Here is a 57,671-nt window from a genome sequence, read left to right as displayed (position 1 = left end):
AAGTGACTTTTACCCAGGAGTAAGAAAAGCAGCACCGCTTAGTTATATAGAGCAGTTAAAAGCACTGGCTCCAATTATTAATTCACACTTTGATATGGCAGATAAAAACGAGTTTGATGTAATACTTTCTGCCTTTTCAATTGCATGTACTGAGCCTGATGAACTCAGGCCAATACAGATGCTTCCCCATTTTGACACGCCCAATATGAACCAACTCGCTATGGTGCATTTTTTATGTGATGAAACACATGGGGGTACTTCATTTTATAAACATAAAGCCCTAGGGTATGAACGCATAACAAAAGAGCGACTTATCCCTTATAGGCAAGCTATAAAGCAACAAGCCATGGCGCAAAAGCTTCATAAAAATCCACATTACATAAATGGCAGCACAGTTTTGTTTGAGCAAGTTTACAGTGTAGAGGCAAAGCTAAATCGGGTTGTGATATACCCAAGTAACTTATTGCATTCCGGTAATATAAACGCGTCTAATGGTTATGCCTGTGACCCAGTTAATGGGCGTTTAACTATCAGTAGCTTTGTGGTTCTGTGCTGACTATTAATGTGTTGTTTGCAGCGGCTAGACGCTAATTGATATGATTATAAATTGATTTTTATAAATGATTTTTAGAATTCATATATCTTAAAGTTATAAAAGGGGATTTATTGCCACCTCTTTTATGAAATAAAACACTTTAAATTTACCTAAAATGTTAACAAAAAGATGACAAAGATAAAATAATATTCTATTGTAAAGTTGACTGTATATTTTTTGTTCTTCTTAGGGTGGGTGTAAAAATTAAGCTCTACTAAGTTGTATGTTTTCGCAATAAATATACATTTGTAATCTACCTAATTATTTTAATTTATAGGGATAATTTATGAAAAACATTTTAGTTATTACATTAGCAGCAACAGTGCTTTTAGGCTGTTCAGCAACAAGCAATATTTCACTGAAAGAAAAAGACCAAGCATATGCAAAGTACTTGTCTGAAGAAAACTTAGCAGGTGAAGATAAAATCAATAGCTTTAGGTTTAAAGGTTGGAAACCACTTTCTGATAAATTTTTAATTATTTCAGCGGCACATAAAAAAGATTATTTGATTGAAACCCAGGGCACTTGCCATGACCTAAATGAATCTCATGGAATTGAGTTAAACCGCTTTTCTAATTTTGTTATACATAAGGAAGGGGATTCAATTTCTACCATTGAACAACCTACAAAAAAATGTTTTATAAAATCGATTTACCCACTTACTGCTGGCCAAACAGAGCATTTAGAAAGTATTGGAAATCCTATCCAAAGTTGAATTTAATAACAACAATAATAGTTGGTCTTTTAGGGCCAACTATTAATTAAGAAACGTTTGATACACACATTTTTTAGTTCTAGATTTAAAATAAAAAAGCGCACGCCAAGTTAAGGTTACGCCTCGTAAATACCTAAATCATAAACTCATCAAAGTACTCTTTTTGTAATTCTATAGTCAGTGCTTTAGGGCGAATGCCTTGTACTAGGCTGTATACTTCGTCTTTTGTGTAACCTGCTGAATTTAAAATAAGCGCAGCCACCAACCCTGTGCGGCCAGTGCCGCCTTTGCAATGTATGGCAATGGTTTGTTTGTGTTGAATGGCCTGTAATATGTCGGTTTTGTGGGTGTTCCAGCTTGATATAAAAGGCTGTTTGGGTGCTTCGTCGTCATTTATAGGTAAATGAAACCACGTTATATCGTGCTTATTGCACTCACTATTAATGGTTTCTACGTTGTTTTTCTCAAGCTCCTTTTGCGGCATAAGCGAAAGCAGCATGTGAGTTTTAGCCGCCTTTAATGTGGCAATTGAATCCGCTAGGTTTTGTGTTTTTGTGCCAGGGCAGGGCGTAAAAATAATATTTGCGCCGTTATTGAGTGATAAAACATCGTACGGGTGCGCGCTCATGGTAAGTCCTTTATTTTTAATGAATGTGCTTTTATACGCTCACTATAGCGTGTTTTAGTTACAAGTTTAAGATTGAATAATAAGCACAAATGCTAGATACTGTTTTTATATACAGTTGTGGCGATGTTATGAAAAAAGAATTACCAGCAAAATACTATTTAGCGCATTTTAGAGAGCTTATTGAGTTTGTAACAAGTAAATGTATGCATTTACTTGAGCCTAAACATAGTGAATTTATTTGTAAAATTAACCAGCTAGATGAGCAAAGCCAATGCATGTTGGCACGCGTGTATTCGCGCAAGCCTTATTTAGTGCAGGCACAATCGCTCAATTATGAAGAAATAACCTCGCCGCATCAGGCTATTTATACCCTAAAAACAGTGGGTATTTTATATGAGCCAAACGCGCAGCATTACACGCTTCTTATAGCGCATTTAACTAAGCCCATGCTGGTGGAGTTACTAAGTAATTACAGTGAGCAAATAAGCTTTAAAAAAAGCGCAGCTAAAGGAGAGTTGGTCACTATTGCGTGCCAATTTTTTAGTGAACGCGCAGATGATCTTGCCCCTTTATACAGCCAGTATGTCATTAATAACCGCGAAGATTATTACGAGTATTTTGAGTTTTTATTTGCAGGACGCTTAAGTAGTGGCGATGTAAATCATCAAAACCGCTTTGTTATGCGCGATTTAGGGTTAACCGCTACCCGCGAAGGGCACAGCGAGAGCTTGTCGCGCTTTAATACATTGGCTGAGGCGCAATCTAATTATGTTTTAAATCGTTACCGTTTAGCGTTTAAAAACATTGGCAAAACGGGTGGTAATGCAAAAGCTGAAACCTTAGATGACAAAACACCTTACACCGAGCTTGCGCATTTAGTATTAGCGCAACCGGCGCACGGTGCACAAGCGCACGATATTAAAAACAAACTGCTGGTTAGGCTGTATAAACAACTTAAAAATACCGATAGCGAACTTGCATTTAGCTTACTTGAAGGGTGCACCGATTACGCTGAAGCCCATGAAATTCAAATAAGAGAGCAATACCGTTTAGGTAATAAAGAGTGGGTAAAAGCGCAGCTAGAACAAATAATAGAAAACCCGCTCACCGACGATTTACTGTACTTTGCTGACGACTTTTTAATGCGTAAGTTTAATAAACAAACGCGTTCGCGCTTAAGCACCATGCTGGCCGACACCCAATGTGTACTGGAAATTGACGAAATTTACCGAGGCGATGTAGAGCAAGGCGTAAATGAGCATTACACCGCAAAAGGGTTAACGGTTTTTAATACGGAAAACTCCTTATGGCAAAGCTTATTTGGTTTAGTATTTTGGCACGAGTTGTTTGTGGAGTCGCCATACCCGCCGTGTAATGAATTTGATATTTACCCGCAAGTTTTGCAGCTTGGTAATTTTTATGAAGCACAAAGCAAGCAAATTAACGCACGTTTAAAAAGCTGTAGCACTAATCAGGCGTTGCTTAATTTGGTATGTAAACATGCCGTGCAGTATTTTGAGCAGCCCAATGGTTTATTTAGATGGCGCAGCAATTTATTAGAGCCACTAGAGGCACTTATTTTAAACAGCCCGCTTGAGGCGTTAATTGCGCACTTAACGGCCATGAGCAAACAGTATTTGCAGCTAAAAGATGGCTACCCCGATTTAATGGTCATTAATAATGGGCAAGTACATTTTGAAGAGGTAAAAGCCCCGGGCGATAAACTTAGGCGCAACCAACTTACCACTATTGATAATTTAAAAAATGTAGGCTTTACGGTACATATTGCCGCAGTTAAATGGTTTGTAGATCCAAACCGTGTTTACAGTGTGGTTGATATAGAAACTACCGGCGGCTTAAAAGGCGGTAACCGTATTACCGAAATTGGCATAGTTAAAGTACAGCACGGTAAAGTAATAGATACCTGGACGACTCTTATTAACCCGCAGCGCCATATACCCGGCTTTATTACTAAGCTAACCGGCATAAGCGATAACATGGTTTACAACGCACCTTTATTTGCCGAGATAGCACAGCCACTATTAGATAAACTCGCAGGCAGTATTTTTGTCGCCCATAACGTAAACTTTGATTACGGCTTTATTAAAAAAGAGTGCGAGGGTGCAGGGCACTTTTTTAAAATGCCAAAAATGTGCACCGTGGTTGAATCGCGCAAAGCATTTAAAGGGTTAAAGTCGTATTCGCTTGGTAACCTTAGTGCGCATTTTAATTTAAATTTAACCAGCCATCACCGCGCATTGGCCGATGCAACCGCCACTGCCGAGCTGTTATTGCTGATACAGGAATGCTAGCTAACCATCAAAGCACTTAGCTTGTTTTAGCTAAGTGCTTTTTTTCGCGGTAAAAATCCAGTAACCAGCATAGTGCCCACAATAACAAATAAAGCGCCTAGTAACGTGTTTGGCCCAATTTGCTCATCTAAAATTAAATGTCCCCAAAAAATGCCAAATAGCGGAATTAAAAACGTGACCGTTAAAGCTGAGGTTGGGCCTATATCTTCAATAAGTTTAAAAAATAAAATATAAGCAAGCGCTGTACACACTACGCCAAGGGCTAAAACGCCAAGCATAACGTTGGTGGTTGGTACTTCACGCATTGGCATAAAAAGTATAAGGGGCAGTACCATAAAACTTGCTGCCCACATTGAGCCGTGTGCGTTATCGAACGGTGCAAGCTTTGGCGCATTTTTTGTGTAATGGGATGCAATGGCATAACAAAATGAAGCGCTTAGCGCTGCAACAATAGCAATAAGTGACTGAGTATTTAGTATAAGATGGTTTTGCCCAACTAAAATTGCCACACCTACTAAACCCAACAGCAAGCCTAAAACCATACTCTTAGTTGGCTTGGTTTTACTCCAGATAATACCCACAACTGCGCCCCAAATAGGCGTTGTAGAATTTAAAATAGATAACGTAGATGCGCTGATAGTTTGCGCGGCATAAGCAAAAAGTAAAAAAGGCAGGGCGGAGTTAAGAGCGCCAATTATAAAAAAGTGCTTTTTGTGTTTAGTAAACGCCAAGCGACGTTTTAAATACAGCGCAACTATAAATAGTGTGAGTGCCGCAAAGCCTACTCTGAATTCTATTAAGACTGCGGGCCCTAAACTAGTGGCGGCCATGCGCATAAATAAAAATGACGCGCCCCAAATTGCAGCCAGAAAAAATAATCGAAGTAAACTTGCTAAGCTCATGATAATATTTTAATTATACGAATAGAGTTATAGAATAACAGGCTTTACGAAGAGTGTAAGCCAGATTCGGTACTCGCATATTAAAAATAATAAAGGACTAGTTATGGTTAGGTATTTACTGGCTACAGCAATTTTGGCTGTGAGTTTATTAAGTGGGTGTGGGTCGACCCCAGTTAATTTATACAGCGATAATACAATGAAGAAAAAAGAATACAACGGTATTAAAGCCTATAAAAATGGGCTGTACGAGCAAGCTTTTAATGATTTAAAAGAGCCTGCAGCACTTGGGTATAAAAGCGCACAATACACCCTAGCGTTTATGTTTTTAAAAGGTCAATATTTGGATCAATCAACCAAACTTGGCATGGGGTGGTTAGGTGTAGCTGCAGAAGCTGGCGTTGAAAATTGGTCACATCAATATGATACTTTCTATGCCGCTGCAACATTAGAAGAGAAGCAGCAAATAGATGCAATTGTTGCGCTCTACATTAAGCAGTTTGGTGTTAAAGCTCAAAACATGACTTGCCGAAGGTCAACATCAGCTAGAAGAACATTTGGCGAAATTAAAATTGATTGCACTAAACGTGACGGAGCGGTCACTGTGTATGAAGTAGACACAGTTGAATAAAGCTAGTTGTTAACTAGCTTCTTTTCAAAGTCACTTTTCACTATATCGAGCGCTTTTAATACTTCTTCAGGCTCTACGTTGTGTTGCTCCAGTATCATAATTAAATCAACAGCGAGTTTAATATGCGTTGGCGCTTCCTCAAGAGGGTTGGTCATTTAAATTTTTCTTTTTAGATATTTGACTAATAGCCACATCAATAGCGGTTTGAACTCGTTCTTCCATATGTATGCGTTCAGCTTGTGGTAGATAAAAGGCCATATCTACGTCGTAACGAATATAACGAGGTGGCAGTTGGTTTAACACTGTACAGCAAAAGTCAGCCATAACGTCGTCATCATATTTTTCGTCGAGTTTTCGTTTTATGATTTCTTCAACAACAATTTTTTCGTAATAGTTATGTATATCGTCGTGTAATCGCATGTTCCTACCGCTTTGTTATGTTCCATTTAAGTAAGTTTATACTAAGGATTGTTATAAATCGATAGCCGCTTTAAATAGTTGTTTATGGACGTTGATTAAGCTGTCTAAATTACGCTGGTAACCGCCGCCTAAAGCACACATAAGCGGAATGTTATGCTGCTTACAAAAATTAAGTACAAAGTAATCTCGTTCATAAACGCCTGTTAGAGATACATTTAATAAACCTAACTCGTCCTTCGTGTAAATATCTGCCCCCGCGTTGTATAAAATAATGTCTGGTTGATGAATGCTTACACACAGCACGAGCGCGTGTTGTAATGTGCCCAGATACTCATCGTCGCCAGATTTAGCGGGTAAAGAAAAGTCGTAATCAGATTGCTGCTTTAAACGCGGAAAGTTTTGCTCGCAATGAATTGAGCAAGTAATAATGTTTTTATGGCTTTGCTGGTTAATAATGTGCGCTGTTCCATCGCCTTGATGCACATCGCAGTCAAAAATTAGCACCGTTTTGGCTTTATGGGTGTTTAATAGGTGCGCGGCTGCAATGGCTAAATCGTTAAATATACAAAAGCCACTGCCGTAGTCACTATAGGCATGATGGTAACCACCACTTAAATTACAGGTTAGACCGCTTTTTAAAGCCTCTTCTGCTGCTTGAATACTTCCACCTATAGACAGCAATGTACGCTCAACTAATTGAGCCGAATAAGGAAAGCCCATCTTTTTTATCGCTTTATCAGATAAGTTACCAATTAAAAAATCATTTATATATTGCGTGCTGTGGCATAAGGCCAATTGCGAGGGGCTTGCCTTGGTGGGCTGCATGAATGCGGTTGGTAAAAAGCCTAAGTATTCTATTTCGGTTTTAAGACGCTGATATTTTTGAATTGGAAAACGGTGCTTTTCGGGCAAAGGTAAATTTGAATAAAGAGGGTGGTAGTATAGCTGCATGGAAAGCCCTAACGGAGTTGCTGTTTTTCTACTTGTTGTATTTTATCTTCAGTGGCTGAAATGGCTTTTCGGCATCGACCCAAGCGTGCGTGAGTACTTAATATTTCAAGGTTAAGCTTTTGGGCTTTTGCTGGCGATGCTTTTTCCATTTGCATTTTTCGTTCTTCTATCATCAGCATTAAGCGGCGTTCAAATTCGTGGTTTTGTTTTAACTCATTGTAAAGTTCATGAGAAGACTGCATCACTTTTTTTACTGCTTGCTTATAAACAGCTTGTTTTGGACGAGGTTTAAAGCGGCTTTTATTCTCTTTTTCCCAAATTGGCGTTGATTTAATAACATTAAACACGGCCTGAACTTGCGATGAAATACGCTCTAACGCATAGGTGTATGCATGGCGGTGATCGCTTGGTGGTAAGCTTGCTACTTCTTCTTCTATTTCGTTAACGTAATCAACTAAGCTCATACTTTTAGTTTGAAATACAGCACGATCAAATAGGCTAGGCTGTGCTTGCATATAACGATTTTTAGCAAATAATTTAGCTCTATCAAATTGCTCAGCTTGTTGCTTAAGCGAAGTCACTTGTTGTCGTAGCTTGTCTAATGCATTTACTTGCATGTTAAAAGTAAGCCTCGTAAATGAGTTTTAATGCTAAAAGTATAACCATGGTATTAAAAACAGGGCGAATAAATTTACTGCCAAATCTAATTGCCGAGTGGGCACCAAACCATGCACCTAACATAATAAAAAAGCCCATTGTAATACCCAATAAAAAGTTTACATGCCCTAAAGCAACAAAGGTAATGAGCGATATAAAGTTAGATACAAAGTTCATAGAACGGGCTAAACCACAGTTTAGAAGCAAGTTCATTTTATATAGCATGCCGTTAGACGCAGTCCAAAATGTGCCAGTACCTGGGCCGGCTAACCCATCAAAAAAACCAAGAGTTAAGCCTTGTAGCCACTGCTTTACTTTCATGGCTTTGTTGAGCTTTGGCAGTTGGTCACCTTGTGTAGTGCTTAAATTACCAAATAGGCTATAACAGGCAACAATAATAATAATAATTGGCAATAGCTTATTTAAAAAGTCGATACTTAAATAATCAACAATAACCGTACCAAGTAGCGCACCAATTGCGGTTGCTATAATTGATGCTAACCAAAATTTGGGGCTAAAAAGGTTTTTTTTGTAATATGTAAAGCTTGCTGTTAACGAGCCAAAGCTTGCTGCTAGCTTATTAGTACCTAATGTTAGGTGCGGTGGTAAACCGGCCGTAAGTAATGCGGGCACGGTTAACATGCCTCCGCCACCGGCAATTGCATCTATAAAGCCTGCTGCCAATGCAACAGCACATAAAATTGCCCAAGTTGTCGGGTCGAGTGCGAGTTCAAACATTAATAGTCTATTTGTCTTTTAAATGGTGGTAGGGTGTCGAGCATGGCTTTACCGTAGCGTTTAGTTACTAAACGCCTATCAAGAATAGTAATACAGCCTTCGTCACTCTCTTTTCGCAGCAGTCTACCACAGCTTTGTACCAATTTCTTAGCAGCATCCGGGACTGTAATTGTTAAAAACGGATTACCGCCTTTGCTTTGCACAAATTCTGCTTGCGCTTCTTCTATTGGAGAGGTAGGTACAGCAAAAGGGATTTTAGTGATAATTAAATTTTCTAAATATTTCCCTGGTAAATCAAGACCTTCTGAAAGGCTTTGCGTACCAAATAAAATACTTCCCTTACCTGCATCTATATTTTGGCTGTGTTTTTTAAGCAAGGCTTCCCTCGACATCTCACCTTGTACTAATAAGTTAAAACCTTTTGTTCTAAGAAACTTTGCTACATGGTCCATTTGCCAGTACGAGGCAAACAAGACTAAGTTTGCCTTTTTAGTGCTTAAATATTCTGGCAAAGTGGTAGCTAAGTGATCGCTAAAGTCTTTATCGGTAGGTTCAACTTTAGACACAGGGATGCGTAATGTTGCCTGTTTTGGGTAATCAAAGGGCGAGGGAACCTTTATAAATTTAACGCCTTCCTCTTTTGCTAAACCGCTTTCGTAAGCAAAGTGGTCAAACGAACCAAGTGCACTTAATGTGGCAGAACATAAAACAGCGCCGGCGCACTCATTCCAAAGTTTGTCTTTTAGGTAGTAGCCAACTTCAATGGGGCAGTCGCTTAAAAGGTGGTCGTGATGGCTTTTATACTCAAGGCGCTTTATCCAACGTGCATGGGGGATGCCTTCTCCTTTGTTAGCATAACTAAACCACAACTTATTGAGTTGTTCTAAACGGTTAATGTAGTGACCGCTTTCAGCAAGAATTGGATCGGCAACGTATGGTTTTATATCACCGTCGCTCACATCTTGCGTAAGAGTGTCGTGCATTTTGTTTAAGCAACGCAGTGCATCTTGTGTTGCTTCGCTTATATCTTTTGCTTTGCTGTGTAGCGACTTGGGTATTTCACCATGTTCAAAACGGTATGTGTCGTCTTTTGAATATTCAAAGTCAGCGTTATCTAGAATATCTCTCACTACTTTTAGGTCTTTATTTGCATCGTTTATACTGTCACACAGTTTAAAGTTTTGACCTATGGCTCTTTGTCCTACTAGCACTTTTGCCATTTTACCACTGAATTTTGTAAGCTTATCCAGCCACTCTATTGTGCCTTTAATGGTGGCTGCGGCTGATGAAAAATCGCGTGTTATATGGGCTAAATGGTGTGCTTCGTCTATTACATAAATAGTGTTGTCGGGTTCAGGTAAAATTTTACCACCGCCTAAGTCTAAATCAGCTAAAAGCAAAGAGTGATTAATAACCAGCACGTCCATTTGCATGAGTTGCTGGCGGGCTAGTTGAAATGGGCAGGTTAAATGCGCTTTCATTTGGCGCTGACATGCATGCTTGTCGCAAGCAATTAAATTCCAAACTCTGTCGGGAATAGTATCTGCCCAGCTATCTCTATCGCCTTGCCATTTTTTATTAACGTAAGCATCGTATAGCCCTTGCAGGCATTTGCTCTCCATATCACTTAATGGAGAGGTTAGTGTTGGCATAAAATCCATTTGAGTTTGGCTATCGCCATTTACTGCATTGTGGAGTTTATGTGCGCAAATATAGCGGTGGCGCCCTTTGACTAAATCAAATTTAAAGTCGAGCCCAGAGTGTGTTTTAAAAAAAGGCAGCTCTTTTGCAATTAATTGCTCTTGCAGTGCCACGGTAGCGGTTGAAATAACCAGCTTCTTTTTTTGTGCCAGTGCTAAAGGCAAAGCACCTAAACAATATGCAAGTGATTTACCGGTACCAGTGCCAGCTTCAATGACACAAATGCGCTGTTTTTTGTGATACTCGCCAGCCAATGTTTTTGCGATTTCTGCAACAAGGTAATTTTGACTGCTGCGCGGCCTATAATCATTCAGGTTTTTAGCCACATGCTGGTGCACTTGCCTAATAGTTTTTTTTAGAGAGTCAGAAAGCATGGAATGATTTGCCTAAAGTATGTATATAATTACAGTGTGTATATTAAGTGGGATCGTGCATTGACACAAGCAATCTATCAGGGCTTTATTTTATCAAGGCAACAATACTCGTCTAAGAATGGTCAGGGGATCACACTGTGCTACTGGCTGGTATCCGATCATGGTCCAATCAAAGTTGTTATTGAAAATCAGCAAGCTGTGTTTTTTATTCCAAAAGAACAGCAGCAATATGCCCAGCAGCTACTAGACAACGCAAACATTATTGTTGATTTTAAATCAATTGAAATGTGTCACTTTAGTGGTGCTGCTTGTGTTGCTTGTTATTTTAATAATACCAGCAGTATTTATAAGGCTCGAACATTATTCGAAAACACTATAACCGTTTACGAAGCTGACATTCGCCACAGCGATCGCTTTTTAATGGAACGCTTTATTAAAGGGGGGGTTTGGGTTACTGGAGATGTTAGTCAAAAAAACGGTTTTTTGCTTATACAAAATGCCAAGTTAAAAGCGAATACAGATTACACACCCAAACTTAAATCGCTGTCATTAGACATTGAATGCGATGGGGAAGGGGTGTTGTTTTCAATTGGACTTGTTGGTAATGACCTTGATTGCGTTTTAATGATTGGCGAGCCATGCAATCATAGTGAGCAAATCAACATTGATTGGTGCTTAGATGAACTTGAGTTACTTACAAAGTTACATACCTATTTAAATAGTAATGATCCCGACGTTATTATTGGGTGGAATGTAATAGAGTTTGATTTTACCGTACTTAACACCCGTGCCGAAGCGCTTGGAATCCCACTTAAATTGGGCAGGGATAACCAATCAATCAATATCAATACGGGGCATTATACTCGCCTTACGTTACCAGGGCGGTGCGTTGTTGATGGAATTGATACCTTAAAAAATGCGACTTACCACTTTGATAATTATTCTTTAGGTAATATTGCTGAAAAAGTATTAGGTGAAGCTAAATTAATACAATCAGACAATCGGTTAGGCGAAATTATCCGTCAATTTAATGAAGATAAACTGACTTTAGCGGCTTATAACCGTCAAGATTGTATTTTAGTTAATCGTATTTTCACTAAATTAAACTTATATGAATTTGCTATTGTTCGCACACAGCTAACAGGCCTTGAGCTTGAGCGGATGGGCGGCTCTGTAGCTGCTTTTACTAATTTGTATTTACCCTTGCTGCACCGCAGTGGTTATGTGGCCCCTAATTTAGGCGACCATGGTTTGTCTTTTGACAGCCCAGGTGGTTACGTGATGGACTCATTGCCTGGGCTTTATAAAAATATTCTGGTTTTAGATTTCAAAAGTTTATATCCCTCTATTATGCGCACTTTTTGTATTGATCCTCTGGGGTTAATAAAAGGTTTAAATGCGCCAAGTGATGCAATACAAGGTTTTAATGATGCAATGTTTTCTCGCACTGAGCACCATTTACCAAAACTAGTAGAGTACCTAACTAAAACCCGGCAAAACGCAAAAGACACCCATCAACCAATGCTCTCGCAAGCAATAAAAATAATTATGAACAGCCTATATGGTGTGCTTGGGTCGAAGGGGTGTCGATTTTATGATCCTAGATTATCAAGCTCTATTACATTGCGGGGCCATGAAATTATGCAAACTACGCGTAAATGGATGGAAGAGCTTGGGTACAGCGTTATTTATGGTGATACGGATTCTATTTTTGTAAAAGTGGACGACAATTTAACTGCCATGTGTTGCCATAAAATTGGTAATGAATTAATGGCCCATATCAACCATAAATGGGATCGATATATAGCAACGCATTTTAATTTAAAAAGCTATTTAGAGATTGAATTTGAAACCCACTACAGCCCCTTTTTTATGCCTACTATTCGGGATAAAAAAACGGGTTCTAAAAAGCGTTACGTCGGTAAAACAACAATAGATGGTGAATCTAAAATAGTTTTCAAAGGAATGGAAACTGTTAGAAGCGACTGGACGGAATTTGCCCAAGAGTTACAAAAAGAGCTGTTTGAAGCTTTATTTGATTCACACTTTGAAATTGCTCAACTTCACGAAATAGTAAAAGACTATACCAAACGATTGTATAGCGGAGAGTTTGACCAAAAGCTTGTTTACAAAAAGCGCCTTGGTCGACATTTAAACGATTACGAAAAAAATATCCCCCCTCATGTACAAGCTGTAAAAAAGTACAAGGCAGAACATCCTGACTTTGAAGTTAGACGCGGGCAAATTATAGAGTACGTTTATGCAATTAAAAGCGCGGAAATAAGTACAGGAAAAAATACACTCAATTACCAATTATATCAACAGAGACAGCTGGTTCCGATATCGGCAGCAATATTTGATGCTTTAGCAATAGATGATAAAAAAAACGATCGGGGGCAACTTTTACTGCCTGATTTTTGAGCTTTTTGCTCAATAAATTTACGCTAAACGACAAAACCAGCAAAAGTTAACATTTTAATTAGAAGTAAAAAAAGCAACATACTGTTAATGCATTTAATTTAATTTGTATATTTTTTTGTTTTTTAACAGTGTGTTAGATTTAATTTTTTTTTGGTGAAATTAACGTTTAGCTATTTTTAGTAATTAATTATTAACGCAACGTTAATTCCTTGTTGACCTTGCTCTTTCACTAGTATTATCATTGAAGGCACAGTCATTGGGGTACTTGATACGTTTTGTACCGCTAGACTGAAAAAATTATAATTAATAAATGTATTCCTGGGAGAATCAAATGTTAAATAACAAAGTTTCAAAAGCAGTTCGCTTAGCGATCGCTTTTGGCGCAGCATCTACAGCTGCATTTTCAGCAAGTTCTTTTGCTGCAGAAGAAGATTCTGCAGAAAAAGTTGAGCGTATTGAAGTAACTGGTTCACGTATCAAACGTGTTGACATGGCTGGTGATTTACCAGTAACAGTTATCGACCGTACTGCAATCGAGCTAAGTGGTGAAACTTCAGTAGCTGATTTATTACGTAACACTACATTTAACAGTCTGGGTTCGTTCCGTCCGCAGTCTGGTAGCTCTGCTCAAGGTGCTACTACAGTAAGCTTACGTGGTTTAGGTTCTGATCGTTCTTTAGTTTTAGTTGATGGTCGTCGTTTACCTAAGTCAACTCTTACTGGTTCAAGTCAAGATTTGAACTCAATCCCTATGGCCGCAGTTGAGCGTGTTGAAATCCTTACAGATGGTGCTTCTGCACTTTACGGTTCAGATGCTATCGGTGGTGTAATCAACGTAATTTTACGTAAAGATTTCAATGGTGCAGAAGTTACTTTAGGTTCTGGCCGTATTGAACATGAAGGCGGCGACCGTGAAAATGGTTCTGTACTTTTCGGTGCTTCTTCAGACAACTCTCGCGTACTTGCTGGTGCATCTTGGAGCGGTCGTGACATTGTTTACGCTCGTGACTTCCCATGGTACAGCCCAGGTGGTTCAGTTTATTCAAATAACTTCACAACATTCACAACTACAGATGGTGTAAGATCAAGTAACTTTGATTTCTTCTCTCCTGAAGCGACATGTGAAGGCGTAGGTAACGAAAACTTTTACCGTATTGGCGCACGTTGTGGTTTTAACTTCGCAGCAGTATCTGCTGATGAAGCGTCAATCAAAAACCGCTCAGCTTTCGTTAAAGCTTCATACGATGTGAACGATGACTGGAGCATTTACACAGACATCAACATCGCACAAACTAAGTCATTCGGTCGCTATGCTCCAGGCTTAGACACAACAGCTTACGACGAATCACCTGATACAGTATTTATCAGTGCAGATAGCCCTAATAACCCAACTAACCCTAACAGCCCAATCTACGATGCTTCTTTAGGAATGGAACAGCAAGGTCTAGATTTCTGGCATCGTTTTGCAGCATTAGGTAACCGTGATAATAACCTTTCTACAGAACTTAAAGACATCGGTTTTGGCGCTAAAGGTATGATTGGTGACGTTTCTGTTGAAACAGGTGTTCGTAAAACTATCAACGAAAGCCACAACGTAGGTACAGGTTACATCCTTCGTAGTATTGCTCGTCAATACATCAACGACGGTACTTACATGCTAAATGACCCGTTCGGTGCATCTGAAGAAGTTAGAGGCGCAATGACGGTAACTACTTCACGTACTGGTAAGTTTAACCAAGAAGAGTTTTACGCAAATGCTGCGTTTGACATCATGGAAACTGACGCTGGTGCAATTCAAGGCTTCGTAGGTTTCGAATACCGTTCAGAAGATTATGCTGACGTGTACGATTCACTTTCTGCAGCAGGTCAAGTAGGTGGTTCTTCAGGTAGCAGTGCTGGTGGCGGACGTTCAGTTCGTGGTTTATTCTTTGAAACATTAGTTCCAGTAACAGAAGAATTTGAGCTTAACTTTGCAGGTCGTTACGATGATTACTCTGACTATGGTTCAGATTTCTCACCTAAAGTATCAGCACGTTACAACCCAATTGATGACTTAGTACTTCGTGCATCATGGGGTAAAGGTTTCCGCGCTCCTTCATTACCAGACTTAACTCAACAGCCTTCTGAATCAGCTGATTCAGTTTCTGATGAAGCTACATGTTTGGCAATTGGTGAAGCTGCAAATTGTTCTTCGCAAATCAACGCTACAGTTATTGCTAACCCTGACCTAGGTTCAGAGCAATCTGACCAATACTCACTTGGTGTTGTTTACCAAGTGACAGATGCTATTTCTGTAGAACTTGATTACTACAACATTGAAATTACCAACCGAATCCGTGCGTTCTCTGCTCAATCTATCATTGATGCACGTTTACGTGGTGACTCTGTGCCAGCTGCATTCACTGTATCTCGTTCACCAAACGGTGCGATTACTAGCCTTGTTCGTGGTTTTGGTAACGATGGTAGTTTAGAAACTTCAGGTATCGATTTCAAAGCTAATTCAATGTTTGAATTTGGTGATGCTGGTACTTTAAGAACTAACTTCAACCTATCTCACATTGTAGATTACAGCACAGATGGTGGTCGTAACTTCGTTGATGATCCAGGTGTACCGCAAATGCGTTTAAACCTGTCTAATGTTTACTCTATTTCTGATTTTGACTTCACTTGGAATCTAAACCTTATTGATAGCCAGTGTGAAGACATTACTGCAGATGGTGAGTGTGAAGGTCACATTCCTTCATGGGTAACTCATGACTTACAAGTAGCGTACAACACACCTTGGAACGGTAAAGTGAGCTTCGGTGCACAAAATGCATTCGGTAAACAGCCACCACTTTTCGCTTCTGGCGGTCGTGACTACAACTTCGATCTTTACTCAGGTTTTGGTCGCACAATGTACTTAAACTTTAAACAGTCTTTCTAAGTTTTTAGTTTAGATATTATAAAGAGTGACTCTTGAGTCACTCTTTTTTTTGGAGAAAATAAAATGCACTGGGATCATTACTGGGACCTTACTAAAGCTTTATCTAGTTTTGGAGATGCAAATACAGCCCTAGGTTACCCAGAAGAAGTGTTAAAGTTTTGGGGTGAAATTGTATTAGAAAAAGGAGAAGACGCTGTTTACCTTGATTTAGCAACCGGTAAGGGAGCTTTAGCAATTTGGCTACAATGCCTTCTAGAAAGAAAAAACTTATCTGGCTCGGTGTATGGCTGCGACTTAGCAAACATTGATGAGTTAAAAATTGCCAGTGATGTTGACGAAATAAATAGTGCTATCAGTAAAGTTAAGTTCCAGTTTAATACTTCAGTAGAAGATTTACCTTATCCAAATGAATACTTTGATATATTAGTCAGCCAATTCGGTTTTGAATATTCAAATTGGGCACATTCTTTAAATGAGGCATGTAGAGTACTTAAGAATGATGGTGAAATCATATTAATGATGCATCACCCTGATTCGGCAATTACGAACGACTGTAAAAGCGGTTTGAAAGTACTTAATTGGATGTTAGAAAACAGCATATTAAATGAACTTGAAAACTTAGTAACTTTGAAGCTTCAAGGTAATATTGAGTTATTTCAGACACGAAATAAAGAAGCGATACAAAAAATTCAGAGCTTAAATATATCCAATGATGAAGAAAAATTCTGGTTTGCAGATATAATGTCTAAAGTATCAAAGATAATGCTGAATATTGACCAAACGAGTAAAGCAAAATTGAGTGGGTTACAGAACGCTCTAAAACAACAGGTTGAAAGGTTATCAGATCAAACTTCTGTTGCATTCAGTAAAGATGAAATTTACGAAAAATTTAAAGCTGCAAAGCTTAAAAATATGGAAATGTCTATTGCGGCATTCAATGTAAATAATGAGTTGTTTTGTTGGCAAATAAAAATTTGTCCAGAGAAAATGTAGCTGTAATTTAGTATTTAGTTAACAGTTTATATCAATTTTGTTTTTAATAAACTTGAGCATATATAGTTATTTCGTATATTAATTTTAGTAATACCAATTTCTTATTTTTTAAATCTTTATTCTTTGTCATAGTTATTTTAAATTAAAGTATCTATACTAATTTTGATATGTTTATAAATTTAAAGAGATATAAATGAAAGAAGTTCGAGCTTTTATAAAGACCGCATCCTTGACTGAACTTGAAAAAGCACAACAATTAGTTACTGATGCAATTTCAAAATATACCCAACAGCAAAAAGCAAAACAGGAAGTTTTGGATCTTTTAAAGGAAAAAGGACTTACAATAGAAGACTTACATGATATTACTTCAGATAAGCGTACTAAAGTTGCGCCTAAATACCGAATGGAACTAAATGGTGAAGTAATAGAGTGGACCGGCCGAGGTCGTCGACCAAAAGCGTTTGAAGGCGTCGAACTTCAAAAGTATTTAGCTAAATAACTAATAATACTCACGAGTGATGATTAATAAATATACCTACTTAGGTATATTTATTAAATCACTGATAGCTTTGTTTCATATTATAATTTTCTATCGATAAATCTTTAATCTAAAAAAATTGGGTATATACACTCACGACCTTAGACAATATACATCTTCAAACATATCTACATATTTTTACGCTAATCAATACTGAACTCAGTACACATGTTCTATTAATTTAACCTATATGATGATTCAGTCGGTTGGTTTACTAGCCCATTTTATCCCTTATCACTTGGGTGATAGTCGCAAGAAGTTATTATCAGACTCCGCTCTTCTCTGTTATCAGTTAAATAAAAAGTACTTCAATATTCATAATTCATTTTTTACGCTCATCGCTTTGGGTTGTTTATAACCCATTAATGGTACGATTTAACGCATTGCGTGTTGCCAAAAAGGTACATTTATGACTAGTATGTAACCTCAAAGTTGGCAATTTTGTTAATTTTTTGCTTATTTTGAAACAATAAAACTAAAAATTTTAACAGGGATATCAAAATGATAAATAATAAAGTTTCAAAAGCTGTTCGCTTAGCGATTGCTTTTGGCGCAGTTTCTACTGCTGCTTTCTCAGCAGGCTCATTTGCTGCAGAAGAAGAAAAACTCGAAAAAGTAGAAAAAATTACAGTTACAGGCTCACGTATTCAGCGTACAGAAATTAGTGAAAGTGCTCCCATTTTTTCTTATGGCGAAGAAGATATTCAAGTAAGAGGTTTCACTAACGCTGCCGATTTGCTTAATCAATCGCCATTGTTCGGTGGTTCTTTGACAACTGAAGGTGACCAAAATGCTGCCAATGCGGGTCAAAATCAGGCAAATATATTTGATTTAGGTACTCAACGCACACTTACGTTAGTAAACGGTCGTCGAATGGTTAGCTCACAATCAGCTTCAATTGGTGGTGGACAAGTTGATATTAACACTATACCTGTTGCTTTAATCGACCGCATTGAAGTTGTTCCTCTTACCGGTGCGGCAACTTATGGTGCCGATGCCATCGGTGGTACTGTAAACGTTATCTTAAAAAATGATTACGAAGGTTTTGAAGTAACAGCACAATACGGTGAAAACGATGCTGGAAATGCTCGTGATTTCCAAATTAGTGCTGTTGGCGGCGGAAACTTTGATAATGGCCGTGGTAACCTGACATTTGGTGTGGAATATACACGTACAAATGGTTTGTTAGAATGTGATCAAGATTTTCTTTGTAACAATAACCCAGGCTCTGGGGGGACTACAAATGAGTTTTTAGACCGCAACGGTGATGGGCAAATAGACGACCTTAATGGTGACGGTGTTATTAACGATGATGACTTACAGTCTGTATCTTTATTTTATGATGAAGTTAACCTTCAACTGTTCACAGATTTTGGTGCTGTAACACCTGCTGGAGCTGGTTTTGCGCCAAGTGTTGGTCGTGGCTCATGGGCAGATGGTAATTTCTATGAGTTTACACAAGACGGCCAAATCCAACAATGTAACTCAGGTCCGACATTACCGTCTGGGCGAGCATTACTTGAAACTTATGATGATGGTCGCGGTAATATTTGTGGAATAGATTTCTTTGATAGTGTTTCTCAAATTCGCTCACCAACAAGCCGCCATAACCTGTATGTGTCATTTAACTACGATATCACGGATAACCTTCGTTATATAAGTGATATTGTTTACGCTAACACAAATGGTACTGAGCTGGTTAACCAAGGTGGTTTCCAAACCGGTTTCTTTGGAGGCACTTCAGCTGCAATCACAGTACCAATTGACAACCCGTTTTTATCATCTCAAGCTCGACAAGCAATAGTAGATGCAGGGTTAGAGGGAGACCAATTTTCGATTCATCGGTTCAATAATGATTTAGTTTCGTCAGGCGGTAACTCAAATGAAACGCATACTTGGCGCGTAAGTAATGTTCTTGAAGGTGAATTTGAATTTTTAGATCGAGATTTTTATTGGGATGCGGCCGTTGTTCATGGCCGTTCAGATGTGAACATTAGAACAACGGGGATTGTTGATGGAAGATTCCTAAATGCAGTTGATGCGCGTAGTGTTGACGATGCAATGCTGTCTCAAATACGTGATTCTCGCGATGATATTAATACATTAGACGAGGCATTAGCTGCACTACAAGGCTCACGTTCAGCATTTACGGGCGGCTTCCAACGCGGTGATGTTATTTGTGGTGCTTACGCTGATCTTGCAGCAGGCACTCTAGAAGGCTTTAATGCACAGGCGTCTGGATCAGGTTTAACTGATGAGGACCTGCCGTTTTTAGATGGATGTCAACCACTTAACCTGTTTGGTTCACAAGCATCAAATGCGTCACTTGACTTCATTACAGGCGGCTCGCAAATGTCTCAAGCGAGCAATATGCAAACAGTTTATACATTTAACCTTGGTGGCGCAGCTTTTGACCTACCTGCTGGACCACTTGATTACGTAGTTGGTGTTGAGCGACGTGTAGAAAAAAGTAAATATGAGCCTGCAGTAGGCGGCAGAGTGCCAATTACTCGTAGCTCAATTGATCGTCCGGTTAACGGCGGGTATGATACAAATGAATATTATGTAGAAGTAGTTGCACCTGTTATTTCTTCTGATATGGATATTCCTTTTGTACAATACTTCGAAGTAAGTGGCGCATACCGTAATCAAGAGTTCAATACAAATGCTCCAGCTGGGTTTGAAGATCGTTCAACAGAAGAGGATGTTGTTCAAGCTAGCATGAAGTGGATAATAAACAGTGATTTATCTTTACGTGCAACTTATGCAACAGCGTTCAGAAACCCATCAATTAATGAGTTGTTCCAACCAATACAACAATCATTCATCTCTGGGGATGATCCATGTGATGCACGTTACGTTGGTCTTGGGCCTAACCCAACAGCACGTAAAGCAAACTGTGAATCATTAGGAATAGATACTGATACATTCACGTCATCAATTTCAGACGGTACTATATCTACTGGTTATGTTTCAGGTAATCCTGACTTAAATCCAGAAACAAGTAAATCTTACACTTACGGATTAGCTTGGACTCCAGACTTTGTTGAAAACTTACAAATAGGACTTGACTATTATAACCTTGAGATTGAAGGTGCAATCAATGACGTTACATTTGAGACCCTAGCAGCGAATTGTTACGACTCAGTTGATTTTCCGAACGAAACGGCTTGTGATACATTCACACGTGGAGATGACAATCAAGTTATTCGTGCAGGAAATCAACCAGCGAATGTAGCATTAGCAACATTTGAGGCTGTGTCACTTTCTGTGTTTTATAGCCATGATTTAGGTGAGTGGGGTAATTTGAATATTGCTTCTACAACACAACACAATATCACAAACGAAAACCAAGCTACTGCGACGTCTGAAGTTCAAGAAGATGTCGGCGATTTCGCAGATCCAGAATGGACAGGTACATTTGATATTAATTGGATGTATGAAGATCTATTTGTTAGCCATCGTGTTCGTTGGCAGAACAGAACGTTGATTGATTCGCTCGAGCAGCAATTATACTCATATAATTACCAACGTTCAGAAGATGGTACATTAACAGGCGATTTTACTAATGAAAATGCTTCGCGTTTCCTGCATGATCTGAGTATTGGTTATAACCTGGGCACTTCAACTACAGTTCAATTAAATGTTCAAAACTTACTTGACCGCACTGCTGATGACCTAACTGCTACTTCGTTCGGTTTTAATCAGTTTGGTTTGGATGAGCGTTTAGGTCGTCGTTTAAGCCTACGTTTTAACCATAAGTTTTAATTAACAGTTAGTAAAATAACTCTTTGTATTTATTGCATTAGAGTATTAGCTTGAAAAGCTGACATTTATTTCTTTTATATAGGTGTCATTTTCTTGTTTTTATAAACCCCCTATTATTCTGATAATAGGGGTTTTTTTAATATCCTCAGATTAGTGTAATTAAGAGTTCTAAAGGTTGTCCTAAATTTAAGATGAGTTTTAAAAACATAAGGTCATTCATCGGTACCAATAATAATTCACTTTCAATAGCTTCATTTACCACCTTGAAAAATGATATCTGGATGAAACACTTGTCTAACTCTTATATAATAAGAAGACATAAGTAGAATAATCTAATCAGGTTTTTGTTAAGATTGTACCTATCAAACATTATTGTATCTTTGAATGAGCTATAAACTTAGACCCTATCAGCAAGAGGCGGTTGAACGCACTGTTGTTCATTTTAGAAAAACCAATGATCCCGCAGTGATTGTTTTACCTACGGGGGCGGGTAAAAGTTTAGTCATCGCTGAGCTTGCGCGTATAGCTAAACAAAAAATATTGGTACTTGCTCATGTTAAAGAACTTGTAGAGCAAAATTCACAAAAATATAAAAGTTTTGGTTTAGAGGCGAGTATATTTTCCGCAGGGTTAAAAGAAAAATCATTAACCCATCAAGTCACTTTTGCCAGTGTGCAATCACTTTCACGTAATTTAGATAAACTCAATGAGCATTATTCTCTACTTATTATTGATGAATGCCATAGAGTCAACGGTGATAAAAAAAGCCAATACGGTAAAGTTATAAGTGCATTACAAACGTATAATCCTCATTTAAAAGTATTGGGTTTAACGGCTACGCCTTATCGTTTGGGGATGGGGTGGATATACCATCATCACTATCATGGGTTTGTTAAAGGGACAAAAGAAAGCCCATTTAAAAACTGTATATTTGAATTACCGCTTAGATACATGATCAAACACGACTATTTAACCCCCCCTGATGAAGTCGATGCTGCTATAAACCATTACGATTTTTCTTCTTTAGAGACTAACGTGTTTGGTCAGTATACTGCCGATGATATGAATGCACTTTTAAAAAATAGCGAGCGAGCCACTCAGGCTATTCTCAAACAAGTAATAGAATATAGCCAGCAGCGCAAAGGTGTGATGGTTTTTGCGGCAACAGTTATGCATGCTCAAGAAATATTAAGCTATTTACCAGCAGCTCAAAGCGCGCTAATTACAGGCGATACGCCTAATATTGAACGCGATAAAATCATTTCTGCATTTAAAAGTAAAAAATTAAAATATTTGGTTAATGTGTCAGTGTTAACAACTGGTTTTGATGCGCCACATGTCGATTTTATTGCTATTTTACGCCCTACAGAGTCTGTTAGCTTATACCAACAAATTGTAGGGCGGGGCTTACGATTATCAGAATCGAAAACGGACTGCCTTGTAATCGACTATGCAGGAAATGGATTTAATTTGTTTCACCCTGAAGTAGGTGATAAAAAAGGCGATAGTGATAACGAGCCTGTCCAAGTGCTTTGCCCTGGTTGCGGCTTTGCCAATATATTTTGGGGCAAAACAGACTCCGATGGTAAAGTAACAGAGCATTTTGGTAGACGTTGCCAAGGCCTATTAGAAGATGATGAAGGCAACAAAGCTCAATGTGATTATCGGTTTAGATTCAAAGAATGCGAAGAATGTGGTGCACAGAATGATATTGCAGCTCGTAAATGCCACGATTGTGGCGCCATAATGGCTGATCCAGACGACAAGCTTCGTAATGCGTTAAATTTAAAAGATGCGTTAGTGCTTCGCTGCAGCGGTGTAACAGTAACTCAGCTTAAAGATGAACTAATCAAAATTACGTATTTTGACGAAGACGGTGCAAGTTGTGATGAAGTTTATAACCTGGGTAATAAAGGCGGTCAGTTTATATTTAACAGGCAATTTGGTAAACGGCTAGGGCATGGTCAAAAACCAACAGAATTTAAAACAGCAGAGCAGGTAGTTAAAGCGCAGTTTGACTTAATGCCACCCGATTTTGTGATTGCGCGCAAAAGTAAAAAATATGGTTGGAAAGTAGCAGATAAGCTATTTGATTATAAAGGGAGTTTTAGAAAGGCAAATCAGTTAAGTCGTTAAACTTAACTGATTTTAAAATATTAAGCGGCGTCTTCGTCCATTAATCCCCAACCGTCACCGTAACCGTTATAGCTATTCGCTATACTTTCTAGGTACTGTTCAGCTTGGCCTAGTAATGTGTGCTCTGGTACCATTTGTACATGAGTAATTACTTCCCAAACGCCGGTGTCTTTACATTTTTCAACGTCGGCGGTTTGTACTAATGCATCAGAAACAATATCTTTAGCAAACTTATCAGCATCGGCTTGTTGCTCAAATAAAATGAAAAAATCGATTTGCTGCATTTTACTTAAATCGACGCCTGCAGCGGATATTTCGGCTAACAGCTGGCCGTTTTCGTCATCTGGAAATTGCATTAAAAACTCATCTAAGAATAATTTTGTGTTCGTTGGCACTATTGTAACTAAAATATTGTCATAACGCGTACTAATTTTATCTTCTTCGCATTTCATAATTAGACTGAGTTTGTCATTAAGTTAATGTGTTGGTCATTATGGCTATGTTAATATGCGCCACATTAGCTCGTTTTAAGTAGTATATAAGAGTAAGGATATTTACTTGTTTATTAAGTTTTTACGTTGCATATGCATTGCCACTATTTTTATGGCTGCAGATTCCTATGCGGCAGACAGAGTCATCGATGACTACAAAATTAAAGGCATAAATGGCGATTTAGAAAAAAACGTAGCGCTTTACTTAAAGCAGCTTAAAGGTGAAAAACCAACAAGAACCCTTCAACGATATGCCAAAAAGCAGGTACAAAACAGCATAAAAGCCTTAGGTTACTATAGCCCAACTATTGAGGTTGAATTTAACAAAGACGACAGTGAACTTGTTGTTAAAATTGAGCGCGGTCCTGCTACACGTATAGACGGCATTAATATTACTTTAAATGGTGAAGGGAAGAGCGATACACAATTACAAACCCTCATAAAAAATACCAATTTAAAACAGGGTGAAGTGCTAAATCATGGTAAATATGAATCAGCGTATAAAAAAATAGAATCCATGCTTTTGGAGCGTGGTTATTTTGATGCTAAATGGCCTGCCCGCAAATTAGAAGTTTCAATTAAAAAAAATAGTGCCGTTGTTACGTTCGTTATTAATACCGGTGTGCGTTATCAATATGGCAGTATTGAAATTACCAGTGATACGCCAGCTGAAAAATATATCCGTTCTTTAGCGCCATTTACCCAAGGACAACCATATCAGTCAACTTACATAGCTGACTATAACCTTGAGCTATCAAGCACACCTTATTTTGCTAGTGTGCGTGTTTATGCAGATATTACAGCGCGTAAAAACGCCCAGGTTCCTATCAAAGTTGAGGTTGTTCCTAAGCCTGCAAATAGCTTTGAAATAGGGGGTGGTTTTAGTACCGATTTAGGCCCTAGAGTCCGCTTCAAGTGGAGTAAGCCTTGGATCACAGAAGATGGCCATTACCTCGAAACAAATATGAATATCGCCGAAAAGCAACAAGATCTCTCAATGGCATACACTGTTCCTGTAGACGACCCTAATGATGATTTATGGCGTTTTTCAGTTGGTTATAAATTGGAAGACGAACTTGCTGATGATACTTACAGCGAGATATTAACTGCGCAACTACAAAGGCAGTGGCTTACAAAGGATAAATGGGTAAGAACAGCGTTTTTACGTAGAGACCAAGAGACGTTTCGTCTTGGCGCTGATCCAAAAGAGTCGACTGAAATGTTAATGCCAGGTATTAGTTATGCTCGCAAAAATTTAAAAGGTGGGACTACCCCTTATTGGGGGGAGCAATGGCTTATTTCAGCAGAGTTTGGCTTAGATGATGTACTTTCCAGTACGAATTTATTGAGAGTTCAATTACAGCATGCATGGCTTCGTACATACCTTAATAAGCATTTAGTTTTCCTTAAGGCAAACGTTGGCGCAATGCTCGTTGATGACATAAATAATGTACCTTATTCGCTTAGATTTTATGCTGGGGGTGACCAAAGTGTTCGTGGTTTTGCTTACCAGTCAATTTCACCAGAAAACGAGGACGGTGAGCTAATAGGGGGTAAGTATTTGCTATCGGGTACTATGGAGTACAACTACCAGTTTGCTCAAAATTGGCGTGCAGCATTATTTGTTGATGGTGGTACCGCTACGAACGATTTTTCAGATGAGTTTGAAGTGGGTGCTGGTTTTGGTTTTCGATATTTAACGCCAGTAGGCCCTATACGAATAGACCACGCATGGGGCTTAACCAAAGAGAGTAAAAGTACACGTTTAAGTATTACCATAGGGCCAGAAATTTAATGCCAATATTAAAAAAAATAACAGCCATAGTAAGTGCAATTTTAGTCTCGCTAATTATTAGCGTATTTTGTTTATTATTTACGGCACCCGGTAATCAATTTATTGCCTACACGGCAAATAAAGTTGTTGATGGATTACACATAGAAATTAAAGATGGCCGCTTTATTTATAATGATGCTTTTAATGTTCATTTTAAAAACAACGATTTAGATTTTAAGGCTCAGCAATTAAAAATCGATTTATTTTGGTGGCAGTGTGATGGTATCTGCATTGATAACTTAAGCGCTAAATCTATAAAATTCAGCTTGCTAAAAACAGCCCAAATACAAGATGAAACGCCTTCTGAGCCCCTTGAAAAAATTAGCTTACCCTTTAATGTTTCATTAAAAAATATAGCGGTCAAAGAGTTTACATTAAACCACCCTAGTGCAGATGTGAGCGTTAATAACTTTAAATTATCAGCTAAGATTAAGGACTCAAAGCTCACTGTAAAAAGCTTAAATATCCCTAGTATACTTGTTGCTTTAAAAGAGCAAACACAACCTACCAAGGCACAAACTGCTCAAAGCAACAAAGCTGTACTTACGCAATTACCAGCACTTCCTGATATTGAATTTACATCACCCATTGATTTGTCCATTGAAGCCTTTGATATCGCAAAAGTAACAATTGAGCAGGGCGATGCGCAGCATAATATCGAAAATATTTCGCTGCTATTAAGTGTAGAAGACACCGTTATTAATGTGCAGTCGCTTTCAGCCACATACGAGCAGTGGCAGCTTAATACCCAATTAGATGCCGAGCTTGCCGGTAACTTGCCTTTAAAAGGCCAAGTGACTTTAAACAGTAATGAACACCAAGCAAATTTAGAGCTAAACGGTGATTTAGCTAACCTGAATTTGAATTTAGAAACGAGTGGCCAATACCCACTCACGTTAACTGCGAACGCTAATTTAAAGCAACAAAATTACCCGTTTAAGTTGAACAGCAAAATTAATCAATGGGTTATTGATGCGCAAAGCAACCAGCTAAAAGTAAATAATGTTAGCTTAAATGCCAAAGGCAATGCCGATGATTACCAACTTAACTTAATAGCGACTAGCCAGTTAGGGGCATACCCGGCTGTTGACCTCAATACACAGTTAACAGGTGGCTTAACGCAAGCCGTGCTTGAAACATTAAGTATTAAAGCCAATGAAAGTAGCGCGATTGTAAAAGCTAATATTAATTGGCAGCAGGGCATTAAAGCGGGGTTTAAAGGCTCGCTTTCAAATCTTAAGGCACAGTATTTGACGGATGCGGCCACTAGCGATGTTTCAGGGCAATTTAAAGGTTCATTCAATGCGGAAGAAGGCTCGTGGCAACTACAAATGGATGATACTAAGCTAAGCGGATTACTAAACGAAGTCCCTCTTGAGTTTGCGTCAAACTTTCAGCTAAACAATACACTAGAGGCAAATATCGACAGCCTTTATTTAAGTAGTGGCACGAATAAGTTGGTACTTAGCGGCCAAGTTGATGATACATGGAAAGTCGACGGTAAAATAACGCTTAAAAGCAACGAAGAGGCTAACATGCCATTTATTGCAAACGGCAACGCCGATTTAAAAGTAAGAGGGCAGAGGTTAACGCCTTCAGTCGATTTAGCGCTAATACTCGATAGTTTTATTTTTGATGACATTAATATTAATCAACTCAATGTAAAAGGCCAATTAGATACCGCTGCCGATTGGCAAACAGATGTGTCAGTAAATGTCGGCTCAGCGTTAGTGGGTCATCAGCAAATAAATAACATAAAAATAGATGCAATTGGCGACAAAGCAGATCATCAACTAACCGCTTCGGTTGATGCCGAGCAGGGCAGTGTTGAGCTTGAAGTAAATGGTAAAATTAATAACGCTACCTGGAATGGTGAGGTAAGTAATGTAACACTTAGCGATAAAAAGCTTAGTTTTAGTAATACCAAAAATATTGCCGTTATGTTTAACAGTCAAACGAGTGATTTTGATGTGAGTGCGCATTGTTGGGCGTCTGATCGAAGTAAATTATGTATAGATACACTGGCTCAAACAAAAGAAATTGGGCAACTGAATGCTAAATTAAGTAACTTAGCGCTTGAAGAATTAAAACACTTTTTACCCGATAATATTCGCACACGTGGTGATGTAAAAGGTAATGTGGCGCTCAATTGGAATGCTGGCGCTCTTAAAACATTACGCGCAAATTTAAACGCAAGTGACTTATCCACTGTTTTAACCTCAGAAGAAGATCGCTTTAGATTACCAATAGACTCATTAAGCCTAAGCGCTTATTCAGATTCTCAAAAGGGGCAGATTGAAGCTAATTTAGAATCAAGCGTATTAGGCAAAATTAATACACACATTAATATCGATGACATACAAAATACGCAGGCGCTTAATGGCACTATTAATATTGATAAAATATTACTTTCAGACTTACAACCCTTTATTGAAACTCTCGAGCAATTAAAAGGTGATATTAGCGGTAAGGTTGCACTTGCGGGTACGTTAAAAGACCCATTATTAAATGGTGAGCTTAATATAAACGATATAAACCTTGAGGGTGAACAGCTTCCTATTGCGCTACAAAAATCAAATATAAACATATTATTTGATAAAACGACCGCCACAATAGAGGGCAATTTAAACGACAATCAAGGTGGCAATGTAAAGCTAAACGGTGATGTTGATTGGCAAGGTGAGCAACCTGAAGTAAATGTAAGTGTGCAAGGCGAGCAATTTTTTGTACGCGCGCAGCAAGGCGTTACCTTTAAAATATCGCCAGATTTAAAAATAGGGTTAGCCAATAATGCACTTAAATTAGCGGGTGAGGTAGTTGTACCTTATGGTCGCATTACGATTGAAGAGCTTCCAGAAGGCGCTGTGCAGGTTAGTGACGATGAGATTATTGTTGATCAAAAAACTGAAACAAACGAAAAGGTACCATTTGATTACGACATAGACTTAAACGTCATTGTTAAAAATGACGTTAAAGTAGAGTCGTTCGGATTAGAGTCTAAAGTGGCTGGTGATTTAGCGATTAAAATGAGTCAAGGTGTTCCAATTATTGCAACAGGTGAGCTCAATTTAATAAATGGCACTTATTTAGCATTTGGGCAAAATTTAATTATAAGAACAGGCCAGGTGGGCTTTAGTGGCTCCATCGAACACCCTTACTTGAATATTAAAGCAATCAGAAACCCAGCTAATACAGCAAATGGTGTTATAGCTGGTGTTACGCTTACGGGGAATGTTAAACAACCCACTCTTAAACTGTTTTCTGAGCCTGCAATGGATCAGGCCCATACCTTAGCATATTTACTCAATGGGCAACCGTTAGGAGAGGGAGAGGGAGCATCAAGCAACGCTATGCTTGCTCAGCTACTACTTTCTCAAGGGGTCAGTAGAAGCGAAGGGGTTGTCTCGAAGGTAGGTGAAACATTTGGTTTATCAGACGTCAGTTTAAGTTCGTCAGGAAGTGGTGACAGCACCAAGGTAGAAATTTCAGGCTATGTTGCGCCAAGCTTACAAGTTAAATACAGCGTTGGGGTATTTGAGTCACTCAGTGAAGTGGCTATTCGTTACCAATTGTTGTCGCAACTCTATATAGAGGTAACCAGTGGTTTATACCAAAATGTTGATGTGCTCTATAAGTTTGACTGGGATTAAACAATAAACGCGTTAGGTAAGTTAGATTGCTTAAGGCTACTTTTAAATAATAAAAATAATAGGTTGAATATGAAAGCACGTTTTTCAATTTATGTTATGGCACTTTTGCTGAGCGGGTGTGCTACAACTGCTAACAATAAATCCGTTATAAATATACAAACACCACTTAGTGCCAATGATGTAATAAAAAATGCAACTGCAGATGAGTGGCAAGTGGTCGACCCCGAAAATATTTTAAAAATAACGCTACCTACTGGTTCGGCTTACATAGTATTAAATCCACAACTAGCTCCAAAACACACGCAACATATTAAAACGTTGGCGCAAGAAGGCTTTTATAAAAATACCCGTGTTTATCGTTTTGTAGAAGGGTTTGTAGCACAAGGTGGCGACAGCTCGGGTAAAAAAGAAATAAAAACAGCGAATAAAACCGTACCAGCAGAGTTTTATTTACCAACATCGCAACCACTAAAAATTACCGAGTTAAAAGGCGATGGATACGCGCCTGTTACGGGGTTTTTAAATAGTTTTGCTGTTGCGCAAAACCAAACACAGACTCAAACATGGCAAGTGCATTGCAATGGTGTATTTGCAATGGCACGTGGTAACGATATAAACAGCGCAAGTACTGAGTTTTTTGTCACTATTGGTCAAGCAGCGCGTTACCTAGACAAAAATATTACAGTTTTTGGAAGAGTGCTTGAGGGTATGGAGCATTTTAATCGTTTGCAGCGTTTACCCGCTGAGGGGCTGGCGTTTAATCCAATAACGAATATTGAAGTGTTGGCTGATATTAAAACCGACGCAACCACATTTAAAGTAATGAAGACAGACTCAGCATCGTTTAAGCAGCTCATAAATGCGCGTAAAAGCCGAACAGAACCCTGGTTTGTCCAATCGTATAATTACGTTGATGTATGTGGTATGCCTATCCCAACAAAGCGCGTTATTTAAACTTTAAAAAAGGAGCTGAGGCTCCTTTCTTAAGATTTATGTTTGAGTGTTTAACGTATTTACTGACGATTAATCTTAACGGCAAACGGTGTTTCGTTATAATGCGTAGAACGGTATGGGTTTATGTCTAATCCGCCTCGGCGTGTATAACGCGCATACACTTCAAGCTCTTTAATGTTGAGTTGCGTGGTTAAGTCACTATAAATACGCTCTACGCACTGCTCATGAAACTCGTTATGTGTTCTAAACGATATTAAATAACGTAGCAGCGATTCACGAGATATCTTCTCGCCTGTGTATCTTATAATAATGCTCGCCCAATCTGGTTGAGACGTTATTAAGCAATTAGATTTTAGCAAGTGGCTATTGAGCGTTTCTGTTACTATTTCATCACTTTGTGCTTTAAGTGAATAGGCATCAATATCGTAGTTATCAATTTCAATATCTAACTCATCAATACACTCGCCAGGAAGCGCACTACAAGGTAAGCAGTTAAAATCGTCGGCTTTGTACAATGTCACTTGCACTGGGCTTTTTACAGCGGCTGACAAGTCGTCAATTAAATGTTGCTTAACTGTGTTTATGCTCTCAAAACGAGTTTGATTAAAGCTGTTTAAATAGAGCTTAAACGATTTAGACTCAATAATATGGCTGCTTTGGCACTCAAAAGTAAATAAAGCAATGGCTACCTGCGGTTTGCCTTTGGCATTTAACCAAGAAAGCTCGTAACCGGTCCAAATATCCTGGCCTTTAAAGGGTAATTGGGCTTCATCAATATTTAAAGCATCACGATTTAGCTTGCGCGCAATCGGGAAAAGCAAGCTGGGTGTGTACACATCTACGTATTCGGTAGACTGCCCTAATACACTGCCTTTAAGATCTGGAGAGTTGCTGTAATCTGTCATGTTTGCTCTTAAATAGTTACAATGTGCGTATTATATCTAATTTAAATGAGTTTCACAGTATGTCTGTTGCGATGCAGTTAGAACAACTTCACAAACAATTTAGCGAAAATACCCTTAAAAATACCGCAAAGTACCCACTCATCATGCACGATACGCAATGGCCGAGCCCGTGTGAAGTTGGTGAGGTTGATGAGCAAGGGTATATTCAATGGAAGGGGATACGCCAACAACCAGCCGGTTCATTGAACAATTTAGCTAATGCACTTGAGCTTGAGTTTCCAACAGCGTTAAGCGAGCTTTATGGACACATGTATGGCGGTAGTGTGTTAGCTACAATTGACGGCCATCAAATTGAACTACTACAAGCATGGAATAGCGACGACTTTGATATGCTTCAACAAAATATAACTGGCCATGTATTAATGAAGCGAAAGCTAAAACAGCCAGAAACTGTGTTCATTGGTTTAACAGATAAAGAAGATTTATTGGTGAGTGTGTTAATTCATACAGGGGAAGTATGTTTAGAACATGTAGGTAAAAAAACGCATCATGTGCTTGCACCTACTATAGAGTCGTTTTTAAAAGCGCTTGAAGTATAAAACGTCATTAATAAATCAGCTTAGCAAGATCGCTGAGCTGATTTTAAAAAGTCATTGGTAATGGCTATTGAAAATCCCACGACACATTAGAGACTAAACCACACGGTTCACATCTAAAATCGAATAGCCCAAACCATGGCTCATCTAGTTTCCAATCGCTATTACAGCTAGGGCATTTACGCTCAAGTTCAGAGGCTTTATCTACACCGCCAACACGGTATAAATAGTAATAAACGGGCTTTTTAGTTAAAAAGCTAATGCGTTTGGTTATATCTTTTCCACGGCGGTATAAATCACTTTGTGTACTAGATATCTCCTCAAGAGCAGGAAATTCACAGCGTGTTGCGCCATTAATTTGTATTTTATCGCATGCTTGCCAATCTTCTTGCCACTTAATAAGCGTTTTATAATCGCCATTGGCAATAGCTGGGATGCGAAATAATGGCACAGGTAAAAAGTCGTCGCCACAATATAGAGGGCTGCATGTATGCACATAAGTAGTGTATAAAATATAACTTGATGGCTCAGTGCAGCAATCGGCTCCATTAGAGTGAATATCTTGGCCAATAACTTTTACTTTAGGTGCTAATAACCCCGCATTATGCAGTTTTTCAATGCTATGTTTAACAAAAGGGCTATTATTTAGTGGGTGCATGGCGTCTTCGGTTGGGCACATAACACGGGTTATAAAAAAGCCGTCTTTTAAAACTGTGGGAAATTCTTCTCCCATTATTTGCCCGTTAAACCGCAAGGCGTTCACTAATCGATTAATAGCGTATTCGGCTTGCTCTAGGGTAGTGTCTTGGTAACAATCAAATGTTAAATCAACAACAAACATTTATAGTCTCAAATTATTTTCGTTCTAGAAGTGCAAGTAATTGATCAAGTTTTTGCTCAATTCTGTCTAGTTGGCTTGCTTTTAGCTCAGCATTTTCTGGCTGCTGCGCGGTTTTAACAAAGTTATTTATAGAATCCGGGTTATTTTTGTATTGGCTCACAGCTGCAATAATCATTGGCATAGGAACTGGTTGGGCTAAGCGACTTTTAGTTAATGCGACCGTGGGTGTTTTGCCTTCATCTAAAAGGACTTGAATTGCATCAAATACAACTGAATTCATTATATTTATAACTCTTAAATTAAATAAAACGCAGCATGTGTATGCTGCGCGGGTGCTATGGTAGCAATAAAACGAGTAGGCTACATTAAATAACCTGATACTTAGGATAAAAACCTACGTCTACTAGCTAATTTTAACGCTAATTACCTTGAGTAAGTTTGAAATAAGTTAAATATTGACCTGTAAATTAGCCTTGTACTCGCAAGAGTCATGATGAAAGTGCAAGCTTAAAAATCATCATGGGTTAATATTTTTAAAGGCATTTAAACAGCTATCTAGTTAAATTTTTATTTACCTTGGCGAAGGCGAACATCTAGCTCATCAATCACTTCACTCCAAGCACCATCCTCAGCAAGCGATTCAGCTAAAAAGTGTTGTTGTGCTTCATCCCAAAATGCTGCATCTTGAAGTAGAGTTGTGTCTTGTAACTCATTAGAGGCAATAAATTCATCTATTTGAGTTTCTGAATTTGGTAAACCAAGTTGTGCAAATAATGTATGAATATCGTGTTTAGTAGTATCCATGGTACGACTCCTTTAAATAAACAAAAACTACTTTAAGGCTTAACATTACAATGCGCTAGCTAAACTCAAGCTGAATTGTCGGTTAAATACTTTAGGTATATAGTAATTTAGGTTCTGAATAATAAATTGCCAGCCCCTTTGTTAAGAGGTTGATTAAGGATAGTAAAAATAACAAGTAACGTGACCTTATTTATCCCCTATAGTGGGTAAACGGCGCAATATAGGATTTTAGTATTTATATATTAGGTTAAATATACTCGTAAATGCAGTTATTCGCGTATAGCTTTAGTAATTAAGCTTTGATTATATTTACGGCTAAAACAATAAAGGACATACAATGAGTATAACCGCACACGCAGAAACGTTCAGCGTACAATACATCGAAGCAGAGGATATAAGTACTGCCGCAAGTTTAATTTATCAGGCGTACCATGATGACCCTGTATTAAAAACAATGCTTAGCTATGATCAAGATAATAAATCAGCTTACGAAAAAAAGTTACGCGCGTTAATACGTGAAGAGCTCAGTAGTTTTTGGCAAGAGAAGCAACCGTTAATTGGACTTTATAGAAGTGGCAAATTAAAAGCCGTGGCCTGTATGTTCGATTCTACAAGTCAACTTCAAGCTCAGCGTTATTGGCATTGGCGTTTAAAATTAATGCTAAGTGCGGGTTATTTGCAAACTAATCAGTTAATAGAAAAAGAACAAACGATTAGAGATACGCTCAAAGAAAAAGGCCGTTATTACTTTTTAGCTTTTATTGCAGTGGATCCGCATTTTCATGGGCAAGGGTTTGGTCGGTATTTACTCAGAGGGCTTGATGAGCTGGTAAAGGCAAATAGTGAGTCCTCTGGATTGGCAGTATTTGTAACGCGTAGTGAGCATACAGAACTTTTTAAATCTGAAGGATTTCTGACTTTTAAACAGCTTACGTTTAACCAAGTTGCTGGTGAGTTACTATTTAAAAGTGCATCGGGTTAAAAGTGTAACCCATAGCGTGTAAGTTAATGCGCCCAAACGGACATAAGTCCGTGCGATATATCTTACATTGACGTGAGAGTAATCAGTTAAAGGTGACTATTCAGTCGCCTTTTTTAATTTAACTTGTTGTTTTTCATTGGTTTATAAATTTGTTCTTTTTTATGACAAAGAATTATTTTATCTCACATACTACTTCCTCCTCCCGTTTGCTCTAAACTTTACCTTGTCAAGAAGACATAGCTTAACGAATAAGCTACTGCCACGGATAAGGAATAGGCAAAACAGCAGATGCTAGCAGGATGCAAAAAGGACAAGTTAACAAGGACAGCAAGGATGAACGGGAAGTGCAAGATGCACTAAGTGGCAGGAGCTACTTTAGGGATATAAAGGATAAAGCTGCAGGACGCAGCCGCGTATTAGATTGTACGTGAATGCCGGGAAAGCGAAGGGACGCCGCAGGATGCACAAAGTGGCAGGGCGCTACTTTAAAGGATTGACATGGATGATGCTATAGATTTAGCCAAGCGTTAGTTTACGTGGGTTTGCCAAGGTGGCGATGGATATTGCATGATGCAATGTGAGGGTAAACAGGGTTGTTTACTCGTTCAGGGGATGAAAAAACGGATTATAGATAGTGGATATCTAGCAGGAAGCAGTCCAATTGGGGCGTAACTTTAGTTACGCCTTAGTTTTTTGTGCTATACAATTGTAATAATTTTATACATTAAATGCATAAGATCACTCAGATTTTGTGTGGTGGAACGACAACACTTTTTAAAAACTCATTTTCCATAATAAGCATTCCCTGATACGCATTTTCACCGTCACTTGAAAACTCAAATGAAAACTCACTTTTTATTCCTGGTTTACCACTTTTTAGAAAACCAAAACGACGCTTTGTGCAAGCAACACTCATAAGTTGCACATTTAATTGCTCACATTGACGTTTAGCATGAACATTAGCCGCTTCGGCAACTTTTCTATTTAGCCAAAACAAATAAATAACACTACCAATTAATATAAACGTCCATAAACTTGCCATTTAAGAGAATAACCTTCCAATTGCACGAGCGAGGGCTTCGCTTCGATCTTCTTTTCGTAATAAACCTAATAGGTGAGGTCGAATGGTCGGTATTGCAACTAGATCAGCAAAAATACTTGGAAAAAGCGCCTCTATTTTTTGATGTTGTGCACAGTTATCCATAAATATATGCAATCGTTCAGGGTCGTCTAACTGTTTAAAACAACGCCCAGCAATAGTTAAAAGTACGTCCGAGTCGCTTTTAAGCGATGAGTTTAATGTCGCATCAACAAGTTGTGCGCATAGGCCTTGCGCCTTACCTTTAGAGATTGAGCGAAGAGCAGCGGTTAAAGCTACGGTATCATTTTTCTCAATCGCTGTTTGACCGTGCACCAGCAAAAGCTCGCTCAACGTTGGCGGTATTTCTACATGTTCAAGCATTGCGCTAAGTGGTTGCAATACTTCAAGGGGTAAATGCGTCCACGCTTTTTTCAAGTTACTTAAGTTTTGATCGTTATCAAGACGCAGAGCAAAATCAGCAATGCCTTGCAGTGCAACAGTTTGCCAATTATCAAAGCCCAACTTTGCGCTAAAGTATAGCTGCGCGTATTCGTAGTATTGAGAAGCGGGTTGTTTTAGTAACACTTTAACTTGCGCGTTAAATGCAGCCAGTTTATTTGCGTTAGGTGTAAATACATAAGGGTTATTATCAAGCTTCCCCTCTGCTTTTTCACCCGTAATTTCAGTGCCAATTGCTTGAATAACCATATCGGCAAAGTGATCACGACTTGCACTGACTAATTTACTCTGCTCATCAAGCGGAAATTTTAAAAACCACACATAAGGTTCTTTACTCGCTTTGGCATCCCAAAATTGAATTGCAAGCCAAGCATGACCAGCAAGCGGGTAAGGGTAAGGTACTTGAGCTTGTTCAATAGCTAAAAATTGTTGTTTATCGAGTTTAGTAATGTGCCTGCCAATATCAAAAGCCCGCCATTGCGTGCCAGCACCATCTAAAAGTTGGCCTAAGGTTGCTATTTGATCACTCATTGTATTCCCGATTGTTTTTTAACTGCAAATTGGGCCAATTATACGCCATAGCGAGCTGTGTGGGAACAGGGTATAATTGCCGTATAACTTAAAAAGAGGGTGGTTATGTACCAACAAACCCAAGCTTTTTTAGTGCAATTAAAGGCACTATTACAAAAGCATCAACTTTGGCAATCTGAGCCAATTTCAGCAGAAGCACTAAATTCTAGTGTTCCTTTTTGTCACGATTCGATGGCGTTTGAACAGTGGTTGCAGTTTGTGTTTATTGAAAAAATGCAGCATTTAATCACTCATAATCAACCATTACCGCGAAACTTTGCTATTGCCCCCATGGCTCAAATGACCTTGATTAATAAATCAGGGAGTGATGAAATTATAGAGGTGCTGACACAGTTAGATACACTATTAGGAGAACCGCATGAGTGAGCGCCTAGCGCCTACTGAATATGGCGAGCTCGACATTTTGTACCAAGACGAAAACTTTGTTGCCATTAATAAACCGTCAGGGCTATTGGTGCATCGTTCCTTTTTAGATAAACATGAAACTCAATTTGCTATGCAAATGTTGCGCGATCAGTTAGGCCAGCACGTTTTTCCTGTTCACAGGCTTGATAGGCCCACGTCAGGAGTTTTACTTTTTGCACTTAGCTCAGAATCTGCTCGCGATATAAATCAGCTTTTTATTGAGGGCACTATTTCTAAACGATATTTAGCTTTGGTTCGAGGATTTGCCCCTGAGTCGGTTTTTTTAGATAAGCCTTTAAAAGAAGAGCTTGATAAAATTGCCGATAAATTTGCAGATCAAAACAAAGCGCCACAGGAGGCGCAAACTCAGTTTAATTGTTTGTATCAAGCTGCATTGCCCATTCCTATAGGCAAATACCCAACGGTGCGGTATTCATTAGTCGAGTGTTTTCCTAAAACAGGGCGCAAGCATCAGATTCGCCGGCATTTAAAGCATTTATCGTTACCTATAATTGGTGATGTTAATCATGGCGACAATCAACACAACCAATTTTTTAGGGATCACTTTGAATTACGACGCTTAATGCTGTTTGCAACTGAGCTGAGTTTTGTGCACCCTTACACTAACAAACCAATAACGATTAAAGCGCCACTAGGTCATGATATGCTGCAAATTTGTGAGCAACTTGGTTGGCCGAACGAAGAGAAGGATTATTAATGGCACATATTAGTATTTTTGTAGGCACTGTAAATGGTGGTGCTGAACGTTTAAGCGGTGATATAGCAGCCTGTATTGAACAAGCAGATCATAGCGCCACGGTCATCACAGAGGCTTCGCTTGACGATATTAAAAACGCATCAAATATATTAATTGTTACCTCAACCACAGGGCAGGGTGACGTGCCAAGTAACCTAGCTGGCTTATATTATGCGCTTAATAGTAGTTTCCCTATGCTTACAGAGAAGCCTTTTGGTGTTGTTGCTATGGGCGACAGAAGCTATGGTGACACTTTTTGCGGTGCAGGTCGAAGCTTTGACGAATTGTTACGTGATTTACAAGCAAAACCTGTCGGTAACCGTTTAGAAATTGACGCGTGTGAGGATTTTGAGCCTTGGCCAGTTACAGAGCCTTGGCTAAAAGCATGGCTTGAAAAGCTACCAGGTTAATTTTTATTGGTATACAAAAAGGAGCGCATGCGCTCCTTTTTGTTTGCTGTAGTTAACTGCTTCTTACATCCACTTTAAGCTTTAATTTTTGCCCCGGTTGTAAGTACTTTTGACCAGCTAAATTATTCCATTTAATAATCTCGCTTACCGTTAAATTAAACTTAGACGCAATACGCGCAAGTGAATCGCCTCTTCGCACTTTGTACGTAATCGTGCGGTTAGTGCTTTTAGATGCGCTGGCCGTTGTATTTTGAGATTTATACACTGTGAGCTTTTGATTTAAGCGCAGCACTGCATTTTTTTTAAGCTTATTCCACTTTGCCAATTCATCCATTGTGACATCGTATTCGCGGCTAATATCCCATAAGGTATCTCCACTTTTCACGGTGTGAGAAAGCTTAGTGCGTGATGTTTTATTAGCAGCCATACGCATTTGCTTTGGTAAGTGCTCGCTATTTATTGCACCGTCGGTTAACGGCACTAATAGCTCTTGTCCAATGCGTATTGTATTCGAATCGAGCTTGTTCAAAGATCTAATTGCGCTGCTGCTAGTGGTAAATTTTTTAGCAATCACAGACAAGCTATCGCCGCTTTTTACCACGTATCGTTGCCAACGAAGCCTATTTTTAATATCAGTATTGGCAAGTTTTTCAGAAAACTGCTGTGCTTTATCAATGGGTAAAAGCAAAGAGTGCGGGCCATTTGGATCAGTAGCCCAACGATTAAACCCTGGGTTTAACCTGTAAAGCTCGGTTAATGTCATGTCTGCCATTTCGGCAGCAAGAGCAAGGTCTATTTGTGAGCCTACATCAACAACGTCTACCACTTGGGCGTTGATAATAGGTTTCCACGTTACATTAAATTCATCCGAGCGTTTTAATAAGTCAGCCAGTGCCAGTAGCTTTGGTACATAAGCAGTGGTTTCTCTTGGTAAATCTAATGACCAAAAATCGGTAGGCAAATGCTTTTTACGATTTTTTTTAATTGCGCGCATCAAGCGCCCTTCACCGGAGTTATAAGCGGCTATGGCATTGAGCCAATCACCTTCAAGTGTTTTGTGAAGATAAGACAAATAATCTAATGCTGCACGGGTTGATTGCACAATATCTCTGCGACCGTCGTACCACCAGTTTTGTTTTAAATCAAAACGTTCACCTGTTTGTGGCATAAATTGCCAAATACCCGAGGCCGTTCTATGAGAATAGCCAAAGGGATCAAAAGCGCTTTCTACAATAGGGAGGAGCGCAATTTCGATTGGCATCTCACGTTTTTCTACTTCTTCAACAATGAAGTGAAGATAAGGCTCTGCACGCTTTGAAATACGGTCTAAATAACGTTGATGCTTTGCATAATAGTTACGCTCGGCCACAACTGGGCGGTTTTGAGGAACATTAATCGACAATTGGTAACGAATTCGCTCCCATACATCGTCAAACACCGGCGCTTTTAGTTCATCGCTATCTAGTTGTTGATATTGCGCGTTTACCATTAATGCATTGTTAATATCATTTGGGCTCGCACCTTCAAGCTGCTCACTGGCTTGATTTGCTTCTTGGGAGTTTGAGTCTAAGGTGGTCAATGTTTGACAACCACTTAGCGCAAGCGCCAAGGTTATTATAAGAGGAGATTTATTCATAAATACCAATACATCGGGTAAAAAAACTCGGCAAATGTTACCTTTTATAAACTAACATTACCACTTTATGACAATTACAGCACTTAGTCGGACGTGTTCATATATTTCAAGTTATTGATTTTAAATATTAAACGTATATGCGCTAAAAATTATCTTTGAACTTTCTAAGAGCTGCAAAGTTACGCCAAGGTTCATTGTTTTTTGTAACCAAGATATATTCTTCAGGTACTTCTTCTGTAATAGTTGGAATGTCGCTACGCATAAACGGATTTATTTTAAGCTCTTTTCCGATTGTGGTTGGTAAGGAAATTTTATCTTCTTTCCTTAGCTCATCTACTAACTCACTGTGCGCAATTAACGCAGGGTTGCGTGGCTCAACGGCTTTGGCAAAGGCTAAATTTGCTTGTGTGTATTCGTGAGTGCAAAATATTTTACACGCTGCAGGCAGTGCTTTTAACTTGTTAAGAGAATGCCACATTTGTTCACTAGTACCTTCAAATAAACGGCCACAGCCACCACTGAATAAGGTATCACCAGTAAATGCTATGTTGTTATTCACAAAACAAATATGATCCAGTGTGTGCCCTGGGGTGGTTAACACTTTGAAGCTAATACCTAAAACTTCAATATAATCGTCATCAACCAATGGGTGCGTTATGCCTTTAAATGGACTGTTTTTAGGTCCGTATACGTTAACTGTCGGGTTTTGATTTATTAGTTGCGCAACTCCATCGGTATGATCGTAATGGTGGTGGGTAATTAAAATGCCACCCAATGTTAAATTTTGTGCTGCAAGATGCGCTAGCACAGGATCAGCCTGCCCGGGGTCAACTACCCATGCTTGAGGGCTATTTTCAGTGGTTAAACACCAAATATAATTATCTGAAAAGGCTTTAATTGCTTTGACTTGCACCATGTTAAATTGCTCTATAAAGTGACACTTAACGCATAGTATAACGAGCTCATAAAATGAAACCAGCCCTTAGTTTTCAAGAAGGACCCAAACCACTGTCGTGGCAGCAGTTCCCTCACGGGGATTATTTGCAAGCTGATATTGAACGTAAAATGCAATATTGGCTACCACGTATGTTTGGTTACCATATGCTTAAGTTAGGTAATTTAAGCGGTGAGTTAAATACAAGTTTAAGTACCATTAAGCACCAAGTGTGTGTCGCAGAGCCGGGACCTTACACTGGGGTAGTGGCAGACATAGACGAATTGCCTTTTTACGAGCATAGCGTTGATGCGTGTATTTTAAGCCATTGCTTAGAGTACCATTCAGATCCACACCACATTTTACGAGAAGCTCATCGAACACTTATACCTGGCGGCTACGTTTTAATTACAGGGTTTAATCCCTTGAGTTTGTGTGGGCTAGCGCAAATGTTGCCGTTTAGCGGGCAAAAACTACCTTGGACAGGACGATTTTTTACCCCTGCAAGAGTAAAAGATTGGCTAAATTTATTGGGGTTTGAAATTGTAAGTGACGAGCGATTTATTTACTCATCACTAGCGAGGGGGAACAGATTATCACGTTTTGAATTTTGGCGATCATTTGCCAAGCAATATTTAAAACCAATGGGCAGTGTTTATATGCTGGTGGCTCGAAAGCGCGTTGCCCCACTTACACCAATAAAGCCTAAGTGGCATGCTCGACCACAGTTTGTGCCTGTGAAAGGGGCGGGGCTTAGGCAAACCTCCAAGCAGCATTATAAAACGTGCGACCAAAAAAGTGACAACCGCTAGCAGCAAATAAATTAAGGTTGGTAGCCTACATCTTCGAGTAAATCTTTGCTGCCAGCTGCATCGCGAGCTAAATCGTCAACTATTTCGTTGTACTTATGGCCGCTATGACCTTTAACCCACTTCCAATTTACTGTGTGTTGGCTGCAAGCTGCATCTAGGCGCTTCCACAAGTCTACATTTTTAACTGGCTTTTTAGCTGACGTTAACCAGCCACGTTTTTTCCAATTTGAAATCCATGACTCAATACCTTGTTTTACGTATTGACTATCGGTTGTTAGGTTTATAACACAGGCACGGTTAAGTGATTCAAGTGCCACTATAGCCGCGAGCATTTCCATGCGATTGTTTGTGGTGAGCTTATAGCCTTGGCTTAATTTTTTTTCATGGGCGTCATAAATCATAAAAATACCATAACCACCGGGGCCTGGATTACCTAAGCATGAGCCATCGGTGTAAATCTCTACGGTTTTTTGCACTGTTTTACCTTGATCTTATGTACAATAAAGTGATTATAGAAAGATACCAGAGTCAGGCTTAATTCGATATGGCACGTAGACAAATAGTTTTAGATACAGAAACCACCGGCATAGACCCTAAACAAGGGCACCGAATTATAGAAATTGGTTGTGTAGAGTTAGTAAATCGTCGTTTAACAGGTAATAACTTTCATGTTTATATTAATCCGCAACGTAGCATAGAAGAAGAAGCGATTGACGTTCACGGTATTACTAATGAATTTTTACGCGACAAACCGCTTTATCGCGATATTGCACAAGAGTTTTTTGACTATATAAAAGGCGCTGAGCTTGTTATTCATAATGCCCCGTTCGATGTGGGCCACATGGATAATGAATTTGCATTGCTTAATCAAGGCTTTCCAAATACCCATGATTACTGTCAAGTTCTCGACACGCTTAAAATGGCGCGTGATTTGCATCCTGGTCAAAAGAATAACCTAGATGCGTTATGCCGACGTTACGACATAGACAACGCTAAACGGACCTTACACGGCGCGTTACTGGATTCTGAGATTTTAGCTGATGTTTATCTTGCCATGACAGGCGGTCAAACAAAGTTAAACTTAAATCAAAATAAAGATGATGGTAGCGAGCAACAGCAAGGTGGTATAAGACGTTTAACCAGCGAAAGATCGCCATTGGTTGTATTACGCGCCACAGATGAAGAGCAAAGCGCACACGAAGCCAGATTGGATCTTGTAAACAAAGAAGGCGGCCAATGCCTATGGCGCGCTGAATAAGGCCTTATAATGAGAATAATGTATTTTGTAATCGTGTTATGTGCACTAAGCTTGTTACCAAGTAATGCTTACAGCGCAGAGCAAGTTGAAGTATTAAAACGGGATGGCCTGCAAAATGAAATCCCCTTACTCGACAATCGCTTTCGAATTGACAGCCAAATAGACGAAATCACATTACTCTTTTTCAGAAAACCAGGAACACCTGCCGTTATCTTAGTTAGGCCTGATGGCAGTAAGTATTTTGCCACCAACGCAGTTAGAGATACTAATATTGAATGGTTTGACGAGCTTAGCTATGACCTTGTCACTATAAAAAAACCAATGCCAGGTCCGTGGCAAGTTATAGGAAGTATTTCACCAGATAGCAGAATTGTTGTACTGGGTGAAATATCGCTTAAGGCAGAGCCGTTACCCCCCATGCTTTTTAGAGGCGAGACTATAAAAGTAACCGGCCAAATATTAAATGATGGTGAACCCATTAACGCAAATCTATTTAGAGACGTTGTGAGTCTTAATGTTGACTTTGTAAGTACGAATAACGATAGCTTTGCAAACTTTGGCGCAGGTATTCAAGAGGTCGCCGAATTTAAAGACGACGGGCGTGGATTTGATGAACGCCCAAAAGACGGTGTATTTACCGGTGAGTTCAAACTTGTGTTTCCTGAAGGTGAGTGGATACCTGAACTTTACATTTCAACTCCCCTACTGCAACGCAGGGTAGTTCAAAACACCATCATTGTGCATGAACCACCGTTTGGTTTCGATATTGCACTTGCAGATGAAAATATTGATGAACATAAATTAACGATCGCAATAGACAATAAAATAGTTAAACCTGAGACCGTTATTTTTCAGGGTAAGATTTACTACCCAAATAACGAAGAGCAAATGTTTACAATTAACGCTACGCAAAGTGAAACCAGAGAGTTGATAATTAAAAACTATGATTGGGGTCGATACAGTGTAGAACTGTCTGTTTTTGGTACTAACAATAACGGCCGTGAATTTATGGCCACTTTACCAACCTATAAATTTGAAATAGCCCGACCAATAGAAGCAGTGCCAGAAGTTGATCCTGCAACAGTTGTTGCAGCCGAACAAGCCACACCAATTGAGCCTGAAGAAGAAAAAATGGCCACATCCACTATTGTGAGCTTAATAATTGGCTGTAATATTTTAATTATATTACTTGGCTGGTTAGCTATTCGAATATTTGTACAAAAAAAACCGATTAAAATTAAACTATCGTTACCTTTTTTAAATAAAAAGAAACACGCGAATCGAGATGCAGACGACACAGAAAAAAATCAAGTTGACAAAAACGGTTCAAAAAATGACAAATCAGGTGAAATTTTAAACCTTTCGATGTCAGATGACTAAAAAACCTGTAAAAAAACAAAAAAGCCCTTGACGAAGTAGGGGCTGGTTCGTATTATTCACGCCGCTGTCAGGGAGACCTAAACAGCAACGAAAATGCGGAGTGGTAGTTCAGTTGGTTAGAATACCGGCCTGTCACGCCGGGGGTCGCGGGTTCGAGTCCCGTCCACTCCGCCAATTTTCGACAATTTGTAAGTAAAAGCTGGAGTGGTAGTTCAGTTGGTTAGAATACCGGCCTGTCACGCCGGGGGTCGCGGGTTCGAGTCCCGTCCACTCCGCCAACACTTACACAACATATGGTTGTAAAACATATTCTTATTATGGAGTGGTAGTTCAGTTGGTTAGAATACCGGCCTGTCACGCCGGGGGTCGCGGGTTCGAGTCCCGTCCACTCCGCCAATAAGAAAAAATAACAGTTTAAATATACGCTGGAGTGGTAGTTCAGTTGGTTAGAATACCGGCCTGTCACGCCGGGGGTCGCGGGTTCGAGTCCCGTCCACTCCGCCAACTATTTAAACACTGTTATATTACAAAAATTTGTATGCTGGAGTGGTAGTTCAGTTGGTTAGAATACCGGCCTGTCACGCCGGGGGTCGCGGGTTCGAGTCCCGTCCACTCCGCCAACAAATTAAGTAATGACAAGTAAAAAGATATCTCTGCGGAGTGGTAGTTCAGTTGGTTAGAATACCGGCCTGTCACGCCGGGGGTCGCGGGTTCGAGTCCCGTCCACTCCGCCATTTGATATCGTAACAAAATTAGTAAGTGCATTACCCCATGCACATACCACTGCGGAGTGGTAGTTCAGTTGGTTAGAATACCGGCCTGTCACGCCGGGGGTCGCGGGTTCGAGTCCCGTCCACTCCGCCACTTGTTATTTCCTCAATAACAAGGTTATAAGCATAATTTCCTTATTAATAAATCCTAACATAATTTTTTATCAGCTATCAGCTATCAGCTATCAGCTCGATTCTTTTATACTAACCTGCTAATATTCCTTATTATTCTTCATTATTCAGCTTCATATATCTGCATGAATCACCAAGAATCTAACCTCACTTTTAAAATGGAAGCATTAAGATGAGCACATTAGGTCAACAATTAAAGCAGCTACGAAATGATAAAAAACTGAGCCAGCCAGAGTTCGCTCAGCAAGTGGGGATAGAGCAGAGTTATTTATCAAAACTTGAAAACGATAAATCAATTCCCTCGAATGAAATATTTAGATCTTTATTGATAGCATTAGACCTTTCAATTGATGAGTTTATGAAGCCGCTTGTACCGAGCCATGATAAAATAAGACTCATGCAAATACCCGATTTAGAGCTGTGGTTTAAAAGTAAAGCTGTAAAGAGTTCTGCTGCACAGCGTAAAATTATATACCTCGCTATGTTTCTGATTTCTTGTGGCGGTGCATTATTTTATGCAGGACATAAAAACTATCTGTTCAATGAACGCTTTTACGAATACAAATCACTGGGTGTGATCAAAAATGATGAACCTCTAAATATATATACTCATTGGAGGAATTATATTATTGATTCAAACCGCGAGAAAAGAGAGGAAAAAACTCGTGAAATGCTGGCCAGAGGAGTACCCAGTTTTAAGTTAATGGATGAATACATCGGTGAATCATTTGTTGAAGAAGTCGAGAGAGGTAAACGACTTTATAACGCAGATGAACTCTCGCGAACAATAAAACATAAAGGTAATAGTTGGCTTGAATTTATCGGCATATTTTCCGCTGTGTTTGGTTTGGTGCTAGCTATATTTGAACCAAAATTAACACGCCACCCACAGTAAGTCTTTAAGTTAAAAAATATGTCTCAGTTTAGCCCACAGCTTCGTGGGTTCCCGTTATTTTATAAGCATAACCTACACGCTTACCTATCAGGCTAGGAAGAATGTGCCCTTTTGCAATTATACTATTAACCCGATCAGGCGCGAATACATAAAATATTCAAGAGTAATATTAAAACTGCTTTTTAAAACAGTTTTCATTGTCCTGAGGCTAAGCCATAACGCCGCAGATGTAAAAAGTTTATCTTTATAGTGAAGTTGCTAGGGTGGGTCGCTGTTATTGACACAAGCGGTTTCAGAGCTACGTATACTATATCAGTTTTGCTACAAAGGTTTGTCGCTATTAGAAAATGACGCTACTTTATCGTTAGTGTTGTTTTGAGGCTGTTAGAATGGGTTTTGTTTATTATAAAAGTTTATTTATAATATTTCGCTCATTTAAAGGGATATTTTATGATTGAAGTCATTGGCTTAAATAAGCAGTTTTTTAATAATGTAGTTTTCAAAAATTATAACCAGGTTTTTTCAGATCAAAAACTTTGCATAGAAGCACCTAATGGCCGCGGTAAAACTACATTACTTATGATGCTAGCAGGGCTTGATAAACCACAAAGAGGCTCATTTTTATTTGCCGGCAGTACTTTAAGTGAGCCTACAAAAACAGTAGCGATTGCCAGTGACCGTATTACGTTACCTGATTTTTTAACAGCTAAGCAAATTATTGATTTGTCTGTTCGCACAGTCGATTGCCAGTGGCCACATGAATTAGTTAAAGGGTTTAGCTTTACTGAATTTTTAAATACTCGATTTAGTGCCTTGTCTTCGGGCAATCAAAAAAAGTGTCAGCTTATTCTAGCGCTAATGCGAAAGTCACCTTACTTATTTCTTGATGAGCCAAGTGCAGCGCTTGATCAAACGAGCATTGAATATCTCTTAAATTTACTCGATGCTTATTTGATTGATAAGCCGAATGGCCAAATTATTATCACCTGCCATGAGCCGGCAGTATTCATTGAGCATGGCTTTAAGTGCGTTTCGCTATGAGTTTCGCGATCGTAAAAGGCAAACTTGAGCAGTATCGTGCATTTATGAGCTATAGATACTTAGCATACACGTTTGAGCTTAAGCAGCTGCTACTACAGTTAAAAAGTTTTGGTTTGATATTTTTAGTGGTGTTGGGTTCATCCATTTTAGGCTTGGTGCTGTTGCTCTTTTTAGGTTTAGGGAAAATTATAGACACTACAGATGCGCCTTTAAGTGGTGCTCAAATGGCGCTGTTTTATTTGTTATTGCAAAGCGTGATGTTAAGCGCAATGAAACCGGCAATTAAGAATAGCAATCAACGGTTATTTCAGCGCACAATCGCTCGTCCAAACTGGTTAAATTTAGCAGATATAAAATTGCTACTTATTAGCAATGGCTGGCTTATAGCGAGTCTGCTGGTAGCACTTGATTTAACCTTAGTACAGTGGATAAAAGTACCGCACTTTATCGTTTTTATATGCCTTCAGTTAGGTTTAGGCATTGCCTGTTTATACAAACCTAGTGCACTTGTTTATTGGTTTGTTTTAAGTACTTTATTTTTGTTTACTCCTTTTGAGTTATCGCCGCTTATTTATCATCTGGGTTTTGCAATTATCTTTCTTTTAAGCGTATTCATCCCTGTCATTAATATAAATGAAGTGATGAGTGTTCGGTCTTTATTTAGCTTTTGGTTTTGTTACTTCATAAACCATAGTTGGACATTAGTATGGCGTATATCGTTGCTTTTGTGTGTATTTATGGCATCGGCTGCTTTATTAGAAAAGCGTCCAGATCTTGTAAATATTCTAGACACTGTGGCAATTGCTTTTATTGTACTTTTTAGCAGTTCATTACAATTTGATTGCACTAAGGTTCATGAACAATACCGCTTGTTTTTCAAAATGACTCATAAGGCGCGAGCGTTTAATATCAGCCAGTTTATACCCAGTATACTATTGCTTTTAGGAGCCTTTATAACCTATAGCATTACGTTTGAGAGGTTAAACAGTATGTTACTAAGCTTGGGTTTTATGTGGTGTTTATTGCAGGTTTATTTTGCACAAAAAAAACCAGCGCATTATGCGCTGGTTTGGATTATTTCTACCGTTGGGCTGCTTGCTTTACTAAATTAGTTAAGCAGCATCCACTTTTGTAATAACACTATCTCGAGCTGCTTTGCCTGCAAGCAAATCAGCAGGGTCAAAGTCATCTACGTTAATTACGTCTAAACGAGCCTGTTCTACAGCGGCTAACTTATCCGCTTCGGCTTGGCTTAAAATACCCGCTTCAAGACCCATTTGCGCTACTTTATCAAGTTGGAAGAACGGCAGTTTCACACCTTTCTCTTTACATACTCTTTCAAATAAAGGCTCAACTTCTAGCACGTCTTTCAGCGTTTGCTCCTGACGGCCTACAAGGTTAAGTGGCTCATTTGTTAAGTAAACATAACTTGCTAAGCGGTTACGCGTTTCGCTAGGCACTTGTAAGATTTGAGCTAGTTTATGCTCTAACTTATCAGTAGGCTTGCGCACCGGGCGACCAAACGGGAACAATAACACTTTCAATACGCCACGAAGTGGTGCAGAAGGCATGTTGTTAATCAAGTCAGCAAGCGCACGTTGACAATGGTAAAGGTGATCCTGACAGCTCCATTGAACTAGCGCAAAATCTTCTTTCTTACGGCCTTCGTCGTTGTAACGCTTAAGCGTTGCAGATACTAAGTATAGGTAGCTTAATAAATCGCCTAAACGTGCAGAAATACGCTCTTTACGTTTAAGAGAGCCACCAAATACAGCCATGCTTATGTCAGACATAAGCGCAAGTGAAGCACTAAAGCGCGACGCTATGCGGTAAAACTCAGCTGTTTCGTCATGGTAAGGCACACTTGTAAAACGAGCACCTGTAAGGGCAAGCCACTTAGTACGCACTAGGTTTGACATAGTAAAGCCTATGTGACCCATTAGCGCTTTATCAAATACGTTAAGCGCTTCTTCGCGGTCTTCAATTTCGCACGCACCAAGCTCGGTTAGTACAAACGGATGACAGCGAATAGCACCCTGGCCGTAAATAATCATATTACGAGTCAGGATGTTTGCACCTTCAACGGTGATGGCAATAGGTGCACCTTGATAGCCACGACCTAAATAGTTATTTGGACCAAGCATGATCCCTTTACCGCCAAGAACGTCCATTGCATGGATTGTTGCATCGCGCATTTGTTCGGTTAAGTGGTATTTAATAATCGCTGATACAACAGATGGTTTTTCACCTAAGTCAACAGCACCAGTCGACATGCTTACTGCGGCGTCTGAACTGTATGCGTAACCGGCTAGTTTAGCCATTGATTCTTCAACACCTTCCATTTTACCAATTGGCAAACGGAACTGACGACGAATACGGCTGTATGCACCGGTAGCGGTTGCAATCATTTTAATGCCGCCGGCAGAGTTAGACGGCAATGTAATCGCACGGCCTACCGATAAACACTCAACTAGCATGCGCCAGCCTTGGCCAGCCATATCAGGGCCACCAATAATGTAATCAAGAGGTACAAAAATGTCTTTACCGCGAGTAGGACCATTTTGGAATGGTACGTTAAGCGGGAAGTGACGACGACCAATCTCTACTCCAGGAGTATCTGTTGGGATCAACGCACAGGTAATACCTGGCTCTTTCACATCACTTAATAAGCCATCTGGATCTTGTAATTTAAATGCAAGCCCAAGTACCGTTGCCACGGGCGCAAGCGTGATATAGCGCTTATTCCACGTTAGGCTTATACCTACAACTTCTTCACCGTTCCATTGTCCTTTACACACAACACCGTAATCAGGGATTGAACTTGCGTCAGAACCTGCCTCTGGTGATGTTAATGCAAAACATGGAATTTCTTGGCCGCTAGCTAAGCGCGGTAAGTAATGGTCTTTTTGCTCTTTTGTACCATAGTGTTGTAATAATTCACCTGGACCTAATGAGTTTGGTACACCAACAATTGACGAAAGTAATGTTGATTTACTCGTTAGTTTTTGAAGTACACAAGACTGAGCAAACGCAGAAAACTCTAAACCGCCGTATTCTTTTTTAATGATCATGGCAAAGAATTTATTATCTTTGAGGTATTGCCATACATCTTGCGGTAAATCAGTTAGCTCGTGTGTTGCTTCCCAATCGTCTAGCATGCTACATACTACTTCAACAGGGCCGTCTATAAAGGCTTGCTCTTCAATAGTAAGTTTAGGCACAGGGTATTGATGTAGCTTTTTCCAATCTGGGTTACCGCAAAATAAATCAGCTTCCCACCAAGTTGTACCCGCATCGATAGCTGACTTTTCAGTGTCAGACATGCTCGGTGTTACTTTTTTGAATACCGTAAAGATAGGTTTGATGATGTATTGCTGGCGAATACCAGTAACGGAAAGAGGCACTGCGATGATCAAAAAGATCAACCAGCTAATTAAACCAAAAGCACCCGCAAAGGTACCAATTAACAACGTTGCAGCAGAAACACCAAGTGCTGTGTTCCAACTCGCTCTGTGGTAAATCGCAGTGCACAGCAGCACGATTAAACCGAGTGTAAATATGAGTGTCATTTTAATTCCTTAATAGAGGTCAGACCACCTCATTTAGAGTAGCGCTAGTCAGCTCAAGTTTCAAGTAAATTAGCGTGTAAAATTATAGTAAAAAGTCAGAAGTTTTGCTTTACAAAGTACCTTTTAAGGGGACGGGTAGTGCTTTTTGCCATACACATTATGTTTTTTATTAATTCAGAGCGTTAAAAATTTATAATTCAGGTAGCCATAATGATTTTTTTAAGTAAATATGCAACTAATCTAGAAAATTTTTTTTGTAAAATGTACTGCTATATATCCGTACTTTTTAAGGGCTTTTTTATAAATGTGTGAATTACTTGGCATGTCAGCCAATGTACCTACTGATATCTGTTTTAGTTTTTCTGGTCTTTTGGAGCGAGGCGGTAATACAGGTCCGCATAAAGATGGCTGGGGTATTACTTTTTATGAAGGTAAGGGCTGTAGAACATTTAAAGATCCTGAGCCCAGCTATCAATCTGAAATTGCTAAGCTTGTTAAAGCTTATCCTATAAAAAGCGTTTCGGTTATCAGCCATATACGCCAAGGTAATCGAGGTCGGGTATGCCTAGAAAATACTCATCCGTTTACGCGTGAGCTGTGGGGGCGCGAAATAACCTACGCACACAATGGCCAGCTTTCTAATTATCACGATTTAAAACCCGAATATTATCGCCCAGTGGGCAACACCGACAGTGAACTCGCTTTTTGTTGGTTGCTGGATAAAATTCGTGAAAAATACCCAAAGCTACCTTCTAACATGGCGTCAGTATTTAGATACGCAGCAAAGCTTTCGCATACGTTACGTGAAAAAGGTGTATTTAATATGCTGTTGACCGATGGTGTATTTGTTTTAGCGTATTGCACAAATAACTTACATTACATAACGCGCCGTGCGCCATTTGGCAAAGCTACATTAATTGATGCTGATATGGTGGTTGATTTTCAAAAAGAGACAACCCCAAACGATGTGGTCACTGTCATCGCAACAAGGCCGCTCACAAACGATGAACGTTGGAAAAAAATGGAGCCAGGAGAGTTTTCGTTATTTAAAATGGGTGAGCTTATATAGCCCACCTATTTTACAAATAAACTTTCAGTTAATTAGCTTGAAGGTTTTTAGTGTGGTCAACCGTTGCGGTTGGGGCAGTCACAGTAAATGAATTCATTTGAACTTCAAATTGTTCAGTGCCTTTTTCGCCTTTCCACATGCGCACAAGCATATAATCCATTTCGGGCGCAAACCAAGCGAGGGCTTGTCGTTTGTCGGTATCGTATAAGCGTTTAACTTTAATTGCTTCGACGTTACCTATAGGCAGAGAAATCACCTCTGTGCCGACTACTTCAAAGTTATAATCTCGGCGGTTGCCTTTTTTATCCACAAGGGGAAACGAGAAATTTGTTTCACCTTTTTTTAACCCTTCACGAACCTGAACTTGATACGAGATAGCATCCTGAAAATCATCAGTCCACTCGCACTTTAATGGGTACTCACTTGTACTGCTGGTAACAACCTCATTTTTTTTGTCAAAATCAATTTTGTAGTTTTTATCTGGTCCTGTGCCTTTACGCACCATTGAATAATGATCAGGCGAAACTTTGCCATCTTTAAACGTAAATTTTGAGGTTTCTTTACGTGAGTCAGAAAAAATCATCCACTCAATATCACTGTGGTAGGTTAATTCATAACTTTCATTATCAAGCTTTTTCAGAGAACGAACCGCCGTACCATGATTACTGCCTTTACGCAAAATATCATACTTGGCTTCGTATTGAGTCAATTCGCCTGCAATAAGGCTAGTTGGAAGTAAAGCGCCCGCACATAGCATTAGGGCGCTTATTTTTTTATTGTGGGTAGTGCGCGCCGTGTGCAGGAAGTTGTTTTTTGTCAAGAACCGCATAATCTGCTTCCATAGTAAGTCTTTGTTCACTGAACCATTTGACCACCAAAGGATAAATTATATGCTCTTGTTCGTGCACGCGTTTTGCTAATGTGTCTGCTGTATCATCCTTGAGTACAGGTATTTGTGCTTGAAGAATAACCGGACCACCGTCTAATTCTTCAGTTACAAAGTGAACACTTACGCCATGAACATCGTCTTTTGCATCAATTGCTCTTTGGTGGGTATTCAGCCCTTGGTACTTAGGCAACAAAGATGGATGAATGTTCAACATTTTTCCAATATATTTTTGCACTAAGCTAGGTGTAAGAATACGCATAAACCCAGCTAATACAACTAGATTTGGTTCAAAAGAGTCGATAACGTTCATTAACTGCGCATCGTAGGCCTCGCGCGAGTCAAAATCTTTATGACTAAGGACTTGCGTTGCAATGCCTGCATTTTTAGCACGCTCTAGGCCATACGCGTCTGCTTTATTACTAATAACAGCCGCAATATGTCCGTTTATCTCGCCACGTTCACAGGCATCTATAATGGCTTGTAAATTAGAGCCACTGCCTGAAATTAAAACTACTAGACGAGTGGGTGCCATTACTTAGCACCACCTACAATATCTACTTGCTCTTCGCCTGGTGCCGCATCTTGGATTTCGCCAAGGTGCCAAGCGTTTTCACCTAAATCTTTAAGCATAGTTAAGCTTTGCTCAAGTTTTTCGGCAGGAACAACCAAAACCATGCCTACACCACAGTTAAATGTGCGGTACATCTCATGCGTAGTAATATTACCGTTTTCTTGTAACCAGTTAAAAACACTTGGCCACTGCCAGCTATCGCCTTTAACCACTGCCTTAGCAGATGCAGGTAGTACGCGTGGAATGTTTTCCCAAAAGCCACCACCCGTGATATGCGAAAGGGCATGCACGTCAACGTGCTTAAATAACTCAAGTAACGGTTTAACGTAAATACGTGTAGGCTCTAATAAATGCTCGCCTAGTGTTTTACCGTCTATAACTTGATTAGTGTCGGCGTTTGATACTTCAAGTACTTTACGAATTAAAGAAAAACCGTTTGAATGAGGGCCGCTAGATGCAAGCGCAATAAGTTGATCGCCTGCGGCTACTTTAGTGCCATCAATAATTTTAGATTTTTCAACCACACCGGTACAAAAACCTGCCATGTCGTAGTCTTCACCATCATACATACCTGGCATTTCTGCTGTTTCGCCACCAATTAGGGCACAACCTGAAATTTCACACCCTTTACCAATACCGGTTACTACGTCGGCTGCTGTGTCTATGTCTAGTTTACCTGTAGCATAGTAATCTAGAAAAAACAGGGGTTCAGCACCTTGAACAATTAAATCGTTTACACACATAGCAACTAGGTCAATACCTACGGTATCGTGCTTTTTAAGGTCAATTGCCATACGCAATTTAGTACCTACACCATCAGTACCCGCTACTAATACTGGTTGTTTATAACCTTCAGGAATTTCGCACAGTGCGCCAAAACCACCAATTCCGCCCATCACTTCAGGACGACGGGTTTTTTTAACTACGCCTTTAATACGCTCAACAAGTGCATTACCAGCGTCGATATCTACGCCCGCGTCTTTATAGCTAAGAGACTGTTTTTGTTCGCTCACAGGTTTTCCTCAAAATAGTTGTTTTGGGTTGCTTAGAAACGCGCGTATTTTACAACAATTGCATCTGCGCGGCTAGCGTAAATATAGCTTTGAAATAATTAACAAGGACACTTGTCCGCTAGTTGCTGTATTAGTAAACAAAAAAGCGCCCAACGACGCTTTTTAATAATAAAATAAAACTTAATATCGCAATTAGGCTTTAGCTGTAAGTATTGCTCTGAGTGGGGCAGGGTAACCTTCAATGGTTTTACTTGTATCGTTTGGGTCTAAAAAGTCGACTAACGATTCGTTTTCCATCCAATCAGTTTTACGTTGCTCGTCGAGCGTGGTAATTGCGCAATCTTTTATTTGTACATCTTTAAAGCCAACGCGCTCCATCCACAGTTTGAGTGCAGCAGTACTTGGAATAAACCATACATTGCGCATTTTTGCGTAGCGGTCGGTAGGCACGAGTACCGTGTTTTCGTCGCCTTCAATTACTAGCGTTTCAAGCACCAATTCGCCACCCGGGCGAAGCTGGGCTTTCAATTGTGCTAGAAAGTCGATAGGTGAGCGACGGTGATAAAGCACCCCCATCGAAAATACCGTATCAAAGGCTTTAAGTTCTGGTAGGGCTTCAACACCTAGCGGAAGTAAATGTACGTTCTCGTCTGGGTTATAATGTTTAATGGCCTGAAACTGACATAAAAATAAGTCAGACGGATCAATACCCACAACAAACTCAGCGCCTTCTCCGCGCATGCGCCACAAGTGATATCCCGAGCCACAACCAATATCTAACACGGTACGGCCTTTTAACGGCTCAATATGTGGAAGGAGCCTGTCCCATTTCCAATCGCTGCGCCATTCGGTGTTTATTTCAATACCGTGCACACTAAATGGGCCTTTGCGCCAAGGCATCATGCGTTTTAATAAATGTGTAGCTTGCTTTTGCTCGCCTTCGCTCATCTCCCCTAGTGCGCCAATTTCTACTTTAGTGGCGATATCAACGTGAGTTGTTTTTACTACTGGTAAATTTTTAAGTACTTTTTGCCATTTTGGTAAATCACCATGGCTTGCCTCTAGCTGCCAATGTTTTAATTGAGCGGGTAGAGTTTCTAGCCAGTGGCTAAGTGAGCTTTGTGCAATAGCAGCGTAAAATTGATTAAACCATTGAGACATAAATTACTCTTTATTATTTAATTGCTACCATTGAGCAAAAATTAAAACATTGGTACCACACTTGTGTTTGGCTAAAGCCAATATCACTTAACCTGTTAAGGTGCGTGCTGAGTGTATCGGGGCGCATTACGTTTTCTATTGCGGTACGTTTTTGACTTATTTCAAGCTCAGAGTAGCCATTATGACGTTTAAAGTCGTGATGCAAATCAATCAATAAATTATCGCATTGCTCGTTTTCAGCTTTAATTTTTTCGCTTAGTAGTAACACACCGCCAGGCTTTAAATTAGCGTATATTTTTTCAATAACAGCTTGGCGCTGCGCATGAGGGATAAACTGCAGTGTAAAGTTCATTGCCACAACCGATGCATTTTTGATATCAAGCTCGTTAATATCCCCTAAAGTAACGGTTACAGGTACCTCAGATTTAAAACCCTGTAAATGCAGTTTGCAACGCTCAACCATGGCTTGTGAGTTATCTACTGCAATAATATGGCAATTATCGGTGCGAATATTACGGCGCATACTCAGCGTTACTGCACCAAGCGAGCAGCCTAAGTCATACAAGTTAGAATTACTTTGTGCATATTGCCCCGCTAATTTGCCCATAGTGCTAACAATAGTGGCATAGCCAGGCACAGAGCGCTGAATCATATCGGGGAATACTTCAACCACATTTTGGTCAAAGCTAAAATCTTTTACTTGTTGCTCAGAGGCGTAAATACTGTCTTTTATGGTCACGAAGGCAGTCTCTTTAAAAATAATAAGGTTATTTTAACATTTTATGCTGGATAGTCAGTGATAAATTCAGTAGGTTGGCTAGAATTATGAATAATAAGTACAAAAGAGAACGTTAAATGAGCAAAAGTAAAGTTATTAGCACCGACGATATACTAGCAACACTTTGTCACTCAGTGACAGGGGTACTTTCATCAGCAAGTGGTAACGAAATAAGTTACTCAGCCATGGTGCAAAAAATAACACGCACCTGCATGCGACCAGATATTGGTTGCTTTGTATTATTTGATGGCGGATTTACAGGGCTTGTTGTTACCAACTTCACATCGCAAGCAGCAATGGAAATATACGGCGACTACATGCGTAACATGGGTATGCCGGAAGAAGAAATTGCACACAGTCACTTGTCAGACGATGTTTCAAACGTAATGGGCGAGTTAATGAACCAAATTGTAGGCGACTTTACTTCTAAAGTGCGCGAACAACTTCATACCTCTATTACACAAAATCAGCCGAAAATGATGGCAATTAATAAGCAAGTGCAAATTTCGGTCGATACCACAATGGATCGCCCACAAGCGCGCCGCGTAACGTTTACTACCCGCAATCAAAATATTTTCTACTTAGAACTAGCAATGGATAAAACAGAGTTTATAAAACTACACGACTTTGACATTATTGAAGCCATTGACCCAGACGACATTATCGAAAACGAAGCTAAACAAAAAGCTGAAAAAGCACAGGCTAAAAAAGAGCCCGTGCAAGACGATGCTGATGACGACTTTATGGCTGAACTAGGGCTTTAATACCCAAAGTTGTCAGTTTAAAGCTGTCAGAATTGAAAAAGTATTAACAATAAAAGCGCGATTTAGATCGCGTTTTTATTGTGTTGAGAATAAACAGCTAATTATGAAAGTCACATTTATCTCTAAAACGGTATTTGGTGCTGTTGGTAACCAGCTCTTTTGTATTAGCTGCTCTTTCCAGCAAGTCATTGAAATACTTTTCGTTCGAGACTTTATTTCTTGGTGAAACAATATAATTCCCCTGTAATTCTAAAAGAAACTTTATTGAGCTTTCTAGAGTGATTGATTTTTCAACATTTTCGATATAGTTTTTATATATATTTTCAACTTCCTCTAACTGCTTTTTTGACGCCTCAAGCATTCTCTTTTGTTGAGCTAAATATTCAGAACCGAAGTTCGGATAATAGGTTTTTAGTTTCATGTACAGTATATTATGCTGGTTATATATTTCAGTGAGGTTGTCCATTGATTCTGAAAACAGAGATTTAATATTCATTTTTACCTCTACTAACTTTATCCTTTCCTCATGTGCTCTAGATGCTTTTGCATTGGAGAGCATTTTAAAGCTTAGATAGACAGCAAAGACACTGATGATTAAAAAAAGTAATGGTTGTATTTTAATCATAAACTCTAGAAAAAGGCCTAAATCTCTTAAAATCATTTTTAATCCCTTAAATTGTTAAGTAAAGCAAGCAGATCACTTACTTTTATGGATAAACTTGTTTATATTTTCGCTGACCGCTGACCGCTGACCGCTGACCGCTGACCGCTGACCGCTGACCGCTGACCGCTGACCGCTGACCGCTGACCGCTGACCGCTGACCGCTGACCGCTGA

Annotated in this window: 51 protein-coding genes and 7 tRNA genes (1 of these 58 running past the window's edge); 33 read left to right on the top strand and 25 right to left on the bottom strand. The window is 39.4% G+C overall.

The genetic code is table 11. The features are described from left to right. Positions 1 to 556, top strand: the 3' portion of a protein-coding gene (locus ATS76_RS15855) for a DUF6445 family protein (RefSeq protein ID WP_058552849.1). The gene continues 164 nt to the left of window position 1, outside the view; 556 of the gene's 720 nt are visible here — the last part of the coding sequence; its start codon lies off the left edge, out of view; the stop codon is at positions 554 to 556. A 325-nt stretch (positions 557 to 881) separates the two neighbouring features. Continuing rightward, entirely contained in the window at positions 882 to 1,310 is a 429-nt protein-coding gene (locus ATS76_RS15850) for a DUF6491 family protein (protein WP_010557150.1), read from the top strand. Positions 1,311 to 1,443: 133 nt separating this feature from the next. Here ATS76_RS15850 and ATS76_RS15845 read toward each other — a convergent pair whose 3' ends face one another. After that, entirely contained in the window at positions 1,444 to 1,938 is a 495-nt protein-coding gene (locus ATS76_RS15845; RefSeq protein ID WP_058552848.1) for a phosphatase domain-containing putative toxin, read from the bottom strand. A gap of 89 nt (positions 1,939 to 2,027) precedes the next feature. On the opposite strand from ATS76_RS15845, the gene ATS76_RS15840 reads away from it, so the two are divergent. Next, positions 2,028 to 4,250 (top strand): exonuclease domain-containing protein, encoded by a 2,223-nt coding sequence (locus tag ATS76_RS15840; RefSeq protein ID WP_058552847.1) that lies wholly within the window; start codon positions 2,028 to 2,030, stop codon positions 4,248 to 4,250. Positions 4,251 to 4,276: 26 nt separating this feature from the next. On the opposite strand, the gene ATS76_RS15835 is transcribed toward ATS76_RS15840, so the two are convergent. Beyond that, positions 4,277 to 5,152: a DMT family transporter gene (locus tag ATS76_RS15835; protein ID WP_058552846.1), complete on the bottom strand. Its 876-nt coding sequence runs from the start codon at positions 5,150 to 5,152 to the stop codon at positions 4,277 to 4,279. 103 nt (positions 5,153 to 5,255) lie between these two features. Between ATS76_RS15835 and ATS76_RS15830 the strand changes: the two genes are divergently transcribed. Continuing rightward, on the top strand, positions 5,256 to 5,780 hold the full coding sequence (locus ATS76_RS15830; protein WP_058552845.1) for a sel1 repeat family protein: 525 nt from the start codon (positions 5,256 to 5,258) through the stop codon (positions 5,778 to 5,780). A 2-nt stretch (positions 5,781 to 5,782) separates the two neighbouring features. On the opposite strand, the gene ATS76_RS19130 is transcribed toward ATS76_RS15830, so the two are convergent. The 6 genes from ATS76_RS19130 to dinG are packed head-to-tail and all read right to left on the bottom strand — an operon-like array spanning position 5,783 to position 10,621. After that, the gene (locus tag ATS76_RS19130) at positions 5,783 to 5,935 is read right to left on the bottom strand and encodes a YbaM family protein (protein ID WP_008129305.1); all 153 of its coding nucleotides are present in this window, start codon (positions 5,933 to 5,935) and stop codon (positions 5,783 to 5,785) included. Continuing rightward, a complete protein-coding gene (locus tag ATS76_RS15825; RefSeq protein ID WP_006793580.1) occupies positions 5,919 to 6,200 on the bottom strand; it encodes a late competence development ComFB family protein in 282 nt (93 codons plus the stop codon). The genes ATS76_RS19130 and ATS76_RS15825 overlap by 17 nt, the downstream gene beginning before the upstream one ends. A gap of 51 nt (positions 6,201 to 6,251) precedes the next feature. Beyond that, positions 6,252 to 7,151: a histone deacetylase family protein gene (locus ATS76_RS15820; protein WP_058552844.1), complete on the bottom strand. Its 900-nt coding sequence runs from the start codon at positions 7,149 to 7,151 to the stop codon at positions 6,252 to 6,254. Between the two features lie 8 nt (positions 7,152 to 7,159). Continuing rightward, entirely contained in the window at positions 7,160 to 7,768 is a 609-nt protein-coding gene (locus ATS76_RS15815) for a primosomal replication protein (RefSeq protein WP_058552843.1), read from the bottom strand. A gap of 1 nt (position 7,769) precedes the next feature. Continuing rightward, on the bottom strand, positions 7,770 to 8,546 hold the full coding sequence (locus tag ATS76_RS15810) for a TSUP family transporter (protein WP_058552842.1): 777 nt from the start codon (positions 8,544 to 8,546) through the stop codon (positions 7,770 to 7,772). Then, entirely contained in the window at positions 8,546 to 10,621 is a 2,076-nt protein-coding gene (dinG, locus tag ATS76_RS15805; RefSeq protein WP_058552841.1) for an ATP-dependent DNA helicase DinG, read from the bottom strand. Before dinG ends, ATS76_RS15810 begins: the two co-directional genes overlap by 1 nt. A gap of 60 nt (positions 10,622 to 10,681) precedes the next feature. Between dinG and ATS76_RS15800 the strand changes: the two genes are divergently transcribed. The 6 genes from ATS76_RS15800 (at position 10,682) to ATS76_RS15775 (ending at position 23,403) form a co-directional block, all read left to right on the top strand. Further along, the gene (locus ATS76_RS15800) at positions 10,682 to 13,042 is read left to right on the top strand and encodes a DNA polymerase II (protein ID WP_058552939.1); all 2,361 of its coding nucleotides are present in this window, start codon (positions 10,682 to 10,684) and stop codon (positions 13,040 to 13,042) included. Between the two features lie 331 nt (positions 13,043 to 13,373). Further along, a complete protein-coding gene (locus ATS76_RS15795; RefSeq protein ID WP_082664361.1) occupies positions 13,374 to 15,968 on the top strand; it encodes a TonB-dependent receptor in 2,595 nt (864 codons plus the stop codon). 63 nt (positions 15,969 to 16,031) lie between these two features. After that, positions 16,032 to 16,961, top strand: a complete 930-nt coding sequence (locus ATS76_RS15790) for a class I SAM-dependent methyltransferase (protein ID WP_058552839.1) — start codon at positions 16,032 to 16,034, stop codon at positions 16,959 to 16,961. Positions 16,962 to 17,154: 193 nt separating this feature from the next. Beyond that, positions 17,155 to 17,460 (top strand): H-NS histone family protein, encoded by a 306-nt coding sequence (locus tag ATS76_RS15785; RefSeq protein ID WP_058405661.1) that lies wholly within the window; start codon positions 17,155 to 17,157, stop codon positions 17,458 to 17,460. A 540-nt stretch (positions 17,461 to 18,000) separates the two neighbouring features. After that, positions 18,001 to 21,267 (top strand): TonB-dependent receptor domain-containing protein, encoded by a 3,267-nt coding sequence (locus tag ATS76_RS15780; RefSeq protein ID WP_058552838.1) that lies wholly within the window; start codon positions 18,001 to 18,003, stop codon positions 21,265 to 21,267. A gap of 384 nt (positions 21,268 to 21,651) precedes the next feature. Next, positions 21,652 to 23,403, top strand: a complete 1,752-nt coding sequence (locus tag ATS76_RS15775; RefSeq protein WP_058552837.1) for a DEAD/DEAH box helicase — start codon at positions 21,652 to 21,654, stop codon at positions 23,401 to 23,403. 20 nt (positions 23,404 to 23,423) lie between these two features. Here the strand turns inward: ATS76_RS15775 and ATS76_RS15770 are convergent, their stop codons facing one another. Continuing rightward, on the bottom strand, positions 23,424 to 23,759 hold the full coding sequence (locus ATS76_RS15770) for a ribonuclease E inhibitor RraB (RefSeq protein WP_058552938.1): 336 nt from the start codon (positions 23,757 to 23,759) through the stop codon (positions 23,424 to 23,426). A 202-nt stretch (positions 23,760 to 23,961) separates the two neighbouring features. Here ATS76_RS15770 and ATS76_RS15765 point away from each other — a divergent pair, with 202 nt between their 5' ends. The 3 genes from ATS76_RS15765 (at position 23,962) to ATS76_RS15755 (ending at position 30,332) form a co-directional block, all read left to right on the top strand. Next, positions 23,962 to 25,689: an autotransporter assembly complex protein TamA gene (locus ATS76_RS15765; RefSeq protein ID WP_058552836.1), complete on the top strand. Its 1,728-nt coding sequence runs from the start codon at positions 23,962 to 23,964 to the stop codon at positions 25,687 to 25,689. Continuing rightward, positions 25,689 to 29,378 (top strand): autotransporter assembly complex protein TamB, encoded by a 3,690-nt coding sequence (gene tamB, locus ATS76_RS15760; RefSeq protein WP_058552835.1) that lies wholly within the window; start codon positions 25,689 to 25,691, stop codon positions 29,376 to 29,378. Before ATS76_RS15765 ends, tamB begins: the two co-directional genes overlap by 1 nt. A 69-nt stretch (positions 29,379 to 29,447) precedes the next feature. Continuing rightward, entirely contained in the window at positions 29,448 to 30,332 is an 885-nt protein-coding gene (locus tag ATS76_RS15755) for a peptidylprolyl isomerase (RefSeq protein ID WP_058552834.1), read from the top strand. A 59-nt stretch (positions 30,333 to 30,391) separates the two neighbouring features. Here the strand turns inward: ATS76_RS15755 and queF are convergent, their stop codons facing one another. Next, the gene (gene queF, locus ATS76_RS15750; protein WP_058552833.1) at positions 30,392 to 31,237 is read right to left on the bottom strand and encodes an NADPH-dependent 7-cyano-7-deazaguanine reductase QueF; all 846 of its coding nucleotides are present in this window, start codon (positions 31,235 to 31,237) and stop codon (positions 30,392 to 30,394) included. Positions 31,238 to 31,296: 59 nt separating this feature from the next. On the opposite strand from queF, the gene syd reads away from it, so the two are divergent. Continuing rightward, a complete protein-coding gene (gene syd, locus ATS76_RS15745) occupies positions 31,297 to 31,836 on the top strand; it encodes a SecY-interacting protein (protein WP_058552832.1) in 540 nt (179 codons plus the stop codon). A gap of 64 nt (positions 31,837 to 31,900) precedes the next feature. Here the strand turns inward: syd and ATS76_RS15740 are convergent, their stop codons facing one another. The 3 genes from ATS76_RS15740 to ATS76_RS15730 form a co-directional block, all read right to left on the bottom strand. After that, complete coding sequence (locus ATS76_RS15740) at positions 31,901 to 32,674, bottom strand: Zn-ribbon-containing protein (RefSeq protein WP_058552831.1); 774 nt, start codon at positions 32,672 to 32,674, stop codon at positions 31,901 to 31,903. A gap of 13 nt (positions 32,675 to 32,687) precedes the next feature. Continuing rightward, complete coding sequence (locus tag ATS76_RS15735) at positions 32,688 to 32,954, bottom strand: hypothetical protein (protein WP_058552830.1); 267 nt, start codon at positions 32,952 to 32,954, stop codon at positions 32,688 to 32,690. 287 nt (positions 32,955 to 33,241) lie between these two features. Then, entirely contained in the window at positions 33,242 to 33,478 is a 237-nt protein-coding gene (locus ATS76_RS15730; protein WP_058552829.1) for a DUF2789 domain-containing protein, read from the bottom strand. Positions 33,479 to 33,815: 337 nt separating this feature from the next. Here ATS76_RS15730 and ATS76_RS15725 point away from each other — a divergent pair, with 337 nt between their 5' ends. Next, positions 33,816 to 34,460, top strand: a complete 645-nt coding sequence (locus ATS76_RS15725; RefSeq protein ID WP_058552828.1) for a GNAT family N-acetyltransferase — start codon at positions 33,816 to 33,818, stop codon at positions 34,458 to 34,460. 742 nt (positions 34,461 to 35,202) lie between these two features. Here ATS76_RS15725 and ATS76_RS15720 read toward each other — a convergent pair. Beyond that, a complete protein-coding gene (locus ATS76_RS15720; RefSeq protein ID WP_010557125.1) occupies positions 35,203 to 35,502 on the bottom strand; it encodes a DUF3301 domain-containing protein in 300 nt (99 codons plus the stop codon). Then, on the bottom strand, positions 35,503 to 36,531 hold the full coding sequence (locus tag ATS76_RS15715; protein WP_058552827.1) for a DUF3549 family protein: 1,029 nt from the start codon (positions 36,529 to 36,531) through the stop codon (positions 35,503 to 35,505). A gap of 105 nt (positions 36,532 to 36,636) precedes the next feature. Here ATS76_RS15715 and ATS76_RS15710 point away from each other — a divergent pair, with 105 nt between their 5' ends. The 3 genes from ATS76_RS15710 to ATS76_RS15700 are packed head-to-tail and all read left to right on the top strand — an operon-like array spanning position 36,637 to position 38,163. Beyond that, positions 36,637 to 36,957 carry a YqcC family protein gene (locus tag ATS76_RS15710; protein WP_058405649.1) on the top strand — a complete coding sequence of 107 codons (321 nt, stop codon included), beginning with the start codon at positions 36,637 to 36,639 and terminating at the stop codon, positions 36,955 to 36,957. Next, positions 36,950 to 37,714, top strand: coding sequence for a tRNA pseudouridine(65) synthase TruC (gene truC, locus ATS76_RS15705; protein ID WP_058552826.1), 765 nt, complete (start codon positions 36,950 to 36,952; stop codon positions 37,712 to 37,714). The genes ATS76_RS15710 and truC overlap by 8 nt, the downstream gene beginning before the upstream one ends. Then, the gene (locus ATS76_RS15700) at positions 37,714 to 38,163 is read left to right on the top strand and encodes a flavodoxin (RefSeq protein ID WP_058552825.1); all 450 of its coding nucleotides are present in this window, start codon (positions 37,714 to 37,716) and stop codon (positions 38,161 to 38,163) included. The genes truC and ATS76_RS15700 overlap by 1 nt, the downstream gene beginning before the upstream one ends. 52 nt (positions 38,164 to 38,215) lie before the next feature. Here ATS76_RS15700 and ATS76_RS15695 read toward each other — a convergent pair whose 3' ends face one another. Continuing rightward, the gene (locus tag ATS76_RS15695) at positions 38,216 to 39,799 is read right to left on the bottom strand and encodes a lytic transglycosylase (RefSeq protein ID WP_058552824.1); all 1,584 of its coding nucleotides are present in this window, start codon (positions 39,797 to 39,799) and stop codon (positions 38,216 to 38,218) included. Positions 39,800 to 39,941: 142 nt separating this feature from the next. Next, positions 39,942 to 40,715 carry a hydroxyacylglutathione hydrolase gene (gloB, locus tag ATS76_RS15690; RefSeq protein ID WP_058552823.1) on the bottom strand — a complete coding sequence of 258 codons (774 nt, stop codon included), beginning with the start codon at positions 40,713 to 40,715 and terminating at the stop codon, positions 39,942 to 39,944. 53 nt (positions 40,716 to 40,768) lie between these two features. Between gloB and ATS76_RS15685 the strand changes: the two genes are divergently transcribed. Continuing rightward, positions 40,769 to 41,545 (top strand): class I SAM-dependent methyltransferase, encoded by a 777-nt coding sequence (locus ATS76_RS15685; RefSeq protein WP_058405645.1) that lies wholly within the window; start codon positions 40,769 to 40,771, stop codon positions 41,543 to 41,545. Positions 41,546 to 41,556: 11 nt separating this feature from the next. On the opposite strand, the gene rnhA is transcribed toward ATS76_RS15685, so the two are convergent. Continuing rightward, positions 41,557 to 42,021, bottom strand: coding sequence for a ribonuclease HI (gene rnhA / locus ATS76_RS15680; protein WP_058405644.1), 465 nt, complete (start codon positions 42,019 to 42,021; stop codon positions 41,557 to 41,559). Between the two features lie 68 nt (positions 42,022 to 42,089). Here rnhA and dnaQ point away from each other — a divergent pair, with 68 nt between their 5' ends. The 12 genes from dnaQ to ATS76_RS15620 all read left to right on the top strand — a co-directional run bounded on the left by dnaQ (position 42,090) and on the right by ATS76_RS15620 (position 48,133). Further along, positions 42,090 to 42,803 (top strand): DNA polymerase III subunit epsilon, encoded by a 714-nt coding sequence (gene dnaQ / locus ATS76_RS15675; protein WP_058552822.1) that lies wholly within the window; start codon positions 42,090 to 42,092, stop codon positions 42,801 to 42,803. Positions 42,804 to 42,812: 9 nt separating this feature from the next. Then, the gene (locus ATS76_RS15670) at positions 42,813 to 44,183 is read left to right on the top strand and encodes a TIGR03503 family protein (protein WP_058552821.1); all 1,371 of its coding nucleotides are present in this window, start codon (positions 42,813 to 42,815) and stop codon (positions 44,181 to 44,183) included. A gap of 97 nt (positions 44,184 to 44,280) precedes the next feature. Next, positions 44,281 to 44,357 (top strand) — tRNA-Asp (locus ATS76_RS15665). A gap of 27 nt (positions 44,358 to 44,384) precedes the next feature. Beyond that, positions 44,385 to 44,461 (top strand) — tRNA-Asp (locus ATS76_RS15660). Between the two features lie 41 nt (positions 44,462 to 44,502). Continuing rightward, positions 44,503 to 44,579, top strand: a tRNA-Asp gene (locus ATS76_RS15655). A gap of 31 nt (positions 44,580 to 44,610) precedes the next feature. After that, positions 44,611 to 44,687, top strand: a tRNA-Asp gene (locus ATS76_RS15650). Between the two features lie 39 nt (positions 44,688 to 44,726). Beyond that, positions 44,727 to 44,803: transfer RNA gene (locus ATS76_RS15645), tRNA-Asp, on the top strand. Between the two features lie 37 nt (positions 44,804 to 44,840). Beyond that, positions 44,841 to 44,917, top strand: a tRNA-Asp gene (locus tag ATS76_RS15640). Between the two features lie 53 nt (positions 44,918 to 44,970). Further along, a tRNA-Asp gene (locus tag ATS76_RS15635) sits at positions 44,971 to 45,047 on the top strand. 210 nt (positions 45,048 to 45,257) lie between these two features. Beyond that, entirely contained in the window at positions 45,258 to 45,980 is a 723-nt protein-coding gene (locus tag ATS76_RS19125; RefSeq protein WP_082664360.1) for a helix-turn-helix domain-containing protein, read from the top strand. A 450-nt stretch (positions 45,981 to 46,430) separates the two neighbouring features. Continuing rightward, positions 46,431 to 47,021, top strand: a complete 591-nt coding sequence (locus tag ATS76_RS15625; RefSeq protein WP_058552820.1) for an ABC transporter ATP-binding protein — start codon at positions 46,431 to 46,433, stop codon at positions 47,019 to 47,021. Further along, positions 47,018 to 48,133, top strand: a complete 1,116-nt coding sequence (locus ATS76_RS15620) for a DUF6136 family protein (RefSeq protein ID WP_058552819.1) — start codon at positions 47,018 to 47,020, stop codon at positions 48,131 to 48,133. The genes ATS76_RS15625 and ATS76_RS15620 overlap by 4 nt, the downstream gene beginning before the upstream one ends. On the opposite strand, the gene fadE is transcribed toward ATS76_RS15620, so the two are convergent. Further along, complete coding sequence (gene fadE, locus ATS76_RS15615; protein ID WP_006794046.1) at positions 48,134 to 50,590, bottom strand: acyl-CoA dehydrogenase FadE; 2,457 nt, start codon at positions 50,588 to 50,590, stop codon at positions 48,134 to 48,136. 304 nt (positions 50,591 to 50,894) lie between these two features. On the opposite strand from fadE, the gene ATS76_RS15610 reads away from it, so the two are divergent. Beyond that, positions 50,895 to 51,659 (top strand): class II glutamine amidotransferase, encoded by a 765-nt coding sequence (locus ATS76_RS15610; RefSeq protein ID WP_058552818.1) that lies wholly within the window; start codon positions 50,895 to 50,897, stop codon positions 51,657 to 51,659. Positions 51,660 to 51,687: 28 nt separating this feature from the next. On the opposite strand, the gene ATS76_RS15605 is transcribed toward ATS76_RS15610, so the two are convergent. The 5 genes from ATS76_RS15605 to cmoA form a co-directional block, all read right to left on the bottom strand. Further along, positions 51,688 to 52,416 (bottom strand): DUF3108 domain-containing protein, encoded by a 729-nt coding sequence (locus ATS76_RS15605; protein WP_058552817.1) that lies wholly within the window; start codon positions 52,414 to 52,416, stop codon positions 51,688 to 51,690. Positions 52,417 to 52,432: 16 nt separating this feature from the next. Next, entirely contained in the window at positions 52,433 to 53,080 is a 648-nt protein-coding gene (gene purN, locus ATS76_RS15600) for a phosphoribosylglycinamide formyltransferase (protein ID WP_006794043.1), read from the bottom strand. Then, the gene (gene purM, locus ATS76_RS15595; protein WP_058552816.1) at positions 53,080 to 54,132 is read right to left on the bottom strand and encodes a phosphoribosylformylglycinamidine cyclo-ligase; all 1,053 of its coding nucleotides are present in this window, start codon (positions 54,130 to 54,132) and stop codon (positions 53,080 to 53,082) included. Before purM ends, purN begins: the two co-directional genes overlap by 1 nt. Positions 54,133 to 54,324: 192 nt before the next feature. Then, positions 54,325 to 55,293, bottom strand: a complete 969-nt coding sequence (gene cmoB / locus ATS76_RS15590; RefSeq protein ID WP_058552815.1) for a tRNA 5-methoxyuridine(34)/uridine 5-oxyacetic acid(34) synthase CmoB — start codon at positions 55,291 to 55,293, stop codon at positions 54,325 to 54,327. 13 nt (positions 55,294 to 55,306) lie between these two features. Further along, positions 55,307 to 56,032 (bottom strand): carboxy-S-adenosyl-L-methionine synthase CmoA, encoded by a 726-nt coding sequence (gene cmoA / locus ATS76_RS15585; protein WP_058552814.1) that lies wholly within the window; start codon positions 56,030 to 56,032, stop codon positions 55,307 to 55,309. Between the two features lie 116 nt (positions 56,033 to 56,148). Between cmoA and ATS76_RS15580 the strand changes: the two genes are divergently transcribed. Next, the gene (locus ATS76_RS15580) at positions 56,149 to 56,835 is read left to right on the top strand and encodes a DUF3334 family protein (protein ID WP_006794039.1); all 687 of its coding nucleotides are present in this window, start codon (positions 56,149 to 56,151) and stop codon (positions 56,833 to 56,835) included. 97 nt (positions 56,836 to 56,932) lie between these two features. Here the strand turns inward: ATS76_RS15580 and ATS76_RS15575 are convergent, their stop codons facing one another. After that, entirely contained in the window at positions 56,933 to 57,496 is a 564-nt protein-coding gene (locus ATS76_RS15575; protein ID WP_058552813.1) for a hypothetical protein, read from the bottom strand. Positions 57,497 to 57,671: the final 175 nt, after the last annotated feature.

The sequence above is a fragment of the Pseudoalteromonas sp. 10-33 genome (assembly GCF_001469195.1).
Classification (GTDB): domain Bacteria; phylum Pseudomonadota; class Gammaproteobacteria; order Enterobacterales; family Alteromonadaceae; genus Pseudoalteromonas.
The sequence above is the reverse complement of the archived record's forward strand: the minus strand, read 5'-3'. Positions and strand labels throughout refer to the sequence as shown.

What these genes read in the sequence shown, in the direction of transcription:
- ATS76_RS15850 (WP_010557150.1), top strand. Translation starts at nt 882, where the DNA reads ATGAAAAACATTTTAGTTATTACATTAGCAGCAACAGTGCTTTTAGGC.
- ATS76_RS15845 (WP_058552848.1), bottom strand. Translation starts at nt 1,938, where the DNA reads ATGAGCGCGCACCCGTACGATGTTTTATCACTCAATAACGGCGCAAAT.
- ATS76_RS15840 (WP_058552847.1), top strand. Translation starts at nt 2,028, where the DNA reads ATGCTAGATACTGTTTTTATATACAGTTGTGGCGATGTTATGAAAAAA.
- ATS76_RS15835 (WP_058552846.1), bottom strand. Translation starts at nt 5,152, where the DNA reads ATGAGCTTAGCAAGTTTACTTCGATTATTTTTTCTGGCTGCAATTTGG.
- ATS76_RS15830 (WP_058552845.1), top strand. Translation starts at nt 5,256, where the DNA reads ATGGTTAGGTATTTACTGGCTACAGCAATTTTGGCTGTGAGTTTATTA.
- ATS76_RS19130 (WP_008129305.1), bottom strand. Translation starts at nt 5,935, where the DNA reads ATGACCAACCCTCTTGAGGAAGCGCCAACGCATATTAAACTCGCTGTT.
- ATS76_RS15825 (WP_006793580.1), bottom strand. Translation starts at nt 6,200, where the DNA reads ATGCGATTACACGACGATATACATAACTATTACGAAAAAATTGTTGTT.
- ATS76_RS15820 (WP_058552844.1), bottom strand. Translation starts at nt 7,151, where the DNA reads ATGCAGCTATACTACCACCCTCTTTATTCAAATTTACCTTTGCCCGAA.
- ATS76_RS15815 (WP_058552843.1), bottom strand. Translation starts at nt 7,768, where the DNA reads ATGCAAGTAAATGCATTAGACAAGCTACGACAACAAGTGACTTCGCTT.
- ATS76_RS15810 (WP_058552842.1), bottom strand. Translation starts at nt 8,546, where the DNA reads ATGTTTGAACTCGCACTCGACCCGACAACTTGGGCAATTTTATGTGCT.
- dinG (WP_058552841.1), bottom strand. Translation starts at nt 10,621, where the DNA reads ATGCTTTCTGACTCTCTAAAAAAAACTATTAGGCAAGTGCACCAGCAT.
- ATS76_RS15795 (WP_082664361.1), top strand. Translation starts at nt 13,374, where the DNA reads ATGTTAAATAACAAAGTTTCAAAAGCAGTTCGCTTAGCGATCGCTTTT.
- ATS76_RS15790 (WP_058552839.1), top strand. Translation starts at nt 16,032, where the DNA reads ATGCACTGGGATCATTACTGGGACCTTACTAAAGCTTTATCTAGTTTT.
- ATS76_RS15785 (WP_058405661.1), top strand. Translation starts at nt 17,155, where the DNA reads ATGAAAGAAGTTCGAGCTTTTATAAAGACCGCATCCTTGACTGAACTT.
- ATS76_RS15780 (WP_058552838.1), top strand. Translation starts at nt 18,001, where the DNA reads ATGATAAATAATAAAGTTTCAAAAGCTGTTCGCTTAGCGATTGCTTTT.
- ATS76_RS15775 (WP_058552837.1), top strand. Translation starts at nt 21,652, where the DNA reads ATGAGCTATAAACTTAGACCCTATCAGCAAGAGGCGGTTGAACGCACT.
- ATS76_RS15770 (WP_058552938.1), bottom strand. Translation starts at nt 23,759, where the DNA reads ATGCAATTTCCAGATGACGAAAACGGCCAGCTGTTAGCCGAAATATCC.
- tamB (WP_058552835.1), top strand. Translation starts at nt 25,689, where the DNA reads ATGCCAATATTAAAAAAAATAACAGCCATAGTAAGTGCAATTTTAGTC.
- ATS76_RS15755 (WP_058552834.1), top strand. Translation starts at nt 29,448, where the DNA reads ATGAAAGCACGTTTTTCAATTTATGTTATGGCACTTTTGCTGAGCGGG.
- queF (WP_058552833.1), bottom strand. Translation starts at nt 31,237, where the DNA reads ATGACAGATTACAGCAACTCTCCAGATCTTAAAGGCAGTGTATTAGGG.
- syd (WP_058552832.1), top strand. Translation starts at nt 31,297, where the DNA reads ATGTCTGTTGCGATGCAGTTAGAACAACTTCACAAACAATTTAGCGAA.
- ATS76_RS15740 (WP_058552831.1), bottom strand. Translation starts at nt 32,674, where the DNA reads ATGTTTGTTGTTGATTTAACATTTGATTGTTACCAAGACACTACCCTA.
- ATS76_RS15735 (WP_058552830.1), bottom strand. Translation starts at nt 32,954, where the DNA reads ATGAATTCAGTTGTATTTGATGCAATTCAAGTCCTTTTAGATGAAGGC.
- ATS76_RS15730 (WP_058552829.1), bottom strand. Translation starts at nt 33,478, where the DNA reads ATGGATACTACTAAACACGATATTCATACATTATTTGCACAACTTGGT.
- ATS76_RS15725 (WP_058552828.1), top strand. Translation starts at nt 33,816, where the DNA reads ATGAGTATAACCGCACACGCAGAAACGTTCAGCGTACAATACATCGAA.
- ATS76_RS15720 (WP_010557125.1), bottom strand. Translation starts at nt 35,502, where the DNA reads ATGGCAAGTTTATGGACGTTTATATTAATTGGTAGTGTTATTTATTTG.
- ATS76_RS15715 (WP_058552827.1), bottom strand. Translation starts at nt 36,531, where the DNA reads ATGAGTGATCAAATAGCAACCTTAGGCCAACTTTTAGATGGTGCTGGC.
- ATS76_RS15710 (WP_058405649.1), top strand. Translation starts at nt 36,637, where the DNA reads ATGTACCAACAAACCCAAGCTTTTTTAGTGCAATTAAAGGCACTATTA.
- truC (WP_058552826.1), top strand. Translation starts at nt 36,950, where the DNA reads ATGAGTGAGCGCCTAGCGCCTACTGAATATGGCGAGCTCGACATTTTG.
- ATS76_RS15700 (WP_058552825.1), top strand. Translation starts at nt 37,714, where the DNA reads ATGGCACATATTAGTATTTTTGTAGGCACTGTAAATGGTGGTGCTGAA.
- ATS76_RS15695 (WP_058552824.1), bottom strand. Translation starts at nt 39,799, where the DNA reads ATGAATAAATCTCCTCTTATAATAACCTTGGCGCTTGCGCTAAGTGGT.
- gloB (WP_058552823.1), bottom strand. Translation starts at nt 40,715, where the DNA reads ATGGTGCAAGTCAAAGCAATTAAAGCCTTTTCAGATAATTATATTTGG.
- ATS76_RS15685 (WP_058405645.1), top strand. Translation starts at nt 40,769, where the DNA reads ATGAAACCAGCCCTTAGTTTTCAAGAAGGACCCAAACCACTGTCGTGG.
- dnaQ (WP_058552822.1), top strand. Translation starts at nt 42,090, where the DNA reads ATGGCACGTAGACAAATAGTTTTAGATACAGAAACCACCGGCATAGAC.
- ATS76_RS15670 (WP_058552821.1), top strand. Translation starts at nt 42,813, where the DNA reads ATGAGAATAATGTATTTTGTAATCGTGTTATGTGCACTAAGCTTGTTA.
- ATS76_RS19125 (WP_082664360.1), top strand. Translation starts at nt 45,258, where the DNA reads ATGAGCACATTAGGTCAACAATTAAAGCAGCTACGAAATGATAAAAAA.
- ATS76_RS15625 (WP_058552820.1), top strand. Translation starts at nt 46,431, where the DNA reads ATGATTGAAGTCATTGGCTTAAATAAGCAGTTTTTTAATAATGTAGTT.
- ATS76_RS15620 (WP_058552819.1), top strand. Translation starts at nt 47,018, where the DNA reads ATGAGTTTCGCGATCGTAAAAGGCAAACTTGAGCAGTATCGTGCATTT.
- fadE (WP_006794046.1), bottom strand. Translation starts at nt 50,590, where the DNA reads ATGACACTCATATTTACACTCGGTTTAATCGTGCTGCTGTGCACTGCG.
- ATS76_RS15610 (WP_058552818.1), top strand. Translation starts at nt 50,895, where the DNA reads ATGTGTGAATTACTTGGCATGTCAGCCAATGTACCTACTGATATCTGT.
- ATS76_RS15605 (WP_058552817.1), bottom strand. Translation starts at nt 52,416, where the DNA reads ATGCTATGTGCGGGCGCTTTACTTCCAACTAGCCTTATTGCAGGCGAA.
- purN (WP_006794043.1), bottom strand. Translation starts at nt 53,080, where the DNA reads ATGGCACCCACTCGTCTAGTAGTTTTAATTTCAGGCAGTGGCTCTAAT.
- cmoB (WP_058552815.1), bottom strand. Translation starts at nt 55,293, where the DNA reads ATGTCTCAATGGTTTAATCAATTTTACGCTGCTATTGCACAAAGCTCA.
- ATS76_RS15580 (WP_006794039.1), top strand. Translation starts at nt 56,149, where the DNA reads ATGAGCAAAAGTAAAGTTATTAGCACCGACGATATACTAGCAACACTT.
- ATS76_RS15575 (WP_058552813.1), bottom strand. Translation starts at nt 57,496, where the DNA reads ATGATTTTAAGAGATTTAGGCCTTTTTCTAGAGTTTATGATTAAAATA.